The sequence below is a fragment of the Pelotomaculum terephthalicicum JT genome (genome assembly GCF_022410535.1).
Taxonomy (GTDB): domain Bacteria; phylum Bacillota; class Desulfotomaculia; order Desulfotomaculales; family Pelotomaculaceae; genus Pelotomaculum_D; species Pelotomaculum_D terephthalicicum.
Genome location: NZ_JAKNBL010000001.1, coordinates 230687 through 285426, shown reverse-complemented (window position 1 = coordinate 285426; position 54740 = coordinate 230687). Strand labels below are relative to the sequence as shown.

Genomic DNA, 54740 nt, shown 5'->3' with positions numbered 1-54740 from the left:
GGCGACTTTGTGCGCTGGAACAGACTAATCGAAATTTCCGCCAACGAGGTCTTCCAGTTGGCGCAAAAGGAGTGGAATGTAAATGTGGAAAAGCACGCTTAAAAGAAAGGCATTATCCCTGTTACTGGCGGCGGTAATGGTGCGTCACTGTTCCCTCCAACATGCTGACCGGCCTCAGAAATATGGACGGACGAAAGGCGGAGGTTGTCATCAGCGAGGGCGACAAGTCCAAGCTTCCGCCGGGCATACAAAACAAGATAGGCGACAAGCCGCTTATCCAGCTCACGCTTCTCATCGACGGCAAGCAGACCGACTGGAAGAACAGCGGAGCGCCGGTGACGGTATCCATACCGTATAAGCCGACGCCGCAGGAGCTTAGAAACCCGCAGGGCATCGTAGTCTGGTACATCGACGGCGACGGCAGGGCGGTCAGCGTCCCGAACGGAAAATATGACCCGAGAACAGGCATGGTGACCTTCACGACGACGCATTTCAGCGATTATGCGGTTGCTTATAATCCCGTTGAGTTTGGCGATGTGGCGGAGGGCGCGTGGTATTACGGCGCGGTGTCCTTCATCGCGGCGCGGGAAATAACCAACGGCACCGGCGGCGGCAATTACAGTCCCGAAGCCGGGCTGACGCGCGGCGAGTTCATCGTCCTGATGATGCGCGCTTACGGCATCGACCCCGACGAAAACCCGGCCGGCAACTTCGCGGACGCGGGCGACACCTACTACACCGGCTACCTCGCTGCGGCAAAGCGGCTGGGTATCTCGGCGGGCGTCGGGAGCAACCTGTATGCGCCGGATAATCAAATCACCCGTCAGGAGATGTTCACCCTGCTGTATAACGCGCTGAAGGTCATCGAACAGCTCCCCGAAGGAATTTTGGGTAAGGCGCTGACCGACTTCGCGGACAGCGGCGATGTGGCTGCATGGGCGACGGAGGCTATGACGCTGCTTGTCGAAACCGGAACCGTATCCGGCAGCGGCGGCAGGCTTAACCCCACCGGCACGACAACCCGCGCTGAAATGGCGCAGGTGCTGTATAATTTGCTGGGGAAGTAAAAGACATTCGAAAGTAAAAAACATTCAAATGGGAAGACAGGCCGCGGGTCAATTCGCTCAGCCTGTTTTCTCTATATCGTTAGCTACGGGGTCAGCCCTTGACATTGGACAGCTTTGCGGACATGTCCGCAAAGCTGTCCAATGTCAAGGGCTGACCCCGGCCCGTATTGTCAAGAAAAGAAGCCACAATCTGTGACTTCTTTCTTTTCCGTATCAGTTTGGGGTATGGTTCAACAAGTTGCCCTGTTAAACCGTGCCTTTCGTGCCGTGCCTTTACGTAGTTTTAAGCGCGTTGATGTTATTACGGCTTAATATTGGGGGCGGAATTCACCGCCAGCGTTTTCTGCGGTTGCATACCGCCGAAGGCGTGGGCCGGGTTCTCTTCGACGTCGTAAAGCGGGTTTGTCATCAGTCCGGTGTATGCCGTGATGCCGTGTTCGTTCAAATCCAGTCCTTCGAATTCTTCCTGGGCGGATACCCGGACACCGACGGTTTTCTTCAATAGGGTAAACACCAGATAAGTGGCGGTGAAAGCCCATACCGATACTGACAGCACGCCGAGCGCCTGAACGCCCAGGAACTCGGCGCCGCCGCCGTAAAACAGGCCGCCCTGCTGAGCAAACAGGCCTACCGCAAGGACTCCCCAGGTGCCGCCCGCCCCGTGAACGGCGATGGCGCCCACCGGATCGTCGGCCTTGATTTTGTCAAAGAAGCTCACAGCCAGCACTACCAGTACCCCGGCCACCCCACCGATGATCACCGCGCTGGCCGGCTGCACATAAGCTGTCCCGGCCGTGATGGCGGCAAGTCCTGCCAACGCCCCGTTCATAGCCATGCTGGGGTCGGCTTTACCGTATTTAAACATGGTGAACAGGATACCGGCGGTACCGCCCGCCGCCGCGGCCAGGTTGGTGGTCAGGGCGATGCGGGCTATATTCATGTCCAGTCCGGAGAGGGAACTGCCCGGATTGAATCCGAACCAGCCGAACCACAGAATAAAGGTGCCCAAAAAGGCCAGGTGCAAGTTGTGAGCGGGCAAAACATTTAAAGTGCCGTCTTTGTTATATTTCCCCGTGCGCGGGCCGAGCACCAGCACGGCTGCAAGAGCGCTCCAGCCGCCTACGGCGTGCACAACCGCCGATCCGGCGAAATCCAGCATCCCGAGTTTTCCCAACCAGCCGTTGACCCCCCACACCCAGTGGCCGGCGATAGGATAAATCAAGGCGGTTGCCACCGCGGTATAGATAATGTAAGGGCCGTATTTCATCCGCTCGGCGACCGCGCCGGAAACGATCGAGGCCATGGCCATGGCAAAGGCCGCCTGGAACAGCCAGTAAGCGTAGATGGGTATTCTCAGTTGAATGTGGCTCAAGTCCCCGCCGATCAAAAACCCGCTGCTTCCGAAAACGCCGGCCCGGTCCAGGCCGTACATTATGCCGAAGCCTATCGCCCAGTAACTGAGCATCCCGATTGTACTGTCGGTGAAAACCTTCATCACAATGTTCATTGAGTTCTTGGCGCGGATAAAACCTGCTTCCAGGAAGGCGAAACCGCCTTCCATAAAGAAGACCAGGGCTGCGCAGAGCAGTACCCATATGGTATCCACGCCGGACGCCAGATCCTGTATATTGATTTCAGCCATTGGTTTCTACCCCTCCCATTTCTTCCATGAAAATTTGCCATCGGCGGCCCACAGGCTTGCAACGCGGCGCCTGTTCCAACTCTCCCGAAAAAAATAAAAACGCTCTTTAAGACCGGTTATTATTCATACCGGTCAAAAAGAGCACCTTCGCCCTATTCAACATCCCTGTTGAATATAATTTGCGTGTGTATACCTTATATCGCGGCAGCGGCTTTCTCTTTGCCTATGGCGCGCCGCCATTTATCCACGACATCATGCTTGTGCGCGCCTGCGGATTCCTCAGCCAGGTCCAATAAAACTCTTAAATCATTGATATTAATCAGGAATACTTCGTGAGTTCCCGGTTGTTTGCACTGGTGGAAAATGCCTCTTAATTTGCTAATACGGCAGCTTGAACAATGCTGACGGGTAAGCAGACAGTTATCGCAGCATTTTTCAAACAAGCCTTCAATTTTTTTAAAATCGTCATCGTCCATCAAGATAGTTCCAAACCTCCCATAAAAATAAAAACGCCCCAAATAGACATTTCAAGGGCGTCGTTGACCTTGTTTTTTTATAGCGCGTCTTGGCCTGATTCGCCGGTACGGATGCGAAAAGCGTTTTCCACAGGTAAAATAAAAATCTTTCCGTCACCGATTGCGCCTGTATATGCTGCTTCTTTGATCATGCTCACTACGTCTTCGGCCTGATAGTCACTGATAACAATCTCCAGCTTGATTTTCGGCAACAGGTTGATGCTGTATTCATTGCCGCGATATACGCCAACCCTGCCTTTCTGCAATCCGCAGCCTACTACCTGGCTTACGGTCAAACCGTGGATGTTGTACTTGCCTAGAGCGTCTTTAACTTCCTCCAGCTTTTCCGGGCGGATAACGGCTTCGATTTTTTTCACAAAACAACCTCCTTGTTGTTTTTTTGCTAAAGTAAAAGGTGTCTCAAATGCCATAAATCTCATAGCATTTAAGGACACCTTTGGCCTCAACTCGATACATCAGCGTATCTTACTATCATGTTTATCTTAAGTTATTTTAACCCGGCGGTGTATTTTTGGCAAGGGGATATATCCGTAAAAATTGCCGCTACATCACTTGCTGGTATAGATTGTCCAGGTTAATCACTTGAAGTTTTTTCCGGGTGACTTTGATTAAATTGCTCTCCTGCAATTCAGCGAGCACTTTTGTCATCGTTTCCCTGGATATTCCGACAAGCTTGGCGAGTTCCGCGTGAGTCAACTGCAGGGATATGTTGATTTCCCCTTCTTCCGGCCGGCCGTATACTTTGGCCAGGCTGATTAAGTTGTAGATCACCCGGGAACGGGCGTTTAAAAATACCAGTTCCTCAATTTGTCTGTTTGCCTGCTTTAACCTGTTTGATAAAATTTCAATAATTTTCACGGATATTTTTGGTGTTTCCATTAACAAGGACCGGAAGTTAACTTTTGGTATCACCAGTACGGTAGTATGTTCAAGTGTTTCAGCCGTGGCCGTGCGCAGGCCGAGGCCGAAAAGGGTCATTTCTCCCAAGATGTCGCCTTCGCTTAATATTGCCAGCGTTTTTTCCCTACCGTCTTTGTGCAGCTTTGAAACCTTGACATGACCGGAAGTGACGATATATATGCCGTCGGTTTCTTCCCCCTCGACGAATATGGTTGTTCCTTTGGGGTAAGTCCGCTTGGCGATCCACTTTACCACCCGGTCCAATTCACTCTGCTCCAGACCCTCGAAAATTGATATTTTATTTAAATTGATCATAATGACCTCCGGAACTTTCCGTAGCTATATAATAACATAAAATCCATTTGAAATCTTTAAGCTAACTTTATACCGGCTTTGTTTATCAGTTTAAGAAAGAAAGACTTTTATGCTTTATTTATGGTATAATATGTGCTATGAATGCTTTTATAATCTTATAAAGCTTACTTTTATACAGCATTCACATTGTTCATATTATCGGGCGGGAGGGTTGAATTTGAGACATACTCTGGCAGTGTTGGTAACCAATAAACCTGGCGTCCTGGCCCGGATATCCGGACTGCTCAGCAGGAGGGTATTTAACATTGAGAGTATCGCCGCCGGATATACCGAAGAGCTCGGAGTTACACGCATTACTATTGTTATCCAGGGAGATGATTATATCCTGGATCAGGTGATGAAGCAGTTGTCAAAGCTGGTCGACGTTATTAAGATAGTTGAACTGAAGTATGAAGACTCGGTAGCCCGCGAGCTCGCTTTAATCAAGGTGAATGTCGCAGTCGACCGCAGGTCTGACATAATCAATCTTGTTTCAGTGTTTCGGGCCAATATAATTGACGTGGGCAAGGTTACTATGATTATCGAGATACTGGGTGATGAGAATAAAATAAACGCGTTTTGCGCGGCGCTGGAGGACTACGGTATTGTGGAGATGGTGCGCACCGGGAAAGTTGCCCTGCTGCGCGGTCACGACGCGGTGAAATACTGATATTTTTAAGAGTCGGTAGCCCAAAATAAGAGAATTAGATAATGGTTTGCAGCGCCCCAAAATGCCGAATTCCGACTCCTGAATTCTGAATACTTTAACTATTACCGCTTCATGAAGGAGGTCCGGTTGGTGCCACGGGTCAAGAAAATTATAGTCAGTTTGCCCGATCCGCTTCTGGCCGAAGTGGACCGGATCGCGGCCGCCGAGCAGATCAGCCGGAGCGATGTTGTTGGCGAGGCCGTGAAGCTTTACATTGAAGACTGGAGAAGGCGGTTGTTCATTGAGCAAATGAAAAAAGGATACATTGAAATGGCTAATATAAACCTCGCGCTTGCCATTGAGCATTATCGCTTGGAATCAGAAGTAACCCAAAAGTTCGAACTACCGGGGACGGAGGTAAAGTGAGTCATGCTGATCCGCCGGGGTGATATTTTTTATGCCGATCTGAGTCCGGTTGTCGGCTCGGAACAGGGGGGGACAAGGCCGGTGCTGATAATACAAAATAACATTGGCAACCAGTACAGCCCTACCACTATTGTTGCCGCGATCACGTCCCAAATCGCCAAGGCCAAGCTTCCGACACACGTTGAGATGCCGTCTCACCCGGGTGGCATGGGGAAGAATTCAGTAATACTGCTGGAACAAATCAGGACTATAGACAAAAGCAGGCTTCTGGAAAAGATAACGTCTCTTGACAGCGAGATGATGATTAAAGTAAAACAGGCTGTGGAAATAAGTCTCGGTTTGTTGGATTTATAAAAAAGAATTTCCATAGGAGGATGTTTTTTTTTAACAAAAAGGGGTGGCGGTCAGGTGCTGGCTGTTGCAGGCGGCATGATTATTACCATGGCGGGGCGCGTAATAGATAGAGGAACCCTCCTGGTAGATAAAGGCAAAATATTCGGAATTGAGCAGGGGATGGTAATTCCCCCGGGCGCGGATAGCGTTGACGCGACGGGAAAAGTGGTTATGCCCGGAATGATTGACGCGCACAGTCACCTCGGCATTGTTGAAGAGATATACCGGGAAGAAGGGGATGACTGTAACGAAAGCACCGACCCGGTCACTCCGCACTTGCGCGCCATCGACGCAGTCAACCCGGCTGATCTGGGATTTCGCGACGCTCTCGCGGGAGGGGTCACTACTGTTGTGACAGGACCTGGCAGCGCCAATATCATCGGTGGTGAAATGGCGGCGGTAAAGACGTACGGTACTGTGATAGATGATATGATCGTCCGCTTCCCGGCCGGTTTAAAGGCCGCTTTAGGTGAAAATCCCAAACGCAGCTACGGGCGTGAAAAGAAAACGCCCGCCACCCGCATGGCTTCCGCGGCTATTTTGAGAGAAGCGCTGGCGCGCGGACAGGAATACCTAAAGAAGTCTGCCGCCGGCGGTGCCGGAAATGCGGCAGCTGTCGAGAAAGACCTGAAGATGGAGGCGCTGGCCAGGGTGCTGAAACGGGAGATTCCTCTGCGGGTACACGCCCACCGCGCCGATGATATCATGACCGCGGTCCGCATCGCCCGGGAATTTCAGGTGGAGTTGGTTGTCGAACACTGTACCGAGGGCCATATTGTAGCGCGGAAACTGGCAGAGCTGGGGGTTCCCGCCGTCATTGGACCGGTGATCACAAACCGGGCCAAAGTAGAAATGCAGGGACTGACTCTGCAAACGGCCAGAGTGCTCTCAGAGGCCGGTGTACTGTTTGCCATAATGACCGACCACCCGGTCGTGCCCATTCAGTTCCTGGCAATATCCGCCGCCATGACTGTTAAAGGCGGTTTGACCGTGGACGCCGCTCTGCGGGCGGTTACTATTAACGCCGCGAAGATATTGAAGCTGGACCACCGCCTGGGTAGTTTGGAACCGGGAAAAGACGCTGATTTTATCGTATTGGACCGGCATCCCTTTGACTTTCTTTGCCGTGTGGAAAAAGTCTTTATAAACGGGGTAAAGGTTTATTCAATTGTATAGAAGTTTCTCACCGGAGAACAAAATGTTGGTTAAATTGATAAATTATTAAAGAAACAAGAGAAACTTCTTCAGAAATATTGCAATTAGTTGTCGAAATGATATAATTGAATTATTAAACTGAATTGCTATATAATGTAAATTTATTGTCGGGAGGTGATTGAAATGCAGCAAGAGCCGTTAAATGTTCTAATTGTTGACGATCAGGCCGGGGTGCGTTATTTGCTTGAAATTGTTGTTCAGGATTCAGGTCATCGGGCTTATACAGCTAGTAATGGACTTGAAGCAGTTGAATTGGCTCGTTCTATCCGTCCCGATTTAGTCTTTATGGATGTACGGATGCCCTTGATGGGGGGGCTGGAGGCTTTGGAAAAAATAAAAGCGCTGGCCCCCGAAACAAACGTGGTGATCATGACTGCGTTCAGTTCGGAACAAACGGTGTCGCAAGCTATGAAAAAGGGAGCGCTTACCTGCATCGGCAAACCGTTTGACGTGGACGAGCTAAAAGAATTCCTGCAGAGATTTGACAGGAATTGCCCAACTTTTGGTAAGACCGCGGCAAGCGGTTGAATAATTTCAATATTGTTTATTTCCTTCCGATAGCGGGAGGGGTTTTTTGTTTTTTGGGCAAACTTTTTGTTATAATGAAAAGTATAAAATGTCAGTATCTGTTATAATATTTAATGTTTAACCCTGGTCGGGGTAGAGGCGTTAAAGATATCGGGGTGAAAGTGTTGCTTGCAATTAAGACTACAACACCGGAAGAAACCGCCTGTGTCGGGGAAAAGCTAGGCGCCTTGCTGCGCGCGGGTGACGTGGTTTGTCTGAACGGTGACCTTGGGGCCGGAAAAACCCGGTTTGCCCAGGGAGTGGCCTGCGGCATGGAGGTCGCCGGGCCGGTGACCAGCCCCACTTTTACCCTCATAAATGAGTATCAGGGCCGGCTGCCTCTGTATCATATGGATTTTTACCGCCTGGAAGACGCGCTGGCATTAGAAGATCTGGGTTATGAAGAATATTTTTACGGCAATGGCGCGACGGTAATAGAGTGGGCGGAGCGCGTGGCTGAACTGCTCCCGGAAGTAAGACTGGATGTCTTCATTGACAGGATTGACAGGAGTCCGGAGAGTGAGGACGTCAGAAAGATCACTTTTGTTCCATATGGGGAGGGCATGACAGGCTTGATTGAGGAGTTGATGGACCTTGTATGTGCTGGGGATTGAATCTGCCACTCCGGTGGCCGCGGTTGCCGTCGCCGGTAGGGAGGGAATCCTGGCCGAGCGCATGGTTTTAAATAAAAGAACCCATTCGGTAAACCTGCTGCCGATGATTAAGGCGGTACTCGAAGACGCGGAGGTTGAACGCCGCAACCTGGCCGGCATAGCGGTGTCCAGCGGGCCGGGCTCTTTCACCGGCCTGCGGATTGGCATGAGTACCGCCAAGACTTTGGCCCAAGTGTGGAAGCTGCCGGTGACGGGTATTTCCACCCTTGATACCCTCGCTTACGCGCTTGACGCACATAAGCGTTTAGTATGCCCGATATTAAACGCGCGAAAGAATGAAGTGTACACCGCTGTTTATGATCATACCGGCCAGGCTCCGGTTTTGCTGGTGAGTCCAAGGGCCGTGCGGATAGAGGAATTAATCGAATTGTTGGCGGGTTATCAAAAGCCGGTGACTTTTTTAGGAGATGGCGTGCCGGTTTACGAGCTCCGGCTTATAGCCGGACTGGGGCCGTTGGCGGCATTTGCCCCGCTGGCCGCGGGCTACCCGAGGGGCGCCGTGGTAGCCGAGCTGGGCTTGGCCGCGTTCGACAACGGCAGGGGCGTCAGCCCCCTGCGGTTGCAGCCTGAATATATCAGGCTTTCCGAGGCTGAGGTAATTTGGCGGAAAAAACACTGTTCCGGGGGATAGCATAGTGAAAGTTGCTTTTTGTGAAATGAGTCCTGAACACCTGGATCAAGTGTTTAAAATCGAACAGGCGTCTTACCCTGCTCCCTGGTCCCGCCAGACTTTTTCTTCCGAAATAAAAAACAGTTTCGCCCATTATATTGTGGCGTTAGTAAATAAACAGGTGGCAGGCTACGGGGGAATGTGGCTTGTTCTCGAAGAGGCGCAGATCACCAATGTGGCGGTGCATCCCGATTACCGGATGAATAATATCGGCAAATTGCTGATGATGGAATTGATCAGGCGGGCCGCTTTGATGGGGGTCTTCAAGATGACTCTGGAAGTGCGTCCGTCAAACCTGGTCGCGCGGCATCTTTACGCTACTCTGGGTTTCATTGAAAAAGGGCTGAGGAAAAAGTATTATACCGACAACAATGAAGACGCTATCATTATGTGGAAAAATGGGCCTGACAACGGACATGGTGTATTGGTGAACCGTAAAATTTGAACGAAGCTACAAGCAAAAAAACCGGTATGAGCGGCAAAAGGACTATTGCAGGGCCGAAACATGAGCCTGCGTGTCCCTGCGTGCCATTTAAAGCAAGTTCACGAGTTAGTTGAGCTGGACGGGGATATATTGATGAATAGTTGATTAACGGGAGTATATGGGTTATACTTCTTGTTGAAATTTACCAAGGGAAATTCAAGCTTTGAGGTGTAAAATGGCAAAAATAATTCCCTCCGCGGAAAACTCCATATTCGCCCTGGATATTGGGACAAGAACGGTAATCGGCATCGTGGCCCTGGTGGAGTCGGGCCTGCTGCGCATAGTGGCCCAGCATCTGGCTGAGCACGGCAGCCGGTCCATGTTTGACGGCCAGATTCACGATATCCCCAAAGTCGCGGACACTGTGCTGGAAGTCAAACGCGCTCTTGAAAAAATGGTTGGGTTTAAGTTGAACAAAGCGGCCATAGCCGCCGCGGGAAGGTCCCTGGCAACCAAACAGTGCCACGTGGAAATGGAAATTGATGACCATGTGGAAATAGACGGCACTATGGTAAACAGCTTGGAAATAACCGGGATCAGGAGCGCCCACCAGGAGGTTGACACGGCTATTGCCGGAAGCACGGAGAAATTTTATTGCGTGGGCTACAGTATTGTCAAATATTATTTAAACAACTACCCGGTCACCAATTTAATCGGGCATCGCGGCAAGATTATCGGCGCCGACGTTTTGGCTACTTTCCTGCCGGAATCGGTGGTGAACGGGCTTTACGCGGTGTTGGGAAGAGTGGGTCTGGAGCCGGTGAACCTGACCCTGGAACCAATCGCGGCCATCGAGGTGCTGATTCCGGAAAGTATGAGACTGTTAAATCTGGCGCTGATTGATATCGGCGCGGGCACATCGGATATCGCCATCACCAGAAAGGGGGCGGTGGTGTCGTACGGCATGGTGCCGGTGGCCGGTGACGAAATAACCGAGGCTGTGGCCGAAGCTTTATTGGTTGACTTTAACTGGGCGGAAAAAATTAAACGGTCAATGGAAAAAGGCGGGAAGATAGTTTACAAAGATGTTCTGGGGGTCGAGAACACGGTTACCGCCGCTGAGGTGGCTGCCGTGATCGAGCCGGTATTGGACAAGATGGCCGGTGAGATAGCCGGGTCCATTATTAACCTCAACGGCGGAGAACCGCCGCGCACAGTCTTTTGCGTGGGAGGCGGCTCGCGTTTGCCGGGGCTGACCGGCAAACTGGCGGAAAAGTTGGGCATAGACGCGCAAAAAGTCGCCGTCCGGGGGAGAGCGGCCGTCCAGAACCTGACTGTCGACGAGGAAGGCCTGGACGGACCCGAAGGGGTTACGGTAGTGGGGATTGCCACAGTGGCCATCAAAAAACTGGGGCAAAATTTTGTTACTATTAAAGTTGACGGCAAGGAATTCCGCCTTTTTAATTCAAAGGACCTTAATGTGTCAAACGCCCTCAGCCTGTTGGAGTTCAATCCCAGGGATTTAATCGGGCAAAACGGCAAGGATTTGAAATTTACCCTGAACGGCAGGCCCGAGGTGGTTTACGGGAGCTTGGCCAGTCCGGCGGAGATATACATAAACGGTGAAAAGGCCAATTTGAAATCAACTATAAAAGACGGAGACGAGATTAATGTTTTAAAAGCCGGGACCGGTGCGGACGCCAGGGCTTACGTCCGGGATTTCCTGGACGGCCTGGAAGGAGTCAGCATTACTTTGAACGGCGAACCCAGGGCAATCGAGCCGGTTTTTATTATCAACGGGGAAACAGCTTCTTATGATTGCGAGATAATGGATGGCGACCATCTGGAGATAAAAACGGTCAAAACCGTGGGAGAGCTTTTTGAGACAGCCGATCCGGCGGATCAGCCAATCAAGGTTAACGGTGTTGCAGCAACCTTGGAACAAGTTTTAAAGGACGGGGACTATGTAACGTTTGTCAAAAAAAAACTCCCGGGCTCTGAGAGTGATGACCCGGCGGTAGACGGGAGCGGTACGGGCCGGTTGTCCGGCGAAGCAATTTCCGTCACGGCAAACGGGAAAAAAATCAACCTGACTGGGAAAAAGCATTATATCTTTGTGGATGTGCTTAACCATATCGAGCTGGACCCGGCGGCGCACACCGGCCCGCCGGTGTTGCGCCTGAACGGCGCCGCCGCCGGGTTTACCGACGCGCTGAAAGAAGGGGACGTCATAGAAATATACTGGCGCTAAGTGGAAAGTCAAAGCGGGCATGCGCCACATTACCCGTTACGGTTATAGCGCGCTATGTTAATTATATATTGACGCAAGTATATACTATGTATATACTTATGTCGGAGGTGACGCACCGTGTATACTACTATTCAAAAATGGGGAAACAGCCAGGCGGTCCGTTTGCCAAAAGTTGTATTAGAGGATGCCGCCATGCGCGAGAACGACAGGGTGGAAATAAGAGCGGAAAAAGGATGTATCATTATTAGTCGTGCAAATAAAAAACATAAAACGATAGAAGAACGCTTGGCCGGTTATAGTGGTGATTATAGGAGCAGGGAGTGGGATACAGGCAACCCGAGGGGAAAAGAGGTGTAGGTAATGCCCTACACACCTGCACAGGGAGATATCATAACCCTTGAGTTTGACCCACAGGCGGGACATGAACAAAAAGGCAGGCGTCCGGCGTTGGTGGTCAGTAATGATACTTTTAACAACTTTACCAAAATCGCGGTTGTCTGTCCGATAACAAACACCAGTCGCGGGTTTCCATTGCATGTGCCCCTTGATGAAAGAACTGCCACCACAGGTGTTATAATGTGCGAGCAGGTAAAGGCATTAGACATGCTCGCCAGGAAGGCAAGGTTTAAGGAAAAAGCTCCGGCGGATATTCTTGAAGAAGCAGTTGATATACTGGTTGGGTTTTTTAAAAAATAAAAACAATAACAGGCCTTAGTTGTTTCTGTCACAGTAAACGGGAAGAAAATAAACGGCGGCGCCTTTATTAATAATGCAACCACATGCTGATGATTTTTACGACACGTTCTTTGCCGAGCACGAAATAAAAGAGCCAGGGGAAAAATAAAATTGAATAATATTTAAATCCGCTTTTGGGCAGCAGGAATAATTCATAACCATAGAGATAATCAGCTAATTGAAAGTAAAAAGTTACCACGAACGAAACAGCTAATATTAGCTTTTCATGTTCCTTGATAAGCTTATGCAATATTGGATACAAATCCAACTCTTTCAAACGTTCCTTCAATTAAGCCCTCCGCCGCAACCTATTTTTTCATTTGCTAATTTTATTATAACTGTCAGCAGTAGTCAAATAAGGACGGTCATGCAGGCAAATAGGGATAGGATAGTTCCTGCCTGGCTGGTAAAATATTCTATGGTAACCACACCTTGATGGAGTGGTGTTATAATTATAACTGTCACAAAAATACTTTTGTCTCTGTTATATATAATGAAATCACCCAGTCTGGAGGACCCGGATGAACTCGCCGGAAAATGATGGACACAGAATAAAACCAGCTGTTTTCAAGGTGCTTTTCGACCGCCATTACCCGGCCGTGTGCAGGAGGCTGATCGGCCTGCTGGGCAGCCGCGCCGCCGCGGAGGACGTTGCCCAGGAAACGTTTATCAAGCTTTACCTGACACCGCCCCGGGAGTCCGCCAACCTGAACGGTTGGCTCGCTAAAGTGGCGACAAACCTGGCCTACAACCAGTTGCGCAGTGAGAACAGCAGGCGACAGCGGGAAAGCCGCGCCGGGCGGCAGTGGGACGCTTCAGTGGCAGAGGGTCCGGAAGAAGCGTTGGTGCGGGAGGAGGAAGCGGCCTTCACCCGGCGCGTCCTGGAGAACCTGCCGGAGAGAGACCGGGCTTGTTTGCTTCTGAAGTTTTCCGGGATGAGTTACGCCGGCTTGGCCGAAGTGCTGGATGTGCGGGAATCATCAATCGGCACCCTGCTGGCGCGGGCTCGCGCCAGATTCAAGACCGAATACACCAGGCTCAAGGAGAGTGATGGCGGTGTGTTATGATACCGGCGCGCTGCAGGCTTTCCTGGATGGGGAAGTTGCCGGCAGTAAACGAGCTGCGCTTGAAAAACACTTGACGGAATGTAGTGCGTGCCGCGATGCTCTGGATCAATTAAAGGAAAACCAGGTCTTTACCGATGCCAAGATGGCCGGTTACCTGCGGACCCTCGGCCAGGCCGGTATTGACGCCGGCAACGCCTGGCACCGGTTCAGCAAAGGCCGGATCCAAAGGCAAAATAATGTTGAAGTGAAGAAAGGAGTCTTGCAGATGTTGTCAAGATACCGGGTGGCCGCAACCGCGGCGTCATTGGTTTTGGCGGTGGCGATAGCCCTTAGTTTCAGTTCGGTGCGCTCCGTGGCGGGCGAGTTGCTCACTGTTTTCCGGGTGGAAAAAGTTAAAACTATCAGCATTGCCCCCGCTGATTTAGCGAACATTGAAAAGGCGATTCGCAGCGGGGCCGGTCAGGTTGATATCGAAAATTTCGGCAAATTAGAGTTTATTGGTAAGCAAACCACGAGTAAAGTGTCAGTGGAAGAGGCGCGCGAAGCGGTTGATTTCCAGCTCAAGCTGCCTGAACCGCCGCCGGCCGGTTACCGTTTGCAGGAAGTTAGTCTGAACTCCGGGGGAACCCTGAACCTGACCTTGAATACCGATAACACCAACCAGGTTTTAAAATCTCTTGGCAGTGAAAAACTCCTGCCTGATGAACTGAACGGCAAGATGTTCACGGTAAAAGTGCCCGCCGTGGTTAGCGCGCGGTATGCCGGTTCAGGTGACGCGAGTGTTTTTGTGATGCAGGGCCGGAGTCCCGAATTGGCGGCGGACGGCGCGGACGTGAGCACCATCCGGGACGCGCTGCTGGCGTTGCCGTTCCTGCCCGACAGCCTGCGCGGGCAAATAGCTTCCATTAACGATTGGCAGCATACCTTGCTTGTGCCTGATGTCGGCGGCACCACCCTGGATGTTAACGTGGCCGGGGCGCAGGGCGTATTTATCACGCCAGCCACCGATGCAAAAGACAGCGGCAGCCATTCTCCATATAACAGCTTGATCTGGCAAAAGGACGGCGTTGTGCACGCAATCAGTGGCAGCCTGACCCTGGAACAAGCCTTGGACGTGGCCTCCGCAATGCAGTAGCGAGGTAAAAAAAATGATTCTGGAAACCGAAAACCTGACCAAGATGTACGGCGCCAAAGCCGCGTGTTCAAAGATTTGCCTCTCGGTGAACGAGGGGCAAATCTTCGGTTTTCTCGGACCCAACGGCGCGGGGAAAAGCACCCTGGTCAAGATGCTGGTGGGACTTCTTTTTCCTACTTCCGGGACGGCGCGCATCCTGGGACGGCCGCTGGGCGATCTTGGAGCAAGACGCAAGATTGGTTATCTGCCGGAAAACTTTCGCTATCAGGACTGGCTGACGGGCGAAGAACTGCTTTCCTTCCACGCCTCCCTGCGCGGGATGAGCGGAACGGAAAGGAAGCGGCGCGTTCCGGCGGTGCTGGAGCAGGTGGGGCTGGCCGGCAAAGAGAAACAAAAGGTCGGGGCTTACAGCAAGGGCATGCAGCAGCGGGTGGGGTTGGCCTGCGCCTTGCTGCACGACCCCGCCCTGCTCTTCCTGGACGAGCCGGCTTCCGCCCTGGACCCCCTGGGAAGGCGTGAGGTGCGTGAAATTATGCTGGAATTGCGCGGCAGCGGCAAAACCATTTTCCTGAACAGCCACCTCTTGAGTGAGGTGGAGATGATCTGCGACCGGGTGGCGATAATTAATAAGGGGAAAATAGTGGCTGGCGGGACGCTGGATGAACTGCTTGCCCAGACAGTAGAAGTGGAAATGCAAGCGGAGGGCCTCACCAGGCCGGCGCTGGCGGAGCTTGCCGCCCTGAGCAAAAAGATTGCCGTGGAAGGCCGGTATGTCAATGTTGTCCTGGAACACAGCGGACAGATCCCGGCCCTGGCCGAAGCGGTGGTTAAAAACGGCGGCCGGCTTTACAGTCTTGGCGCCAAGCACAATTCTCTTGAAGATTTATTTGTAGACCTCATTCAAAGAGGTGATCATTAGTCATGCTGACCATTATTTTGTTGACTTTTAAGGAGATAGTCCGGCGCCGGATACTCCTGGTAACCGTCATCTTAGCCGCTGTTTTTCTGGCGTTGTACGGCGCCGCTGTTCACTATGGCTACCAGGAGATGAGCCGCGGCGCGGGGCCGCTAAAGGCTTTGATCGCGCCGCAGTTTCTTGCCCTGGGCCTGTATTTCGGCAGTTTCATAATCTCATTTTTAGCTGTCATGGCCGCGGTCGGCACTATTTCCAGTGAAATTGAGAACGGAATAATGCACGCTATCGTGCCGGGGCCGGTGAGGCGCTCAACGATCATCCTGGGAAAATTCTGCGGCTACAGTTTGATGCTGACTGTCTTCGCGGCCTTGTTTTACATCGCCGTACTGCTTATCGTTCATTATAATACAGGGCTGGACATCCCGGTTAAAGCGGCGGCGGCCGGTCTTTTCTGCCTGCAGCCGTTAATTCTCCTGGCGGTGGCCATGCTGGGCTCTACTTTTCTCTCCACCTTGGCCAACGGCATCGCCGCGTTTATGCTTTACTCGGTAGGAGTTGTCGGCGGTATGCTGGAACAAATAGGCTACCTGGCCGGCAGCAATATGATGGTGAACATCGGTATTGCGTCCAGCCTGCTTATGCCCGCCGACGCCGTTTACCGCAAAATCGTTTATTCGCTCTTGTCCGTGCCGGGCGCGTCTTTATCCATGACGATGCTGGGTCCGTTCGGCAGCGGCGCGGAGCCGAGTGTCTGGATGCTGGCGTACGCGGCTTGCTATATCCTGGGGTTCTTGCTCCTCGCACTGCGGATCTTTAGTAAAAAAGATATTTAGAAAACAAATATATTAAATGACAAATATATTAAATATTGTGGATGTTGAAGAACCAATTTTAGATTATAATGATATTAAAATATGAACCTCCCCTGCTTGTTAGTCGTCTAACAGTTAAGAAAGAAGCGTTTGGACATATGGGAACGAAGGTGGTTATGAGCGAGCGCGATTTGGTGCGGGCCGCTCAGGCTGGCGATAAAGAAGCTTTTTCGGAGTTAACCGGCAAATACTTGAGCTACGCTTTCAGGATCGCTTATACTGTCCTGCAAAGCCACAGTGACGCGGAGGACTTGGTGCAGGAGTCCTTTTTGCTTTGTTATCGTAAACTGGCGGGATTTCGCCTGGAGTCGTCTTTTAAAACATGGCTCACCCGTATTGTAATAAACCTGTGCCATGACTGCCTGCGGAAAAAACATCGGGAAGGAGTCTTGCTCGAAAGAATGGCGGATTGGGACACTGCCGTTACTGAGGACTGGACTGGCGAATGTGACCGGGCACTGGAATTGAGGGATGCCTTAGGGTTATTGAATAACGCGCACAAGACCGTCCTGGTGATGTATTACGAGATGGATTTGGATATTAAAACGGTGGCTAAAATGCTGAGGATACCGGTGGGAACGGTAAAATCACGATTGGCTAACGCCCGCGCGACATTAAAAGAGGTTTTGGAAAGAGGCCAAGAAAATGCGTTGTGACAGCATAAAAGATTGGTTTAACGACTACCTTGACGGTGACTTGACCCGGGAAAGAAAGGAAGCTGTCGACAATCACCTGGAGCAGTGCAGCCATTGCCGCCGGGAATTCAACAAGTTGAAGCAGGCGGACGACTTTCTGCGCCTGGAAGTCAGGCGCATGTTTGCGGAGATCCCTTTGCCTGAAGGCCTGCAATCGAAAATTGACGATGAAATTAAGAAGCGCGGCAGGCGGTTGCCTTTCTACAAGCGACTGCAGAGAGGCTACGCCGGCATTGCCGCCGCGCTGCTCATTTTTGCCGCCGCTTACGGCATGTTCCACCAGCAATTTGGCGGCCGCCCGGATAGTAATGTCATGAACGGGGAATCATTACCTGGAGCAACTGAGCAAGCGAGTCCGCCGGAAGCTGCTGACCAGAGCCAAGTATATCAATTAGACGCGGATGAGGATGTTCAACCTGTAATTACCGAGGACCCCGTTGGTGAAAGTAACCCGGATGTTCAGAAGCAATCTGCAAATATAAAGAAATCCTCAAGGGTGATGGAGAAGCTGCCGGCTGAAACGCTGGTTGGCGATGCAGATAGCGCTACCGGGATTAATCCTTGTTCTTTCACCGAGACTTCTTTAAAGAAGGAGGAACCAGCAAAAAGAGCGAATGAAATTGAAGGCGCGGCAGCGGCAGAGAATGATGCCGCGGCAACCAGCGCCGGGAAAGAGATTGACAAGGTCAATGCCGATAATAAGCTGGTGCCGCTGCTGCCTTCTTATCTACCGGAGGGAACGGTGATGGAAAGCCTCTCCCGCAGTGAGAACACGGTAAATATTAATTATAAGGCCGGTAACCTGATATTCGGGATCGAAGAGAGGCTGGCGCCTGAAGCGAATGTTTCAGAAGATAGTCCAGCGAAGGGGAAAGAAATAAAAATAAACGGGCGGAACGGCGCCTTGTTGGAATCCACCCCGCCCGGACGGTTTACTGTTATTTTCCAGCAGGACCGTTTGCTGATCACCATAGAAGGCACTCTGCCGGTTGAAGAAATTCTGAGCATCGCTGAGTCGCTGCGGTAGAATACTATATTGAATTTGACTTTCCCGACGGAAGGGAGTACCATAATATTGCTTTTGATAATGCAAAGCCTTAAAAGGAGCGGACTATGAAGAAGTACCCCATTTCAATTTTTTTTCCTTGTTACAACGAAGAAGAAAACGTGGAGAGAGTGGCTCTGGAAGCCCTGGCCGTTGCTCCTAAGATATCAGATGACTTTGAAATCATTATCGTCAACGACGGCAGCCGGGACCGCACTGGTGAAATTGCTGAGCGACTGGCCGGTGAACACCCGGAAATAAGGTTAATTAACCATGAAAAGAATAAAGGCTACGGCGCCGCTTTGCAAACCGGGTTTAAAAACGCCGCCAAAGAGCTCGTTTTTTATACCGACGGGGATGGTCAATTCAGAATAGAAGATATTACAAAACTTCTGCCGTTAATTGAAAAGTATGATATAGTTTCGGGCTACCGGATTAACCGCCGGGATCCTTTTATCCGCAAAATAAACGCTTTTTTATGGGGCGCAATGGTGAATTTGCTATTCAAGTTCAAAGTATCAGATGTGGATTCCGCGTTCAAGCTCTACCGCCGTAAAATATTTGACGAAATTACCCTGGAATCACAGGGGGCTCTCATTGACACTGAAATTTTGGCTAAGGCAAAGGCGCGTGGGTATCTCATAACCGAAGTGGGCGTAAACCACTACCCGCGCATTGCCGGAGAGCAGACAGGAGCAAAGCTTACGGTGATCCTGAGAGCGTTCAAAGAACTTTTTAAGCTGAAAAAGAGTTTTTCCTAGAATCTAACGATGCGTTATAAAAAGATAAAACCCACTGCTGGCCGAGAGTAGGTTAGAGTGGGTTTTATCATTATTCTATCTGCTTGTATTCTATCCGTTTGCCGTTAAACTATCTGCACATTGGATGCTTGCTGCCCGCGCGGGCCGGGGTTAATGTCGAATTTTACCTTCTGGCCTTCGCTCAGGGTTTTAAAGCCGGAATTTTGTATGGCTGAATAATGGACAAAAATGTCCGTTCCGTCCTCTTGTTCAATAAACCCGTACCCTTTACTGTCGTTAAACCATTTGACCGTGCCAAACATAATATTAATTCCTCCTGTAAAATATATCCATCTATTTAATAGACTACCTATAGTATTGCCAGCATCAGTAATTTAATTACCTTGCCCAACAATTTTTATTTTAGCGATTATCGCCTGATTGCCTAACAATAAAAAGGAGCGTGACGAAAACCGAAGTTTTGCAACGCCCCTTTTTTACAGATTTACCGCGCGTAGCTGGAATTGCTGCGGAAACAATCGCTGCAATAAACCGGCCTGGAACCGTCCGGCTGAAATGGCACCCGCGCTATTTGGCCGCAGCCGTCGCAAGTAACTTCATACATCTGGCGGTTTTTCCTGTTGCCGGACCAATTGCCTTGATCGCGGTTGCGGTTTTTTCGTGCCTGACGGCAGGAAGGACACCTGGAAGGTTCATTGGTAAAGCCTTTTTCGGCGAAAAATTCTTGTTCACCTACCGTGAATTCAAATTCTTCCCCACAGTCTTTGCACGTTAAGAACTTGCTTGAAAACAATAAAAACATCTCCTTACCTTTAAGAGTGCTCTGCATGGACGAAGTACCAACCCCGGTCAGGAGATGTATATCGATCTTTAGCAGGCTTTAATCATTATATCATTTCTATATGATTTAGCAAGCGCATATCTAAGCAAACCTTTTAATCCAAGAGAAGCATAAAAAATATTCCGGCCAAACACTTTACTTTTTTGCGGCAATGGTTTGTAATAATTTATAAAGGGGGGGAATAAATGATTTCCTGTATTATCAGACGAATTAGTTTACTATTAGCGTTACTATCCGCAACGGTAGTTTGCGGGGGGATAATGCCGGCTGCACCCGCCTGCGCCAGCCCCGGCGAAGAGGGTTACGCGTGGAAACTTACGCAGGCTTTTAGCAAAGCGATGAATGAAATGACCACGCAGAATCAACGTTATTTGTGGTTATGGCTGGGTTTGGTTCTTCTGCTGATGGGATTGCTCATTATCCGGTATCGTGCTCAACAAAAATTGAATGAAAAAAGGTATTATTTTGACAGCGCAGTTTCAGAAAGCAGCGCACAGAGAAATTGGATGCGTCTTTCCATCGAGCAGGAATTGCTTTACGCGCGCGGTGAGGACAATAAATACAAGCGGGCAAAGGTTATAAATATGAGCGGCGGCGGAATTCTTTTTGCCACAGGTGAAGAACTTCAGCAAAATGATGAATTAGAAGTGATATTAGAATTGTCTCCGGGCGAAGAATTGAATTTAAAAGGCCGGGTGGTGAGGGTTACGGAAAACAGTGACAGTGAAAAGAAAGAACGCTTTATGATCGGCCTGCAATTCACAAATATTAAAAAAGGTGAGCAGGACAAAATCGTGGGAAGGATACTTCAGGAACAACAGGGATCAGTTCTTGAAGAGAAAAGGAAATCAAAGGGTGAGTGCATTTTATGCGGCAAGCCTTTGCCTGAAGGCGATAAGGGAGTAAAGCTGTACTGTCCGAAATGCAGCGCGTATGACGACCAAAAGTAATTATTCGGGAGTCAGGAGTCAGAATCCAGGAGTCAGAATGAGAAAAATGATTAATGGTTTACTGACTACTGAATTCTGATACCTAAATAGTTTATTTGTTCTTAAATATTTTTTTCCACCACGGTAATGGGGATTTGTTTTGCTGTACAATCACTTGGGCTTGAATTCTGCGGATCGTTCGCATAACTTCCTGGTCTCTTCTTTCAATATTTTTTTCCAAGGCGGAAACGCGTTTGTCAACGGTATCCTCGATCATTTTTTGAGTCAAGCTGAACAGCACCTTGGCGGTATATACATCAATCGTCGGCACAACGGCCTGCGAGTAAGGCCCTTCGCATCCATGACTGCTGCCTGATAAACCGTTTTTATCTTGTTTTCTGGCGTATATAAGATTTCCCATGCCACACTCCCCCTATTGGCCAATTCTTTTTCTAAAATATATATTCGCCGTATTGTCTGGCAAATCCTTCCAACGACAATAAAATTAATAAAGATTTTTTCAAAACACCAGTAAAAATTTATTAAAAATAAATATTTTATACAAAAAAAAGACCAGATCGACAGAAATCGACAATATCTCTAAAGGATTTATTTAAATTGACGCAGAAAAAAAGATTAATTTTTCCAAAAAATATATTGTTTGAAAATTAGCATTGGAGATGAGTCGATTTTGCGTAAAATTGAAATCTCTTCTCTCCGGCCGGGAATGATACTCAGCAGCGGAATCTACAACAGTAGAGGTGAAGAACTAATAATGGCCGGGAAGCAACTCACCGACGCCTACGTGCAACAGTTGCTCAAACAGGGTGTTACTGTTGCCTGGGTGGACGATGCGGCGCCGCTTGGTCAACAGGTTAATGACGTAATTAAATGGCAGACGCGCTTGGCGGCTGTAAACCAGGTAAGAAATATCCTGCTTGACGCGAAGGATTCCGGACGCTTGGTGATCGAACCACAGAACCTTTATAATACCGTCGGTGAATTTACCGAGCAGCTCCTTGCCAGGAAGAATTTAATATTTAACCTGGTTGATTTGCGTTCACAGGATGACTATACTTTTGCTCATTCCGTCAATGTCTGCACGCTGTCCCTGATGACCGGCATTACCATGGGATACAGCCGCGAAGATTTGGAAGTGCTGGGGGTTGGGGCGCTCCTGCATGACCTGGGCAAGGTTAAAATACCGGACCAAATTTTGAACAAACCGGGAGCGTTAAGCAAGGAAGAATTTGATATAATGAAAAAGCATACAATATTCGGTTACGAGCTGATTCACGAGGCTGGAAATATCGGTGAGGTGCAGGCCCTCATGGCGCTTCAGCACCACGAAAACTATGATGGTTCAGGTTACCCGGTGGGGATTCAGGATAAAAAAATCCATGAATTCTCTCAAGTTGTGGCCATTGCCGACAGGTTTGACGCGATCACGGCGGACAGAGTCTACCGGAAGGCCTTCCCGCCTCATGAGGCTTTCGAGATGTGTTCCGCCGCAGGCGACTATTTTGTCAAGGATAATATCTCCAAAGCGTTTATGCACAACATCGCCGCTTATCCCGCCGGAACGCTTGTTGAGTTAAATAACGGCATGATTGGTATGGCGGTCGACACCCCGAAAGGTTTTTCGCTTTTTCCTCTGGTGCGTGTTTTCTATAACAGTGAATTTCAGCCGGTGCCGAAACAGTTTAACCTGCCGCTCTATAAGAAACCGGGGCTTTGCGTGCTCCGAGTCTTGCAGGATTCCATGGGGTATAAATTTAAGGAGTTGCGTTAACGTGATGAATGTGAAAGATATCATTGTTGTGAAACAAGAGGTCAATTTGCAGGTTTCTGATAAAATTGAATTTAAAGCTGTGCTCACGGAAGTTGATGAAAAACTTTTCTGGATAGGCCTTCCAAGAATAAATGGACAAGTTTTGATGCTGCAGGAAAATCAGAAGGTTAAGGTAAGTGTGCCATTGCAATATGCGTTTTACAGCGCGGAAACAATATTAGTGGAAACAGGAAAAGATTATTCAAAATTTTACGGGCTGGCCATACCGGAACATTTTGACCAAAAAAGAAGAAATTATGTGCGCGCTAAATACGCGACAAATGTTAAGTTTACTTCCGGCGCTATGGCCGTGCAAACCTCGCTGGTGGATTTTTCGGCCGGCGGCTTGATGGTTTACATGGTTCCCATGCTGGCGAAAATGCTGCAGAGCGGTGATGATACCTACGCGAGCTTTAAAATAAATAATGTTTCATTTAATGTTAAAGTGCGCTTTGCCTGGCTGAAATATTATGATAATATTCCTTATGGCGGCTTTGAATTTCTTTATTTGCTGCCGGGTGTCCGAAAGGAACTGGAAACAATGGCGCATGCTTATTCCAGGATTTCGGTTTAATCAGCATAAATTTGGGGAGTGATTCGGTCGATGGGCGTTCTTGTCTGCAACGGGGCTAACTTGCAATGCAGTTTCGGAGTCGCGCCGTCCACGTTGATGGTGCTGCCGGTCAACCGTGTGTTGGCAACTACGCCTGCCGCTACGATAATGGATTTTGCGCCGATGGTTAACATAATGCCGTTCGGGATGTGCAATTCCTTGGCTAATCCTACAGTCGCATCTGCCACAGCGGCGGCTTTGGGCGTTTTAACCCCCATGCCCTGCGTGCCGGTTACGCCTGCTCCATGGGCGCCCGGCAGCCCGCAGGTGCTAATTGGAAATATGCCGGCGCTGAATAATTCATCGAAATTAATGTGCGCTTGGGGTGGGGTAATTCAAATAATCAGCCCGGGGCAGTTTAAAACGCAGGTGCCATGAAAACCGCTGACCCAAAATCTGTTCTGCGATGGGATAGATCCTCATGTATGGCTTAACTTATTCCCATATAATCAGTATCGTGCTTACGTTGACTTTCGTATCCTTGGTGGGTGTTTACGCGGGCAGACGGGTTGCCAGCGCCGCTGATTTCACGGTGGGCGGGAGAAAAGCCGGGGCAATTTTAATAATAGGAACAATTACCGGAACGCTGGTGGGAGGAGCTTCAACCGTAGGAACAGCTGAACTGGCTTTTAAGTATGGCCTGTCGGCCTGGTGGTTTACCCTCGGCGCCGGAGCGGGCTGTTTCTTGCTTGCCTTATTATTGGCCAGGCCTCTGCGGGAGTCGGCATTAGAGACGGTGCCGCAGTTTCTTGCTAAAAGCTATGGCCCGGCGGCGGGGCCTATCGCCAGTATTTTTAGTTCAACGGGTATATTTTTAAATATCATTGCCCAAATTTTAGCGGCCATCGCCTTGATCGCGCCGATATTTCAGCTTAGTTCTTTTAACGCCGCCTTGATCGCCATAGTGCTGGTAATATGCTATGTTTATTTTGGGGGAGTGATCAGTACCGGCATTGTAGGAATTGTTAAGCTGGCTATCCTTTATAGTTCTTTGATTGTCATAGGCGTGCTGGCTTACCTCAAGGCGGGGGGAGCGGCCGGCCTCGCAGGCTCATTTCCCCCGTATCCCTGGTTCAGTCTTTTGGGCCGGGGATTTTCAACAGATATAGCCGCGGGCTTTTCGCTAATTGTCGGGGTGATGTCCACACAAACTTATTTGCAGGCGATGTTTTCCGGCAAAGATGTAAGAATATCCAGATTCGGCGCTTTGTGCTCAGGAATGCTTGTGCTGCCGAGTGGCTTGGCGGGAATTCTTGCCGGCATGTACATGAAATTGAACTACCCGGATATGCCTGCTTCTGAAGCCTTGCCGATGTTTGTGATCAACTATTTGCCCCCCTGGCTCGGCGGGATTGTCCTGGCTGTGCTATTAGTGGCCGTTGTAGGAACCGCCGCCGGTCTTACTTTGGGAATCAGCACTATGTTTACCAGGGATATTTACCAGAAATATATCAATACCCGGGCCGACGACCGCCAGATGCTGATGACATCAAGGATAGTATTGGTGACGGTGGTAGGTTTGACCATTCTCTTTGTCACCGGAAACCTGAAATCAATGATCCTGCAGTGGAGCTTTCTTTCCATGGGGTTGCGCGGAGCCTGCATATTCCTGCCACTGCTGGGGGCGATTTTCTTTAAAAAATTTGTCAGCCCCGTAGGCGGAGTTTTAGCCCTGGCGGTAGGACCATTGGCTGATTTGTTTTGGAAGCTAGCCGTTCCCCAAGGTATTGACCCGTTATACGCAGGTTTGCTGGCAAGCTTCATTGTTCTTTTGATTTGCTCCATATTGTTTCGCCGGCCAGATGTGCAAAAATAAACTAACCTGCTTTATTGCAGGTTAGTTTCATCAATACTTACATAAAGGGCGTTTTCGTTTTCATCATAAACAGCTGCGAATCTTCCCTTTTTGTTTATATCAAAATAATTGAAAAACCCTTTGGCAAAAACCTTTGTTTTTTTAACATTTAGCCCGTCTTTTGATGATTTGATTCTAATTGTGTTGCTATTCTTGTCATACGCTAATTCAACAGTTTCAGGTTTGTTTAATTTCTCGCGTGCTTTGTTGTTCATCACCAGGGAATTCTTTGACAATGATACAAGGGGTAATTTTTCAGCCCGTTCCCCTCTCGGCTTATAAATTTCAAATGCCATTTTTGGATAGACCACCTTTTGCTTTTTTTAGAAACTATTATATATAAGTCTTGTGATAATGTCAAATGTTAAGCTGTAATTTATTTATCAGCTATATATTATCTAGTTATTTGATATGTTCCATGTAAATTTTTCCGAAATCATGTTGCCGGACGTCAAATTATTTTTATTTTCATGAGAACTATCCTTAATGCTTTAATCTTGCAGAAGGTTGTAAAGGTTGTATTAATAACGGCATTTTATTCCCACTCTATTGTCGCCGGCGGTTTAGAAGTAATATCATAAACCACCCTGTTGATTGCCCTGATCTCGCTGACAATGCGGGAAGAGACAGTCTCCAGCACCTCGTAGGGAAGGCGGACCCAGTCGGCGGTCATGGCGTCCTGGCTATTTACCGCTCTAAGCGCCACAGTATAAGCATAGGTGCGCTCATCTCCCATTACTCCCACACTTCTCATGTCGGGCAGTATGGCGAAAGACTGCCAGATCTTCCGGTAAAGGCCGGCCTTTCTGATTTCTTCTTCAAATATCGCGTCCGCTTCTTGCAAGATCGCCACCTTTTCAGCGTTAACCTCGCCGGTTATGCGGACTGCCAGGCCCGGTCCGGGGAACGGCTGGCGCCAAACCACTTCTTCCGGCAGGCCCATCTCTTCGCCGAGCGCTCTCACTTCATCCTTAAACAGCCAGCACAATGGCTCAATCAATTTCAACCGCATTTCCTCCGGCAGTCCGCCCACATTGTGGTGCGACTTGATCACAGCCGCCGTGGCGGTGCCGCTTTCCACCACGTCGGGATACAGTGTTCCCTGCACCAGGAAATCTATTTGGCCCAGCTTGTCGGCTTCTTCTTCAAAAACGCGGATAAATTCTTCCCCGATGATTTTCCTTTTACGTTCGGGATCGGTTACATCTGATAATTTCGACAGGAAGCGCTCATGCACGTCAACCCCGATCAGGTTGATTTTAAATTTATCCCGGAAAACTTTCAGAACCCGCTTCGCCTCGCCTTTGCGCAGCAGGCCGTGATCCACAAAGACGCAGGTGAGACGGTCGCCCACCGCCTGATGGACCAGAACCGCCGCGACGGATGAATCCACCCCGCCGCTCAGGCCGCAAAGCACTTTCTTTTCTCCCACCTGCCGGCGTATTTCAGCCACGGCTTGTTCAAGAAAAGATGACATGGTCCAGAGACCGTGGCAGCCGCAAATGTCAAAAAGGAATTTTTTAAGTATATCCTGTCCTTTTGGCGTATGGACCACTTCCGGGTGAAACTGCACCGCGTATAAGCGCCGCTCCGTCCGAGCCATGGCCGCCACAGACGCCTTGCTGGTAGTCGCCGTGACAGTAAACCCCGGTGGTGGTGATTCCACCGTGTCGCCGTGACTCATCCAGCATTGTTCGGTTGGCTCCAGGCTTGAAAAAAGCTTGTCCCGCTCGAGCACGGTCAATTCTGTCTTGCCGTATTCCCGGTGCGCGGCAGGTGATACGACGCCTCCCAACTGGCGGCCCATCAGCTGCATACCATAACAAATGCCCAGTATGGGGATGCCCAGTTTATAGATGCCCGGGTCGCAGGAAGGAGCGCCTTCGCTGTAAACGCTGGAGGGCCCGCCGGAAAAAATAATCCCTTTGGCCCCCCTGGCGACAATATCTTCAAGTGGCGTTGAAAACGGCAGCATTTCACAGAACACCTTCAGTTCCCTGACGCGGCGCGCGATCAGGTGGCTGTATTGGCCGCCGAAATCCAGCACAATGATCATTTCTTGCTCATGCAGTGACATTTTGTTTTCCTCCACCGTAAATTTTCGGACTTAAGATCATGATATAAGGTAGGTTCCGGTAACGCTCGTTGTAGTCAAGGCCGTATCCGACCACAAATTCGTCGGGAATGGTGAAGCCGCAGTAATCAATATTAATATTCGCCGGTTTGAGCCGCCTGGACGGCTTGTCGAGCAGGGCGCATAATTTAATACTGGCAGGGTGGCGGGAGCTTAGGTTTTCCAACAGGTAATTCAGGGTCAAGCCGGTGTCGATGATGTCTTCCACGATCAGAACATGGCGGCCTGTAATACTCCGGTCCAAATCTTTTAGAATCCGGACCACCCCTGATGATTTGGTTGAGCTTCCATAACTTGACACAGAGATAAAATCAAAATAAGTCGGCACGGTAATTTTGCGCACCAGGTCGGCAAGAAACACCATGGCGCCTTTAAGTATGCCGACCACCAATATTTCTTTGCCCGCGTAGTCTTGTGAAATCCGCCTGCCTAATTCAGCTACCTGCAGCTCTAATTGCTCTTCTGTCAGCAATATTTTTTCACCGTCTGGATGCAAAGCCAACACCTCCCGGAGAAAATATGCTTTAAAATCCGGCATATTATAACAATATGTAATCGTCATGTCAATCGCCCCGTGAGCATTGTGTGCATCGTGTAATTATCGTTGTGATATCAAATAATATCTTCAGTAAAATAAAAGAACCCGTGTTGTCAGTAACGGGTCCTGAAATATTTAGTTTACATCAGGCGGTGTTATTGATATATTTTTGTCATAATCCCAAAAGCTCAAATTGATCTCGATACCGCTTTGGGGACTATTTTTATCCTTCGCCTGTATCGATGCCTGCTGAATCCGGTAATCTTCAGGATTTAACCAAATCTTGTAAAAAAAGTCGGTTAACCGGAGTTCAAGGAAAGGATCCTGCAGGGTGGGGCGGATTTCCATTTGCAGCATTCTTTCACCGTTTACTTTTACGAGACCTTTATACTTCAGCTCAATGATATCTTTAAAATTAAAATAGGCTAATGGGTTCAGTTCGGCATAAAAGATCTCCATATCCGAGAGCTTGTTCCCGGACAAAGAAACCCACTGGCCGGAAGGTTGGTCTTTAAAATATGAACTGTTCCCCACCTGGATGAAATCAACTGGTGTATTCATGATGGCGCCTCTTATCTGCACCTGGTCGGGAGCTACTCTCTCGCCTTCAACCTGGCTGAAAAAGTCTATATTTGCTTTGCCGCTTGCGGTTAGCCTGGTTTCTGCCTGGTAGCGGAAACTCCCGCTGGCAATTGTTCTTTCCAGTCCGGTCTTGAGCATCTCCTGGGGAGGCGCTTTCACGGTGCCGCGGGATTTAATGGTAATGTGCGCCAAAACGCAAAGCAGTAAAATAAAAAATACCGCCAGCAAAATAATAGAAATTCTTTTATTTAATACAACCCAGCAAGGACGACGCAATACGCCAACTCCCGTCTATTTGTCGTATTTATTTAATATACTTTTTAACCCGGTGGAATATGACACATAGAAACGTTCAATAGTATAAATAATTAGAAAAACCGTCTTTGGAGGAATACTATTATGGATATTAAAGAAATGCAGAATGAAGTGGACCAATGGATTAGCCAGTTTGAAGAAGGCTATTGGAATCCACTCTCCATGCTGGCCCGTCTAACTGAAGAGGTCGGCGAATTGGCGCGCGAAATAAATCACCAATATGGGGAAAAAACCAAAAAACCGGATGAGCCGATCGGAGACCTGGCCCTTGAACTGGCTGACATATTGTTTATCCTGATTTGCTACTCCAACTCATTAAATATTGACCTGGAGGACGCCTTTAAGCGGGTGATGGCCAAGTACCGGTACCGGGACAGTGAGCGCTGGACCAGAAAAGACAATACTTGATATATATGTCGTTATATGTCGTTGTATTTTTATCACTATTATAATACAATTTAACAGTATTGCGTAATAATATTGCTATTCTTGCTAATAAAGACACCGGCGTTGTGCTTCAGTGCCTGTTTAATGAGGAGGTTTACTTTATGGCGACTATAATGCCTTTTAAAGGCTTACGCTACAACCAAGGAAAAATTAAAAAAATGAACGAGGTGGTCACCCCGCCTTATGATGTTATTGACCCTGATGCTCAAGACCGCTATTACAAGCGTCATTCATACAACATTATCCGCCTGGAGTACGGAAAAACCTATCCGGGAGACAATGAAGCAAATAACCGCTATACGAGAGCAGCTGAGGATTTTGGCGCTTGGATCGGAGAAGGCATTCTCGTTTCCGAAGCTGAGCCGGCCCTATATCTCTATGAGCAAGGGTTTGTTGCCGGCGGGCAAAAGAAAATTCGCAGCGGCTTCATTTGCGGGGTTAAGCTTGAACCTTACGATAAAGGTATCGTATTGCCTCATGAAGAAACCATACCCAAGCACAAGGCAGACCGCCTGGACTTGATGCGTGCCTGCAAGGCTAATTTCAGCCCGGTTTTCGGTTTGTACGCCGATAAAGAAAAGAAAGTGGAACAAGCATTGCGCGAAGCGGTAAAAGGGGCGCCGCCGGATATAGACTTTACGGATGAAATTGGCGAGACGCACCGGATGTGGGTAATTACTGAGAAGACAGTGATCAGCAAGGTGCGGCAAATAATGGCCGATAAACAGATCTTTATTGCCGACGGCCACCATCGATACGAAACTGCTTTGAATTATAAAAAAGAAAGAGAAGCGCCGAATGCGCAAAGTGAGCCCGCCTACTGTTACATGATGATGACCCTGGTAAATTTATACGACTCCGGATTAGTAGTCCTGCCCACTCACCGGCTGATAAAAAATGTTGCTGGTTTGGATATCAGCCGGCTGATCAGTAAGGTTAAGGACAGTTTCATGGTGGAGGAACACCGCCCGGGACCGGACGGGAGCGGTTTGCAGGAACTCATAAAACTCATGGCCGAGCGTGGACAAGTATCCTCCACACAGGCCGCCCTTGCTTCTCGCCCGCATGTTTTCGGCTTATATGCCGGGGATAATATTTTTTATTTATTGCAGCTAAAGAGCGAAACAGGACTTTCTCAAATAATGCCTCAAGAGAAGTCTCCCGCCTGGCAGGGACTGGACGTTTCCATACTGCACACGCTGGTTATTGACAGGCTTTTAGGTATTGGCGGCGAGCTTATGGCAAGAGCTGAACATATTACGTATACTCGTGAAGAAGAAGCCGCCCTGTCCCTGGTGGACAAAGGAGAATGCCAGCTGGCCCTGTTCTTGAACCCCACTTTGGTGGAGGAGGTCACCAAAGTGGCAAACAACGGTGAAAAGATGCCGCAAAAAAGCACTTTCTTCTACCCGAAACTGATTACAGGTCTGGTGATAAACCAGTTATAGCATGCCATTTGCATACGGGCGATAGCGGCCGATTGATTCCCCTATATAACCCTGTTTATCTTGCCTTTTGGGCGCCTGTATGTTAGAATATGTTTAATAGGTTGCGGGGGTGTAGCTCAGCGGGAGAGCGCTTGACTCACATTCAAGAGGCCACTGGTTCGAAACCAGTCATCCCCACCAGTAAAACCGCTATCTGTAGGGATTGGCGGTTTTTTTATTTTCTCAGAAATCGTTGAAAATCGCCTAAAATTTTGTCGGTGACTAACACGTGACACACAAAAAAAACCCAAAAAACGGGAGTTATTAGCTCCCGTTAAATCATTTTTATGGCTTTTTTCAATTGCCTCGTTAGTTGACACCATTTTAAAAACCCAACGCGAGGTAGGGATTCAATTAAATACCAACTATAGCCTGTTATGAAAGATTAAATAAATTAGAACGGGAAGTAAGTGAGCTAAAAAACATCATAAAGAATCGCTCTTAAGCACTAAATCAAGATTCATCATATTACAAACTTTGGTGAACGAGTCAAACCATTCTGTTTGAACATAAATGCTTTTATCAATATTATCTAGTGCTCTCAGTTGATTCATCACTTTAGAGAATTCTAACAGACTATTGCGAGTTAATGTGTACCAAGGCTTCAATACAGGTTTTTGTAAAGCGAGCGGAAGAAAAAATAAAGCTTGTCATACGAAAGCAAACTATAAGTGAAGGGGTAATTTATAAGCAGCCCGGTTAGGGCTGCCTTTCTATTCCGAGGCGGGTTTTTAATCCTTCTTGGAGGACCTGAGAAAAATTAACCCCAGCTTCATCACCAAGGACTTTGAGATATTTAGGAATTGATACGTTGATTCTCATAGTGGTTAAATCGTTTGCTTTGCGGTATTTTGCAAAGTCGATGTCCACCCACGTAACAAGTTCATTAGCTTTATGCAGAGGTTCAGAAGTGGACGGTTCTGGGATTATGCGTCCGTCGTCTTGCTCGCATATTCCCCAAAGGCCAATAGCGTCGCGTGCCATATAAATTGCTTCTGCCAGGTCTTTACCTTGTGTATTAATATCGAGGTCAGGAACAGTTACAACATATCCCGAATTGGTGGGGGTAAGGATTACAGGATATACTTTTGTCATCTAGCAACACTCTCCTTTATGGTAATAGGCTGAGGGCTATTTCAGCCCTCGCCGCTTGATTAACTTATACACATTAGATGTGTATAAGTCAACACATTTTTATGAGATAGTTTATAATTTTTTAATATTTGGAGCCCGTGAGGCTCTTTTTGTTTGGGGTTGATTCGATGCCACAACGACCCTTGAAACCTTGCCGGCAGCCGGGTTGTCCGAACCTGACTGACAGAGGTTACTGCGATAAACTTGTCCATGACGGAAATCCAGAACTTTATCAGCTGGTACCAGAGTAAAGCATCCGGCGGCGTGGGAGCTCCGTTCTATACCTTCAGCAAAACCCCAATATCACCGTACACCAGTAGAATGGATTATTTGGTTTTTAATCAGATTGTTTGCTGGAAGGTAAATCAGTATTAGTTATCTGGTTAATGAAAGCCCTGCTCTTCGGAGTGGGGTTTTTGTTTTTGGGGGATAATAAATTAAAGCATTCAGTAAATGGAGGTCTATCTATGCTCTTCGCACTACCGTTAGTGAGATCGGAATGGAACAGTAACCCTGTTTTTGGCGACAACGGCCTGATTATATTGTCAGTAATTTTCGCAGTTGTAATCTTTGTTGCGGTGCTTTACTTCATAGCGAAGCGAAAGATATTGAAAAAATAATTTCATTATGCTCTGTGGTGGGGCGTTATTATTTGGTTCACAAAACCTTCAAATTATTTTCATGGAAATCACAGCCGGCATTCAGCTTGCTTTCAGCAAACAGTGTTAATATAAACCAACAGAACCGAATGATAAAAATAACCGGCCAATTGCCGGATTACATACTGAATTTTCTCTCTCCTTGTACCCGTCTATTAAGGCGGGTTTTTGTTTTGCCGGGCTGCCTTCCAGGCTACAGCGCCGTAAGCCAGAGCCGCCGCGCTACCGGTGCGAGACGGAGCAGGGGTTGGTGTGCGATTTGGCGAAGGAGCGGGTTGGGTGGGTGAACTACTACTCCAGCTCCAGAGGGTCCATCCCATACCCATCGTATATATAACAGGACCACTACAGAGCAAAAGCATGACCATCTGATGGATGTTGAAACCGGACCGCCAATACCGATCCAATGGGGGCATGTACACTATTTTAGCGGAGTAACCAGTATTAACGGTATTCGCCCGCATTCACACCAATTTGGAAATGTTACAAGCCCTTCAAGATGAGATAGCCACCTTATAAACCACTCTTCCTGAAGGGCTTTTTCTTCCCTTTGCAGGACAACCTCCTCTCCCCGCCGAACTACTCCCCGGGGCGATCCCATGACCCGCCAACAACTTATGCATAACGTCTTTATGATAAGTAACTCTTTAACTACAGTTTTATTGAATATTATATAATGTAAAATATTATTATTCTGGATTGCAACCGTTAAGGTTTTTAAGGAGAGTAAATGTTAGATTATAGAGGGAGGAATCAATTTGAATAATAAAATTAAAATAAACGAGGAAAAAAGACAGGAAATGATTTCAGCAATTCAAACCTATTTTCTCAATGAGAGGGAGGACAAATTGGGAGATTTAGCTGCATCTCTCATCTTAGATTTCTTTATAGAGAAACTAGCGCCAGAATTTTATAACCAAGGTGTTTATGATTCATATATTTATATGTCCGATAGCTATATATAACGCCCAATGTTCCTCCCATTGCAGACCCCACAAAAAACCCGTTATATTGTGTGTTGGTAAATATTCTGCCTTTTTCAGCCTGGCTAAGACCATGGTTAATCTCCATGGCCCTGTTATAAGCCTGCCAGATGGAATAGGCGTATATGCACGGATAAAACAACATCCACTGAAAATTAACCACGCCGGAAGCATTCTGAAACTGTCCTCTTAATGAATACAAGATAGATAGATTTATGCTTGCTTTTACACTGATTATTAACTCTAATACAACCAGTAATACACCGATGAGGTAATCACCGATATAAAGCTGCCCAAAACCAGGTATGGCTATCGACCATAAAGCCGACATCAAGGGTGAACGATATTTCCTCATTTTTGCTAACCCCCAAATCCCAATATCTCCTTTATTATTAACGTTCCGTTGAATCCTAATCATCAGTTGAGGCTAAGAGCTTCCGGGAATTATCACAGGAACTAACGCCAAAAAATTTTTTCATTATCATGACATTATCTCTCAAGGAGATTTATCAGTTAGTGTCGAAAGAATTAGCTTATGGCAAGGTTAATATTGGAAATGCCAAGAGGAGTGTTTTTTATGATTAAAGATTCAACAGCAGGGGTGATTGCTGGTTCATATTTTACCGCGCTGACTAAATTATTAAGTTCTAATCAAAACATAGCTGTGAACATAATTAATTCAATTCCCGCCGGAATAACTATCACTACAGATCTCACATGCAAAGAAATAAGACACAACCGAAAAGCGGTTGAATTCCTTAGAATCCGGCCTTGGGACAGCTTTTCTCATACCGTTTGCGAAGAGCGGTCTGTGAAATTAATTCATAATGGGAAAGAAATTACTCCCGCAGAGCTGCCGATTCAGCGGGCTTGTTGGAATGGTGAGGTGGTAAAAGACTTTGAGCTTGAATTTATCTGGGACGACGGAGTTCGTAAAATCTCTGTATGGAATTCCAGTCTTTTATATGATGAAAGAGGTTCTATTATAGGAGCCGTCGCTACCTTTGAGGACATCACCAAATACAAACTGGCCGAGGAAAAAAACCATCTTCAAAAAGCGGTGCTGGATGGGATCAACCGGATTTTTCATGAGGCGCTTGCTTGTGAAACCAGGGAGGAACTGGGAAAGACCTGCCTGCAAGTAGCTCAGGAACTGACTCAGAGCATGTTTGGTTTTATCGGTGAGGTAGACTCCGCCGGTGATTTAGACAATATTGCCATCAGCGACCCCGGGTGGGCCGCTTGCTGGATGCCCAGCGGCAGTGGCCGCGGGCAACTGCCTAAAGACTTGGAAATACACGGCGTCTACGGGCGGGTACTCCGTGAAGGTAAATCCATATTTACTAATGAACCTGCCGCGCATCCGGACAGTGTCGGCCTGCCGGAAGGTCATCCTCTCCTGCATTCTTTTATTGGGGCGCCCCTGATTCACAGCGGCGGGATAATCGGAATGATCGGATTAGGTAACAGGGAAGGCGGCTATAGTCTTCAGGAAGTGGAAATCTTAGAGGCCTTAAGTGAGGCCATAGTTCAAGTTTTGCTGAAAAAACGGGCGGAGGATGCTCGCCTGGAAGCTGGCCGTTTAGCAGAGAAGCGTGCTAACGAGCTTGACGCCGTAATCATGTCCATGCCCGATGGTCTCACTATCTACGATAAATTTGGAAACCGAATCTTCGCAAATGATTTTTCAAGAAATCTTTGCGCAGATCGGGTGAGGGCATCTGAGACATTAACTGCCGAAGGAAAGGTGCTTGCTTTTGAAGAATTACCGGTGCAGCGTGCCTTGAAAGGAGAGGTCGTAAGAGATTATGAACTGGTTTTTAACAGCGAAGCAGGCGAGTGTACGTATGTATCGATCAACTGCACACCTATACGCGGCAGTAACGGTGAAATAACCGGAGCAGTAGCCACGCATAGGAATATCACCGAACGAAAACAGGCAGAGGAAATGCTGAAGCTGCATCAGCAGCAGCTTGAGAAACTTGTGCGGGAACGTACGCGAGAACTGAAGGAAGCTAACCTGCAGATAACTTATATTCTTGAAAGCATAAAAGACCCTTTTTTTACTTTGGACAACCAATGGAGATTTATTTATGTGAATCATCAGGCGCAAGAACAGTTTTCTTATTTTGGAAACCTGATCGGGCAAAACATCTGGTGCAAGTTCCCCAAAATGGTGGGCTCCATTTTCTGGAATAAGTATCATGAGGTGATGAACAATAATAGACCCCTTGTTTTTGAAGTGAAAACTTCAGATACAGGGTTATGGTCGAAGGTTAGCGTCTACCCGTTTGGAGAAGGAATTTCTGTACTTTTCCAGGATATAACTGAACGTAAGTTGGCAGAAAAAAATCTCCGTCTGTCCGAGGAACGATTCTGCAAGATATTCCAAAACAGCCCTGATTCGATCGCCATTATGCGCATGAGGGATAACCGTTATATAGATGTAAACCAGAAGTTCCTGGAGCTTACCGGGTACACCCGTGCAGAGGTTTTAGGCGGCACGCCTGTAAAACTGCGTCTATGGGTCGAGAATAAGCATCACACGGAATCCCTTTTAAAAGAATTAAGTGAAAAAGGAGAAATTCATAACGTTGAATATAAAATCAGGACAAAATCCGGTAATATAGTCACCGTCTTATTATCAGCTGTAATAATGGACCTTAGCGGTGAAGCATGCCGGATAACCTTGATGAGAGATATGACCAAAGAAAAGAAAATGGAAGTCGAAATGGCCCGTCTGGACCGGCTGCACCTCGTTGGAGAAATGGCTGCCGGCATTGGTCACGAAATTAGAAATCCGATGACAACCGTGAAAGGGTTTCTCCAATTGCTGTCCAAAAAAAAGGAATTGGTAAAACATATTAGACATTTTAATCTTATGATAGAAGAGCTGGACAGGGTGAACTCAATAATTACTCAATTTCTATCGTTGGCCAAAAATAAGGTTGTGGATATGAAAAAGGAGAATATAAAGACAATAATCGAAACAATTTTCCCATTGATTCAAGCCGACGCCATAAAGCAGGATAAAAATATTGAAACAGCTTTAGATGACGTGCCTGAAATAATACTGGATGAAAAAGAGTTTCGCCAGTTGCTCCTTAACCTTATTCGTAACGGACTGGAGGCAATGTCCCCTGGCGGGAAAATAACAATCAAAACATTTATCGAAAATGGAGAAATAGTTTTAGCCGTTCAGGATGAGGGAAAAGGCATTTCACAGGAAATACTTGATAAAATCGGCACCCCGTTCCTGACCACGAAAGATAATGGCACCGGTCTGGGGCTTGCAACGTGCTACAGCATAGCAAACCGGCACAACGCTATAATTGATATAGATACAAGTCCCAGCGGCACAACCTTCTTTGTCAGGTTTAAAGCCAGTTAGAAACTGCCTGAAGGGAATATGCCTCTTATGTTGAATTAGATAATATGGGAGGGTATATAAAGTGAATGATTTAAAAGAAAATATGCTTGATGAATTTAAATACCGTGAAAGAGTTACAGCTTTCATTGATATATTAGGGTTCCGGAAAAAAGTTAACGAGAGCTCTCATGATCATGAAAAAACGCTTCGAATTTGTTCAGCGTTAAAATTTTTAACATATGATTATAAGAAATATAATGACTTTTGTAATAGTACTGATGAGTTTGTTAAAAGTGGCAGGAGAGTAACGGCTTTTTCGGATAGTATTGTCATATCATATCCCAAGAAAGAGGAAACGATGGTTTTTCTTTTGTTGGATGTCATGTTGTTGCAGGCTCATTTGGCGTTTCTTGGTTTCATGCTTCGTGGAGGAATTGTCTGCGGAAAGCTGTTCCATAGTGGCAATATAGTTTTCGGCCCGGCTTTAGTTAAAGCTTATGAGTTGGAATCAAAGGCTGCAATTTACCCGCGTATTATAATTGAAAGAAAGTATTTAGAAGAATATGATTTTAATATGCAATATTTACACCCTAAATTATGTGAAGTACATCCGAATCTTAAAAAACGAAAACATCTTGCCCATTTAGTGAAAAAAGATAACGATGGTTTATACTATGTGGATTTTCTTTTGGTTTGCAGAAGCGAAATTATAGAAAAACTATTAATTCTATGTGATGAAATGCTTAATAGCACTGAAGAACCAAATGAAATTGGTAAAGTAAACTGGTTAATAAATTATATTCGAAGTTATGAGGAACTTCCTTCAGCGCTCACGTCTACAACGCCAAGCGCGTAAAGCTGAAGGGAAAAAGGTTGTGCTAAATAAACAGGACTATGGTCCTATTTACAACAATATCAACGTGAAAATAATTTTCATCTTTAAAAAAGCTGTCGAGGATACAGTATATGATGTTTTTCTGTCAGGCGGAAACGCGTTGCTTGTTCTTCCGATAAGCAGAGAACGCCTGTTAGATGAATTCTCAAAAACAGATACCAGGTCGCTTTCTCCCGCAATGGCGTAGGGTGGATACTTTATGGCTTTCGGCGCGGCCGGCAAGTCATAAGTTCATTTTTTCTTTTGCCTTTACAAGCGAAACGATGAAATCATTTACCGGTGTGCTTACTCCGTGTTTCTTCCCCATTTCCACGACGGCGCCGTTTAACGCGTCTATTTCCGTCCTCCTGCCTCTCTGGATGTCCTGCAGCATCGACGGGTGGTGTGAGGCGGTGGCGGGTAATAATTTTTCATAAAAATCCTTCAGATAAGCCTCCGGATTAGGCCACAGGACCTCCTGACCTATTTTCTCCAGCAGGGCGAAAATCTCCCTGATAACGCTTTCCATTAACTTCCTGGAGTGCTCCACTTCGCCCAACCTTCCGTAATTTACTTCAAGAATGGCTCCCATGGAATTCAAGGCCGAGTTATAAATTATTTTACCCCATATATACTTCATCACCTGTTCCGAAAACCTGGTGGGGATTCCCGCTTCTCTGAAGACACCGGCAAGCGTCTCCATCTTATATTGATCAATTAAGTTTTTCGGTGATCCCAGAATAACGTCGTCGGCTATGACCGTCACCTTTGAAGCTCCGGGGCCGGTTGTTTCCGCGCCGAAAATTACCCGTCCAAGGATCAACCGGTGCTCGAGGATATGTTTGGCCGCCGCTTCGAAGTTTCCGTAACCGTTTTGGGCAAGAACGACATATGTGTCAGGTGACAGGATCCCGGCAATTTCCGCGGCCGCCTTTTCCGTGTCGTATGATTTAACTGTGACTAGAACGAGGTCGAAGTCACAGACGCTGATTTTATCCACACCGGTTACTATTTCGTCCAGCATGGCGTGATGTTCGCCCCAGATGCCGGTGACCCGAACGCCCTTCTCCCGAACCGCTTCCTGGACGGGCTTTCTCGCCAGACCGGTGACCCGGTGTCCTTTTTGCTTCAGTAAACACGCGTAGACAGTGCCAAGAGCGCCGAGTCCGAAGATTAGGATATTCATTCTTGCTCTCCTCGTAAGTTGATAATGTGAGACTTCTCCAAAATATGCTAAAATCCTTTTTGAACAATATGTAAAACCTACTCCCCGGCAAGAATTTCAGTTAATAAAACGACGCATGACAATTCTTGAGAATCTTCATAGCTAATGCGGCAAGTCCTCTTTACCAGGCCCATTCCTTCAACGTACCAATCCTCCCCTTTGCTGAAGAATGGCGCCGGACCCCACTCGGAATACAAAGATTGCCGTGCTGCGGTAGACTCTTTCTCCCATATAACTTTCGCCGCTTGAACGTCCTGCCCCAGGATGTTTATTTTTTCCAACCCCATGTACCGGCAAGCGCATTTATACTCTGTAATGTTGTTATAGCTGTCTATGGTTTTATATTGGCTAACCCAAATACCGCCGGGTGATTGCCTCTGAAAAACAAAATTGGTTCCTGCTATAGTTTTTTCAATACTGCCTTCACCGTTCGCCAATGCGAAACCGCTTTCAGACCCTATGATAGTATCTTCATTAACTTGATATATCGCATAGTCTTGAGAGCCGTCTTTGTTGTTATGAGTCTGCCGGTATATTCCGGGTGCCTGTTCTTGCCAATCGGTAACAAAATCATAGTAATGGCTGCTGTTTAAAAATGACGTGTAGCTATATCTGCCGCCTATGTGAGGAATGATGTGGTCTATGGTGAATTCGCCGGCGTCGTTTGTCTCCGCGTTATTGAGGGAAGCGATGAAAAGCAAATGAATTATGATGAAGCATGAAAATATACAAAATGATAAACGAAATCTCAAAAGAGATACCCCCCCCCCCCCCCCGATTTGTTTCCAAAATTAACCATATATAGATTATACCACCATGGTAAAGCAGCATACAGCGTCTCTAAAGAATATATTTCTCGACACAATGCGATAACTATTACCAATATTCTAATTTTTTCCCATTGTTAGAAGGTAATGCTTAATATATGGCGTATATTTATATAACAGGGAGATGATTGATTTTATGGGTATGATTGATGCCGCCAGGAAAACTCTTTCAATTTATCCGCTCGTTGAGAGTCATTGCAGGAGAGTTGCCAATCTGACATTCGCAGTTTCTTCGCTTCTGCGTGTGCCCAATCATAAAAAAATAACCTTGGCGGCTTACCTGCATGATTTAGGGAAAACAGCGTGGCCGACTGAATTATTTACCAAATACCCGATAGATTCTTCTGATTGGGCTTTGATCACGGCTCATCCCATTGTGTCTGTAAATATACTTGATGAGATATGGCCAAAATCACCTGAATACATTAAAGCCCTTGTGCGTGGCCATCATGAGAGACCCGGCGGCGGCGGTTATCCCGACGGCCTTATGGAACCGACTTTAGAGATGCTGATAATCGGCGCTTGTGATGTCTACGATGCCATAATCAATAGGCGGGAATTCATTCCCGGCAAAGCGTTGTCCCCCGAGTTCGCCTTGTCACAGGTGGAGCAGTTTGCGCCGGCGCCGATAGTGGACGCGTTAAAAAAAGTGGTGCAAAAATAATAGCTGATAATAAAAGAAGAATGCCTTTAGACGGCATTCTTCAAGCTGAGAAAATCATAACCCAACTTTGTCAGGCTGCATATTTTGCTTTTTCCTTCGGTGCTTACGTCCACTATGCCAAGTGCGTAAAGCTGCATGACGACGTGGTCCAGCACGGCTCTTTTTACTTTAGCGGTCAGCGATAAATCCTCTTTGTTCATGGGACCTATGTCTTCCAAGGATTTTATCACTCTTTCCGCTTCCTCAGGCAAACGGCTCTGGACCCCGTGAAAGTATTCCACCAGTGATAAGTACATAATTTAAACTCCTTTCCCAAATAGTCATTAATAGTATTGTCATTTACTCAACCAATTAAACATTTCTTAATATTAGACTTTAAAAATATTGAAGTAATTGAAAAAATAGCGCCTAATAAATATTGTCGAAATTGGTTGGAATATTGTAGAAATTTTATCTAGTTTATGGCAGGATATTAATAGCATTTGTAGAAGTATCAATGAAAATTCACATTAATGAAAGCAGATAGGCAGATGGAAAAAATATTGTTGTTTTTTATGCAGGGTATTCCTGAGGTAATGGGTATTGTAGCTTTTGGTTTGGCTTTGGCCAGGGTGCCGCTTCGCTGGGGGATCATCGCGGTGGCCGGCACGTCACTGACCATAATAATTTATGCAATTAGATCCGTACAAATAACTTTTGGCATTCATACAGTTGCAGCTATAGTGCTATTGGCTGTATTTATCATTAAAACCACCCGGACTATACCAAAGTATAGTTTTGTTGCTGCTCTTGCGAGTCTTACTACCTTAATAGCGTTGGAATTGATTATAGAAAAATTGTTTCTTTTCATCACAAAACTTGATCAACAGGTTTTCGTGTCAAATTACTTGTTGTGGAAATTGGTCGGTTTGCCGCAGGCCATTTTAATGATTTTATTTGCCGTGATAATTTCAAAGTATACAGCACCCGACAGTGACGCGTGGAGAATATGAGTTGACTTCTCTAAAATTATAAAATTTAAAGTGGGTTGAAAGATGGAAAAGATATTATTGTTTTTTATGCAAGGCATCCCTGAGATAATGGGTGTTGTGGCTTTTGGTCTGGCTTTGGCCAGGGTGCCGCTTCGCTGGGGGATCATAACGGTAGCCGGTACGGCACTGACCATAATAATTTTTATAATAAGATCGCTGCCTCTAAGTTCTTTTGGTCTTCATACAGTTGCTGCTACATTGCTTTTAGCTCTTTTTATTATGAAAACCACCAGGACTACACAAGTAAATAGTTTTGTTGCCGCTTTTGCGAGTTTTACTACCTTGGTGATGTTGGAATTAGTGATAAATAAATCATTCTTTTTCATCACAAAACTAGATCAACAGGTTTTCGTGTCAAATTATTTATTATGGAGATTGGTCAGTCTGCCGCAGGCGATTCTGATGATTCTATTCGCCGTAATAATTTCAAAATTTAAAAAACCTGATAAAGACGCGTGGAAAATTAGACTAGGCATGGGAGGAGGTGAAATGTTATGAAACACAAATTATTTGCTTTTGCGGTCACAATGCTGCTGCTGCTCGCGAGTATAACATCAGCTTCCGCTTGTGGTGGAGGGGCTTACCAACCGGAAGTGCCTGAGTCGCTAAGAAGATAGCCGATTAGTGTAAGGAGGTGGTTTCCCCCCACCTCCTTACACATCCTAATGCGTATAAGCAAGAGGTGATAATTGATATGGCTAGTGAAATAGAAGAAAGACAAAAAGAATCAATTAATCATTTGTCAATCATGCATATTTTTTGCATCATTGTCGCATTGTTAGGCGTATTATTATATGGTAATAATATCAACCCCTATAATACGGGCAGTATTTGCTTTTATATGTCATTAAATTTTATATGGCTAATCATTCTGCTATATAAATTGGAAAAACATTTAGTACAAAAGAACGGGAAATATTTATCATTGTTTAATGCTATATATATAAGTTTTCCGCTGTTTATAGCGATAACAACTTTGTTCATCGAAAATGAAAATATTTTTTACCTGAAAGTAATTTTTATCCTTCCGGTCTTATTCGCCGCCTCAGTTATGGGCAAGCGGGCCGGCATGGTGATGTCCACTGTTTGTTCATTTTTTATAGTCGCTTATGAAATCATCGCCAAAGGCGACCCTTTTTTTCAAGCCTTTGAATCCAGTTTAATCATGATCAGTATCATGTACATAGTCGGCTGGTTTGTCGGCGTGCTGATAGATAATGATGTACAGTACCAGGAGCAGTTAAAAGAAAACATATTGTCTCTCAATGAGGAGATTGAGCACAGAAAACAAGTGGAGCAGCAATACCGGAAGTTGTCCAGTGTCGTTGAGCAAAGCCCAAACATTATTATAATTTGCGATACCGAGGGTAAAATCGAATATGTTAATCCGAGATTTACTCAAGTAACGGGCTATTCGTACGATAATGCCATCGGAAAAGAGTTAAAGCCCGGCGGGTATGATCCGGGCAAATTCAAACAATTATGGGAGTTGGTGAAAACAGGCGAAGTGTGGCAGGGTGAGTTCTGCAACAAAAAGAAAAACGGTGAAGAATATTGGGAATCCGCCACTATTTCGCCTTTTCGGAACCCCGAGGGCGTCATCACTCACTTTTTAAAAATCGCGGAAGACATCACCGAGCGCAAAAAAGTTGAAAAGGAAATGGAGCGGCTGGAGCGGTTGCACCTGGTCGGCGAAATGGCCGCCGGTATCGGCCATGAAGTAAGAAACCCAATGACCACAGTGCGTGGTTTTCTGCAAATGCTTCGCAGGAAAGATGAATTTGTTAACCATATGAAATACTTGAATCTGATGGTTGAAGAACTGGATAGAGCAAATTCGATAATAACGGAGTACCTTTCTCTGGCCAGAAACAGGGTGGTAAACTTCAAAATGCAAAATCTGAATTCAATATTGGAAGCCTTATTGCCTTTAATCACGGCAGACGCGATGAACTCCGATAAAAATATTATAATGAAGCTTGGAGAAATATCGGATCTATTCCTTGACGAGAGGGAAATGCGCCAGCTTATTTTAAACCTTGCCCGCAACGGATTTGAATCAATGTCTTCCGGCGGGATTTTAACTGTCGGGACATTTATGGACGGCGACGAGGTGGTTTTATCGGTACAAGATCAAGGCCAGGGCATTGAAGCCGCTGTGCTTGATCGAATCGGCGATCCCTTCTTTACCACCAAAGAAAATGGGACAGGCCTGGGACTGTCTGTGTGCTACAGCATCGCGGCCCGGCACAACGCAACCATCAAGATAAAAACCGGCTCCGCGGGATCAATTTTTTTAGTAAGATTTAAGCCGGGCCGCGATAAAGAAGAGGTGCTTTCGGGCACAGCGGCGAAAACCGTGTTAATGTGATATTTGTCTAAATTCTTAATATGGTTCTATATTTAAGAGCCGTAATTCCTTTCCATAACAGGAAATTACGGCTTTTTTTATATTCTATAAATTTTCTTAAAATTTGAAAGGATTTTCGGGTTTGGTGTCGAATTATTCCATGGTAAAAGTTTGGTAAAAGTTGCGTGAGGGGAAAAAATTATCAACGAGGTGATGCAGTGATTAAAAGAAAATTTTCAATTTCCTTAATTGTCTGTTTGCTTGTCACATTTCTTACGGCCACAGCGGTGTACGCGGAACAAACGCTTTTGAAGCAGGGCGCGTCCGGAGACGATGTGTTAAGAGTTCAAACAAAATTACAATCCTACGGTTATTACACCAGCGCGCTGGATGGGGATTTCGGCCCCGCTACATATAACGCGGTTGTAAGATTTCAGGCGGACTGCGGGCTGGCGGTTGACGGCATCGTTGGGCCGGCAACAATGCGGGCTTTGGAGCGGTTCAACCCCGCTAATGTTACTGCAAGCCGCGGATCGTCCGGAGACAGGAAAGGACAGAGCGTAGTATCTTTTGCGGAGGGATTTTTAGGCACGCCATATGTCTGGGCGGGCAGCTCGCCAAGAGGTTTCGACTGCTCGGGATTTACCAGTTACGTATATGGCCAGTTTGGAGTTAGCTTGCCCCACGCGGCTGATATGCAGTTTAACGAAGGCTATCAGGTGAGCCAGTTGAAAGCGGGAGATTTGGTGTTTTTCAGCACGTATGAGAGAGGCCCGTCGCACGTGGGGATTTATATAGGGGACAACCGGTTCATTCATGCCAGTTCCAGCGGCGGCAATGTTTGTATAAGCTCATTGTCCAGCTCTTATTACAGCGCGAGGTATTTAGGCGCGCGTCGTGTAATGAGCTAACTAACAAGTAAACTGCGGTATAAACCCGCTTCCTTAAAAGGAGGCGGGTTTTTTAATGATGGGGTCAGCCCTTGACATTGGACAACTTTCAGGTTAGCCAGCTAACCTGAAAGTTGTCCAATGTCAAGGGCTGACCCCTTAAAATAAGTTTATTTTATAAAATGCTAATATTTTATAAAATTTATGAATTTATTTTATAAGGTAGTTGTATGGTAAGATAGCTGTAGTAACTGCAGTATTAATTAATTTCTTCTGTTGGAAGGTGGCTGTATTGCGCCCGGAGTCTATGAAGATTTTCGATGATTTGCGCGGTCAGAACATGGTTGTTCTGGAAAACGCCAAGCAAAGCGGCAGGAAAGTTGTGGGCATGTACTGCGCTTATTGCCCTCAGGAGCTGGTCCTGGCGGCCGGGGCCATACCGGTGAGTCTCTGCGGGACCAGGGATGAGCCGATCGCGGACGCGGAAAAAGTGCTGCCCCGCAACCTGTGTCCCTTGATCAAGTCCAGCTTCGGGTTTGCCATCACCGGCAAGTGCCCTTATTTTTATTTTTCCGATTTCATTGTCGGCGAAACGACTTGCGACGGCAAAAAAAAGATGTTTGAGCTCTTGAAGCAGTACAAGCCCACGCATATTATGCACCTGCCCCAGGGGGCGGACCGGCCGGGCGCCCTGTCCTGGTGGAAGGAGGAATTGTCGCTGCTGAAGGAGCGGCTGGAGGAAGAACTTGGCGTGACGATTAGCGACGACAACCTGCGGGAAGCTGTAAAACTGGCGAACAGTGAACAACGGGCCGTTAAAGAGCTGCACGAGTTGAACAAGCTGGATCCGGCTCCCCTGTCGGGGCTTGATTTGCTGACAGCCACTTTTATGAAGGGGTTTAATGTCAATAAGTTTGAAGGAATCGCGTTGGTCAACCGGTTGATTGACGAAGTGAAAGAAGTGATCGAGCGGGGAGGCTCGCCTTTCCGGGCGGGCACGCCGCGCATTTTGCTGACCGGCTGCCCGGTGGGCATCGGCTCGGAAAAAGTGATCAGACTGCTGGAGGAAGGCGGGGGCAGCGTGGTTTGTTTTGAAAGCTGCAGCGGCTACAAAATCCTGGCCATGCTGACTGATGAAGACGAGCGGCGGGACCCCCTGGAAGCTATCGCCGAAAGGTCGCTGAAAATCCCCTGCTCCTGCATGACGCCGAATGAGGGGCGTCTGGGACTGCTGGGCAGAATGATTCGTGAGTACCGCGTCGACGGTGTCGTTGACCTTACCTGGCAGGCCTGCCACACCTATAATATCGAGGCGGAATTAGTACGCGGCTACGTCAGGGACAATTTTGACATACCATGCCTGCACCTGGAAACCGACTATTCAAATTCCGACTTGCAGCAGTTGAAAACCCGGGTCACGGCTTTTATTGAGCTGCTGGATAAGAGGTGGACGTAAAATTATTACCGTGGGCATTGACGTGGGCTCCATAACCTCCAAAGCGGTCTTGCTGAACGGTTCGGCCTGGCAGAGTGTGCTCCGGCCTACGGGTTACAGCCCGCGGCAGGCCGGCCGGGAGGTTTTTGACGAACTTTTGGACAAGGCCGGATTGGCGCGGGCGGATATTGGCTATATCATCGCCACCGGCTACGGGCGGACAACCCTCGATTTCGCGGATAAAGCCATGACCGAGATTACCTGCCACGCCAAGGGCGCGCACCACCTGGTGCCGGGCGCCGACATGGTGATTGACATCGGCGGTCAGGACAGCAAGGTGATTTTTACGGACAGGCAGGGCAATGTTGCTGACTTTTCCATGAATGACAAGTGCGCCGCCGGAACAGGCCGGTTCTTGCAGGTGATGGCCGCGGCCATGGGCGCCGACGTAAGTGAGCTGGCGGAATTGGCGCGCGGCGAGGAGCCTGTGCAGATCAGCAATATGTGCACTGTCTTTGCCGAGTCGGAGGTAATCAGCCTGCTGGCTGAAGGAGTGGGCAGAGGCAGGATTATTGCCGGCATCCACCGTTCCGTCGCCAAAAGAGTGACCGCCATGGCCGAAAGGATCGGCAAAGGCGAGTTAATCGCCTTCACCGGCGGGGTGTCTAAAAACGAGGGGGTAAGGGAATACCTTGCCCGGGAGCTGGGCAGGGAAATTGTCGTCGCTCCCGAATCCCAGCTTGCCGGGGCGCTCGGAGCCGCCCTATTAGCAAGGGAAAAACTGCTTAACGCGAAGGTATTACATGAAAAGAAATAATTTTGTAATGTCCAGGGAATACCTGGGCAACGGTGTTTCTGATAGAGAAATATTGGAATGAAAAACTCATAAATTTATTTTATTATTTGTCTAGTTGCTATAAAAATAATTGATTTATGTTATAAAGTAGCTATATGGTAAAATGAAAGCGATCGGAGCCGGTGTTGATTAAGTAATAACGCTTTAGTATTATTAATCTAGTTGTATTGAGACGACGGGAAGAAGGAAAGTGCCTTGCCGCAAGCGGTAGTAATTGTTTTCAAGTCAACCCATGACGTGATCAAAGCTAAAAACGAGCTGGCAAAAGCTTGTATCGCGCATGAATTGATTCCCACTCCAAAAGAAATTTCCGCCGAATGCGGAATGTCTCTGAGATTGGAAGAACCATTGTTAAGCAAGGCGCTTGATTTATTTCAAACAGCGGGGGTGCGGTACCGGGATGATTTACTTTGATCATGCCGCCACCAGTTTTCCCAAGCCCAAAGAAGTATTTGAGGCAATGGCGGACTATTTTTTCAACATTGGCGCCAACAACGGCAGGAGCGGCTACCGGATGGCGATAAAGGCCAGCGAGCTGGTCTTCAATATCCGCGAACTGCTGGCGCGGCTTTTTCAGATCAAAGACAGCGCCAGGATCGTTTTTACCAAAAACGTCACCGAAAGCCTTAACATTGCCATAAACGGTTTCTTGGTAAAAGGGGACCAGGTTGTCACAACCTCGATGGAGCATAACAGCGTGATGCGGCCGCTCCGTTACCTGGAACAGCGCGGCCAAATAAAAATATTCACCGTCCAGGCAAACAGGGAAGGCCTGGTGGACCCGGAAGCTTTCGCGGATATCCTCAAAAAAGAAAAGATCAAACTGGTGGTGGTAAACCACGCCTCCAACGTGACCGGTTCGATAGTCCCTCTTGATGTGATCGCTGAAATTGCTCACAGGCACGGGAGCCGCCTGCTGGCGGACGCGGCGCAGACGGCGGGCGCCTATCCGGTTGACGCGGCGTCCGGCGATATCGACATGCTGGCCTTTACCGGCCACAAGTCCCTCCTGGGCCCGCAGGGCACCGGCGGCTTGTACGTGCGGGAAGGGATCGAACTGCTGCCCTTGATCAGAGGCGGCACCGGCAGCAATTCCGAAAAAGAGATCCAGCCCGATTTTCTGCCCGACCAGTTTGAGTCCGGCACCCTGAACATCATCGGTCTCGCCGGCCTGGGCGCCGGGGTGAAATATGTTTTGGAAAAAGGCGTGTCGAATATCAGGCGGCAAGAAATGAAGCTGACGGAGATGTTTATCAAAGAAGCGGCAAAAATTGAAGGTGTTGAACTGTTCGGACCCGGCGACATGGACCAAAGAGTGTCGGTTGTCAGTTTCAATATTTCCCGTTGCGCGCCGTCGACGGCCGCGTACCTGCTGGACAAGCATTTTGACATCGCCTGCCGGTCCGGCCTGCATTGCGCGCCCTCGGCGCACAGCACCATTGGCACGCTTCCGCAGGGGACCGTGCGGTTCGCTTTCGGCTGCTTCAATAACGCTGCCGAGGTTGAAAAAGGATTGACAGCCCTGGCTGAAATATCCCGGAAGGAGTATTGTAAGGAGTGAAACTAAAATGAAAATAGTCGACGCGAGAGGCTTGGCCTGCCCGGAACCGGTGCTGCTGACCAAAAAGGCCGTTGACGACGGCGAAAAGGAATTCGTGGTGCTGGTGGACGACGAGATACCGAAAGAAAACATCAGGAAATTTTGTGACGGCAACAACTGCTCCATGGACGAGGCCCCGGACGCCGGCGGCTGGAAGCTGACCGTCCGCCAAAAAGAAGGCTGCGCAGCCTGTGAAGAACTGCTGGAGCCGGTAAAAAGGGAATCAAATTCCAGGATTACTTTTATTATTACCTGCAACAAGATCGGCATTAACGACGAACTGGGCAAAATTTTGATTGAGGGATTCATCAATACCTTGCCCTCCGCCACAAACAAGCCCCGGCTGGTCATCTTTTTGAATGAAGGCGTGCACTTGACGACGGAAGGCTCCCCCGTGCTGCAGTCGCTGGCCAAGCTCGTTGAACTGGGCGTGGAAATAAGGTCCTGCGGCACCTGCCTGGATTATTACGGCCTGAAGGAAAAGCTCAAGGTGGGGATTATCACGAATATGTACGACACCGTTGAGGCGATGACCGGCGGCGATGTGATCGTAAAGATTTAGCGGCAGTCACTCATATTGACATTTTTCTATTTTATTTGTTAACATGATATTAGCTTTATGTTCAAGCCCGTCGATGAAGCGGGCATTTTTCTGTGAACTGTCCACCACTTAACCTAACGGCTAGAAGTGGGGGCTTCCTGAATCATCGACTACAGCCTAACATCTAAGAAGATGCCAGGTCTTACACAATCTCAAGCAGGCGTAACTTCGGGTGGTTCCCACCCTACAAAAAGTTGTAATCTATGCTGCCAGGAGAGATAACCCCATGCGTTCGATTAGTTTAGCCGACACCAGATCCCTTGGTTCCACAAGGCCGCAGACCGGGCACCGGTGTATCCGGATACTCAAGTCTTTAGGCACATGGGCACCGCAAAGGCACTCTTGAGATGTACTGTTAGGGTTCACTTTTACATGTACTTTACCGTGCCGTTCAGCCTTATAGCGGATATAACCGCCGAATTGACCCCAGCCCGCGTCATGGATACTCTTAGCCAGGTGACGGTTCTTGGCCATATTCTTTATCCGTAAGTCCTCCATAACGATGATATCGTAGTTCTTTACGATGGTTAGGCTGGCCTTGTGAAGGAAGTCTTTACGCTGGTTGGCTACTTTTGCGTGAAGTTTGGCAACTTCTTTCTTGGCTTTCCCTCGGTTGTTGGAACCTTTCTTTTTGCGGGAAAGCCGTCGCTGAAGTTTGGCCAGTTTTCTCTCAGCCTTACGATAGTGTTTTGAAGTTTCGATAAATGTGCCGTCGGATAGTACCGCGAAATATTCCAGGCCAACGTCTATACCCACGGACTTACCGTTGGAGTTAACACCACCAACTGCCGGTGGAGCTGATATTTCCGCGGTTAGATTAGCGTACCATTTGCCACCGTGATATTTTACGTTTGCCCTGGACACTTTTTGGGGCTCAAACTCCCGGTGTACAATCATCTTCACAAAACCGATCTTCGAGAGGTAGATATAACCAGACTTGGCGAATGTTTTTCTTACTGTATCCACCTGGGGATAGGTGAATGAGTTATAGTGGTCACGGTTCTTGAATCTCGGGTAGCCTGCCTTCTTCTCAAAGAACCGCTTGTGGGCATAGTCCAAGCGCCGCAGTACGTCCTGCAAGACTTGGCTGTGAACTTCCTTGTATTCAGGATGCTCTTTGACGTAAGCTGGCAAAAGGTTCTGTTGTTTGTTGTAGCTAAGCCCTTGGCCGGTCTCCTTGTATACCCGTTGGCGTTCCGATAATGCCCAGTTATAGAGGTTCCGGCATAATTTAAGGGTTTGGAACATTATCATTTGCTGCTGGTATGTTGGTTTTATCTCAAACCGGTAGACTGTTTGCATAATTATTACCTCTATTGGTATATTTATTATTTATATTTTACCGCAAACATTTGTTCTGGTAAAGAAAAATCGATTCATCACGCCACCTTAGAGGTGGGAGACTTCTCGCTTTGTTGCGTTAAAGGGTGTGAAATCATCTTGAAATCTCTTGTCACCGGAGGCGCAGGATTTATCGGCAGCCATTTAGTGGAGTATCTCTTAGATAAAGGTCACGAAGTGACTGTTATTGATAACTTGTCAACTGGTAGAAAGCAAAACCTGAACCAGATTCAAGGGAATAAAGATAATATGCGCTTTGTGCAAGCCGATGTCGCTTCCGATGACATAACGCGGTATTTTGAAGGAGTGGATTACGTCTTTCATCTGGCCGCGCTGGCCAATGTTGTCCCGTCGATTCAAAATCCCTCGGAATATCACAGAACCAATGTCGACGGGACGGTGCGCGTTTTAGAGTCGGCCAAAACGCAAAATGTAAAAAAATTTATTTACACCGCTTCATCATCCTGCTACGGAATCCCTTCTTTGCTTCCGACACCCGAAACGGCGGAAATTCGTTTGGAACACCCCTATGCGCTGACGAAAAACATCGGAGAGCAATATGTTTTGCACTGGGGGAAAATATACAAGCTACCCGTGGTGTCCCTGAGGTTGTTCAATGTGTACGGACCGCGGTCCGCGTCCACGGGGTCTTACGGCGCTGTTTTCAGCATTTTTCTGGCTCAGAAGCTCCACAACAAGCCGTTTACCGTGGTCGGAGACGGGACGCAAACCAGGGATTTCGTTTACGTCACGGATGCGGTCAGGGCTTATTGCGCGGCGGCTGAATCAGATTGCGCCGGAGAAGTTTTTAACGTGGGCAGCGGAAATGCGTACAGCGTAAACAGACTGGCGGAGCTTTTAGGCGGGGATAAAGTCTATATTCCAAAACGACCGGGCGAACCGGACTGTTCCCTGGCGGACATCTCCAAGATCACCAAATGTTTGAACTGGCGGCCGGAAGTGACTTTTGAGCAGGGGGTTTCCATGCTCCTGGCAAATATTGATTATTGGCAAGAGGCTGCCTTATGGACGAAAAATTCTATCGCTGAAATTACGAAAGACTGGTTTCGTTTTTTGGGATGAAATTTTTTTGAGATGAAAAATGTACCTGGTTAAAAAAATGGTCGCTTTGGAAGGAGTTTTATAAAGCTGTGTAGAATTCTGCTTTCGTATCAGTTTCAAGAGTATCATGAATACTGTATTAGGAGCATTGTAAAATAGTGCCTAAGGTTATTGCAAAGGGAAAAAAGAAATCCGCGGTGGTTAAGAAAACGCCTGAAAGTGATCAATGGGAGATTGTCCGCGCCACAGCCTTCTGGGGATTGGCAATCTTACTGTTCCTGCCCCCTTATTTCAGAGGACTTTTCTTCCAGCCCGAACAAGAGCGGGCCTTAATTTTTGCCGCCGTCATTTTTTGGTTCGCCTGGCTGTGGAAATGGTCGAAGCGTGATAATGAGTTTCTTTCCCACCCGCTGGATTACTTCGTCCTGGCCTTTCCCATAGTGTATTTTATTTCAGCCTTTCAAGCCGCCAACTACGGCCTGGCGGTTGACGAAGTGGTCAAGACCACCCTGTATTTCCTGGTTTACTGGCTGGCCTCCCGGCTGATCAGGGATGAGAAAGATATAACGACTATTCTGCAGGTCATATATATAAGCGCCATCGGCGTGGCGCTGGCCGGCCTGGCCACTACCACCGGGATCATCAACATCAATGATGGCTTCAAGGACGGGCGGATTTATTCTTCTTTCCAGTATCCCAACGCCCTGGCCAGCTACCTGGCGTCGGTTGTGTTTATCGGTTTCTACCTTTGGCGCAGGGCCGGTTCGCCTGAGTCGGGCGGGCCAGCAGCCGGATTGACAAAAAAAGAGGCTGTCGCCTGGATAAATTTGAATAGTTTTTATCAATATCTGTACGTAGCGGGTAATTTTATATTGTTTACGGTGCTTCTGGGTACCAAGTCCAATGGCGGCCTTTTGGTTTTTTCAGCCGTTTTTTTTCTCTTTCTTATTGGCTTGCCTAAAGGCACGAGGATACCTGCGCTAATCCATTTTATTCTTATCAGCGTGCCCGCCTTCCTGGCCATTTGGGGGTTCCTGTCCGCCGTGACTGGTGGCAAAATGGACTTGGCCTGGCTGTGGGTGTTCGTTGGCCTTGCTATAACAGTTGCCGGGCAGGCTCTTTACGGCTTTACCGAGAGAAAAGGATTACTGCAATGGATTGCCGCTCATAGGAATGCCGTCCTGGCCGTAGTGGCGCTTGTCATTGTGGCCGGTTGTATCGGAACCGGCGTTTACGTCAGCGGCCACAGCGACGCCGTTAAATCACTGGCCGAGGAAATCCGTCTGCGCAATGCCACCGAGCGCATGTACTTCTTCCAGGACGCCATGAAAATGTTCAAGGAGCGACCCATCATCGGCTGGGGCGGCGGCGGCTGGCAGGAAGCCTACCGCGTCTACCAGAGTTACCTGTACAACTCCAATCAGGTGCACGGGCATTACTTTCAGATTATGGTGGAAGCCGGTGTTCTTGGACTTTTGGCTATTCTCGGAATCTGGGCCAGTTTTCTTATGATCGCCCACAGGCTTTACCATGGTGCGAAAGAAAATAGCGCCAATCGTTTTTTGATTTGGACAATTACCATAGCGGCTGTCTCCATCGGACTGCACGCGGTGATAGACTTTGACCTCTCCCTTTCCGCTCTTGCCGTGGTCCTATGGACGATGTTCGGCTTTGTCAGAGGCATCGGGATTTATTCCAGCGCCAGGGCGGAAGAGAAGAAGAGCAGGAAGTATGTCCCGCCTAATAATGCTGTTCTGGCTGGCGCGTCGATAGCGTCAATTGTGTTAATCCTCTTCACAGGCGTACTGGCGGCGGCGGGTGATTACGCTAAGCAGGCAGGCCAGTACCTGCAGAAGCAAAATGTTAATCAAGCAATATCTTTGTACCAAAAAGCAATTTCGTATAATCCCTTGAACGCCTCCTACCGCATGAATCTGGCTGCTATTTACCAACAGCAGGGAAAAATTGACGAAAGTATAGCTGAGGCGCAGAAAGCAGTAGAGATAAGCAAGTACAATGCGCAATTATATGTGAACCTGCCTGTGTTCTACTTAAATGGGAACAAGAATAATGAAGAAGCTGTTAATGCTGCTGAAAAAACCCTTTCCCTGGCTCCTTTCCAGATACAGGGATATGAGTCGCTGGCAAGAACTTATTTTATTGTTGGATATAATGAATTAACCGCTGGAAATCCGGAGGCGGCAAAGCAGCACTTTGAAAAAGCGGTTGAAGTGCCGGCCAGGATCCAAAGCCAAATGGAGAGCCTGAATGCTCAGGAAAAAAGACTTTGGAGAGATGCCCCGATGTTATCACCAACTCCGGGAGTTAAATTAAACGTCGGTGCTTCTCAATATTTTCTCGGGATGTGGACAGAGGCCGAAGTCAATTTGCAGGAGTCATTACAGGATGAGAAAACCAAGGGGGAGGCGGCGCTTTGGCTGAGTTTATTAAAAGATAAACAGGGCAAGGTGCAGGAGGCAGACAATCTTTTGCAGCAGGCTAAACAATCTGCGCCTCAGATGGCTCAAAGTTATGAAGGATTAAGGAATTTGCAGATTTTGAAATAGGATAACTAATTTGATTTAGAAAGGATGCTCATTTTGTTTACAAGAAAACAAAAATTTTTTGTAGGATGTTCTTTTCTATTAATTGCATTGCCGCAATATGCTTTTGCGTATGTTGATCCTGGCACTGGAAGCTATATTTTGCAGATATTGCTTGCAGGTATTATTGGAATACCTTTTATTATTAAATCAAAATGGAATAAAATTATATCATTTTTCAAAAATAAAAAGTCGTAAATTTCTTTTTATCCTAAATCCCAATTTCTAAAAGCGATAAATATTTAGAGGTGGATGGTTTGCCGGCACAAATTAAACAAAGTGATAAAATACCGTCTTCATTCAGAGATCCAAGTGGGTTTCTTTTTCATTACGATGGAGTTATTTATCGTCAAATTAATAGGATTTATAAAGATAATTATGACCATTTGATGTCATCAGGACTATATAGTGCACTTACTGCGAGTGAGTTGATTGTACCTCATATTGAAGTGGATTTTAAAATCCAAGATCTAAATGGTACTTATAAAATCATCAAACCAGAGATAATTCCATTTATTTCTTATCCCTATGAGTGGTGTTTCAGCCAATTGAAGCAAGCGGCTTTGGTTAATTTGCAAATTCAAAAAATCGCTCTGGATTATGGGATGTCATTAAAGGACAGCAGCGCTTATAATATTCAATTCAGAAAAGGGAAGCCGGTATTAATTG

At 47.4% G+C, this 54740-nt stretch carries 66 protein-coding genes, 1 tRNA gene and 1 pseudogene (2 of these 68 running past the window's edge); 50 read left to right on the top strand and 18 right to left on the bottom strand.

The features are described 5' to 3' along the window. Positions 1-102, top strand: the 3' end of a protein-coding gene (locus L9W92_RS01395) for a DUF2442 domain-containing protein (RefSeq protein ID WP_240081967.1). 159 nt of this gene lie to the left of the window's left edge; the window shows 102 of its 261 coding nt (coding positions 160-261); its start codon lies off the left edge, out of view; its stop codon occupies positions 100-102. 59 nt (positions 103-161) lie between these two features. Further along, the gene (locus L9W92_RS01390; protein ID WP_240081966.1) at positions 162-1067 is read left to right on the top strand and encodes an S-layer homology domain-containing protein; all 906 of its coding nucleotides are present in this window, start codon (positions 162-164) and stop codon (positions 1065-1067) included. Between the two features lie 301 nt (positions 1068-1368). On the opposite strand, the gene L9W92_RS01385 is transcribed toward L9W92_RS01390, so the two are convergent. From L9W92_RS01385 to L9W92_RS01370, 4 genes are all read right to left on the bottom strand, one after another. After that, positions 1369-2709 carry an ammonium transporter gene (locus tag L9W92_RS01385; protein ID WP_240081965.1) on the bottom strand — a complete coding sequence of 447 codons (1341 nt, stop codon included), beginning with the start codon at positions 2707-2709 and terminating at the stop codon, positions 1369-1371. 194 nt (positions 2710-2903) lie between these two features. Continuing rightward, positions 2904-3188 carry a hypothetical protein gene (locus tag L9W92_RS01380; RefSeq protein WP_240081964.1) on the bottom strand — a complete coding sequence of 95 codons (285 nt, stop codon included), beginning with the start codon at positions 3186-3188 and terminating at the stop codon, positions 2904-2906. 74 nt (positions 3189-3262) lie between these two features. Beyond that, positions 3263-3601, bottom strand: coding sequence for a P-II family nitrogen regulator (locus L9W92_RS01375; RefSeq protein WP_240081963.1), 339 nt, complete (start codon positions 3599-3601; stop codon positions 3263-3265). Positions 3602-3788: 187 nt separating this feature from the next. Further along, the gene (locus L9W92_RS01370; protein ID WP_240081962.1) at positions 3789-4460 is read right to left on the bottom strand and encodes a Crp/Fnr family transcriptional regulator; all 672 of its coding nucleotides are present in this window, start codon (positions 4458-4460) and stop codon (positions 3789-3791) included. A 217-nt stretch (positions 4461-4677) separates the two neighbouring features. On the opposite strand from L9W92_RS01370, the gene ilvN reads away from it, so the two are divergent. The 11 genes from ilvN to L9W92_RS01315 all read left to right on the top strand — a co-directional run bounded on the left by ilvN (position 4678) and on the right by L9W92_RS01315 (position 12464). Beyond that, positions 4678-5169, top strand: coding sequence for an acetolactate synthase small subunit (gene ilvN / locus L9W92_RS01365; protein WP_240081961.1), 492 nt, complete (start codon positions 4678-4680; stop codon positions 5167-5169). A gap of 129 nt (positions 5170-5298) precedes the next feature. Next, complete coding sequence (locus L9W92_RS01360; protein ID WP_240081960.1) at positions 5299-5574, top strand: CopG family ribbon-helix-helix protein; 276 nt, start codon at positions 5299-5301, stop codon at positions 5572-5574. 3 nt (positions 5575-5577) lie between these two features. Then, positions 5578-5928: a type II toxin-antitoxin system PemK/MazF family toxin gene (locus L9W92_RS01355; protein ID WP_240081959.1), complete on the top strand. Its 351-nt coding sequence runs from the start codon at positions 5578-5580 to the stop codon at positions 5926-5928. 54 nt (positions 5929-5982) lie between these two features. After that, complete coding sequence (locus L9W92_RS01350; protein ID WP_240081958.1) at positions 5983-7143, top strand: amidohydrolase; 1161 nt, start codon at positions 5983-5985, stop codon at positions 7141-7143. 162 nt (positions 7144-7305) lie between these two features. After that, a complete protein-coding gene (locus tag L9W92_RS01345; protein ID WP_240081957.1) occupies positions 7306-7710 on the top strand; it encodes a response regulator in 405 nt (134 codons plus the stop codon). Between the two features lie 113 nt (positions 7711-7823). Then, a complete protein-coding gene (gene tsaE, locus L9W92_RS01340) occupies positions 7824-8363 on the top strand; it encodes a tRNA (adenosine(37)-N6)-threonylcarbamoyltransferase complex ATPase subunit type 1 TsaE (RefSeq protein WP_240081956.1) in 540 nt (179 codons plus the stop codon). Further along, positions 8350-9054, top strand: coding sequence for a tRNA (adenosine(37)-N6)-threonylcarbamoyltransferase complex dimerization subunit type 1 TsaB (gene tsaB / locus L9W92_RS01335; RefSeq protein WP_312038051.1), 705 nt, complete (start codon positions 8350-8352; stop codon positions 9052-9054). Before tsaE ends, tsaB begins: the two co-directional genes overlap by 14 nt. Positions 9055-9058: 4 nt before the next feature. Next, positions 9059-9538, top strand: coding sequence for a ribosomal protein S18-alanine N-acetyltransferase (gene rimI / locus L9W92_RS01330; protein ID WP_312038046.1), 480 nt, complete (start codon positions 9059-9061; stop codon positions 9536-9538). Positions 9539-9752: 214 nt separating this feature from the next. Continuing rightward, positions 9753-11768 carry a cell division protein FtsA gene (locus tag L9W92_RS01325; protein WP_240081954.1) on the top strand — a complete coding sequence of 672 codons (2016 nt, stop codon included), beginning with the start codon at positions 9753-9755 and terminating at the stop codon, positions 11766-11768. Between the two features lie 117 nt (positions 11769-11885). Continuing rightward, complete coding sequence (locus tag L9W92_RS01320) at positions 11886-12125, top strand: AbrB/MazE/SpoVT family DNA-binding domain-containing protein (protein ID WP_240081953.1); 240 nt, start codon at positions 11886-11888, stop codon at positions 12123-12125. 3 nt (positions 12126-12128) lie between these two features. Next, the gene (locus L9W92_RS01315; protein WP_240081952.1) at positions 12129-12464 is read left to right on the top strand and encodes a type II toxin-antitoxin system PemK/MazF family toxin; all 336 of its coding nucleotides are present in this window, start codon (positions 12129-12131) and stop codon (positions 12462-12464) included. 67 nt (positions 12465-12531) lie between these two features. On the opposite strand, the gene L9W92_RS01310 is transcribed toward L9W92_RS01315, so the two are convergent. Further along, positions 12532-12792 (bottom strand): hypothetical protein, encoded by a 261-nt coding sequence (locus L9W92_RS01310; protein ID WP_240081951.1) that lies wholly within the window; start codon positions 12790-12792, stop codon positions 12532-12534. Between the two features lie 232 nt (positions 12793-13024). On the opposite strand from L9W92_RS01310, the gene L9W92_RS01305 reads away from it, so the two are divergent. From L9W92_RS01305 to L9W92_RS01275, 7 genes are all read left to right on the top strand, one after another. After that, the gene (locus tag L9W92_RS01305; protein ID WP_240081950.1) at positions 13025-13570 is read left to right on the top strand and encodes an RNA polymerase sigma factor SigX; all 546 of its coding nucleotides are present in this window, start codon (positions 13025-13027) and stop codon (positions 13568-13570) included. Then, entirely contained in the window at positions 13560-14705 is a 1146-nt protein-coding gene (locus L9W92_RS01300) for a zf-HC2 domain-containing protein (protein ID WP_240081949.1), read from the top strand. The genes L9W92_RS01305 and L9W92_RS01300 overlap by 11 nt, the downstream gene beginning before the upstream one ends. A gap of 13 nt (positions 14706-14718) precedes the next feature. Continuing rightward, positions 14719-15624, top strand: coding sequence for an ABC transporter ATP-binding protein (locus tag L9W92_RS01295; protein ID WP_240081948.1), 906 nt, complete (start codon positions 14719-14721; stop codon positions 15622-15624). A gap of 2 nt (positions 15625-15626) precedes the next feature. Next, positions 15627-16454 (top strand): ABC transporter permease, encoded by an 828-nt coding sequence (locus L9W92_RS01290; RefSeq protein ID WP_240081947.1) that lies wholly within the window; start codon positions 15627-15629, stop codon positions 16452-16454. 155 nt (positions 16455-16609) lie between these two features. After that, complete coding sequence (locus L9W92_RS01285) at positions 16610-17149, top strand: RNA polymerase sigma factor (RefSeq protein WP_240081946.1); 540 nt, start codon at positions 16610-16612, stop codon at positions 17147-17149. Continuing rightward, positions 17139-18215 carry a zf-HC2 domain-containing protein gene (locus L9W92_RS01280; RefSeq protein ID WP_240081945.1) on the top strand — a complete coding sequence of 359 codons (1077 nt, stop codon included), beginning with the start codon at positions 17139-17141 and terminating at the stop codon, positions 18213-18215. The genes L9W92_RS01285 and L9W92_RS01280 overlap by 11 nt, the downstream gene beginning before the upstream one ends. 86 nt (positions 18216-18301) lie before the next feature. Further along, positions 18302-18994: a glycosyltransferase family 2 protein gene (locus L9W92_RS01275; protein ID WP_240081944.1), complete on the top strand. Its 693-nt coding sequence runs from the start codon at positions 18302-18304 to the stop codon at positions 18992-18994. 104 nt (positions 18995-19098) lie between these two features. Here L9W92_RS01275 and L9W92_RS01270 read toward each other — a convergent pair whose 3' ends face one another. Together L9W92_RS01270 and L9W92_RS01265 are read right to left on the bottom strand one after the other, a co-directional pair. After that, a complete protein-coding gene (locus tag L9W92_RS01270) occupies positions 19099-19296 on the bottom strand; it encodes a cold-shock protein (RefSeq protein ID WP_248285778.1) in 198 nt (65 codons plus the stop codon). A 182-nt stretch (positions 19297-19478) separates the two neighbouring features. Next, on the bottom strand, positions 19479-19787 hold the full coding sequence (locus L9W92_RS01265; RefSeq protein WP_240081943.1) for a zinc-ribbon domain containing protein: 309 nt from the start codon (positions 19785-19787) through the stop codon (positions 19479-19481). A gap of 233 nt (positions 19788-20020) precedes the next feature. On the opposite strand from L9W92_RS01265, the gene L9W92_RS01260 reads away from it, so the two are divergent. Then, the gene (locus L9W92_RS01260) at positions 20021-20785 is read left to right on the top strand and encodes a flagellar brake protein (protein ID WP_240081942.1); all 765 of its coding nucleotides are present in this window, start codon (positions 20021-20023) and stop codon (positions 20783-20785) included. 91 nt (positions 20786-20876) lie between these two features. Here L9W92_RS01260 and L9W92_RS01255 read toward each other — a convergent pair whose 3' ends face one another. Further along, positions 20877-21185, bottom strand: a complete 309-nt coding sequence (locus tag L9W92_RS01255) for a hypothetical protein (RefSeq protein WP_240081941.1) — start codon at positions 21183-21185, stop codon at positions 20877-20879. A gap of 240 nt (positions 21186-21425) precedes the next feature. On the opposite strand from L9W92_RS01255, the gene L9W92_RS01250 reads away from it, so the two are divergent. The 4 genes from L9W92_RS01250 to L9W92_RS01235 are packed head-to-tail and all read left to right on the top strand — an operon-like array spanning position 21426 to position 25024. Continuing rightward, entirely contained in the window at positions 21426-22556 is a 1131-nt protein-coding gene (locus tag L9W92_RS01250; protein WP_240081940.1) for an HD-GYP domain-containing protein, read from the top strand. Positions 22557-22560: 4 nt separating this feature from the next. Continuing rightward, complete coding sequence (locus tag L9W92_RS01245) at positions 22561-23169, top strand: PilZ domain-containing protein (protein ID WP_240082161.1); 609 nt, start codon at positions 22561-22563, stop codon at positions 23167-23169. Positions 23170-23199: 30 nt separating this feature from the next. After that, positions 23200-23586 (top strand): DUF4280 domain-containing protein, encoded by a 387-nt coding sequence (locus tag L9W92_RS01240; protein ID WP_312038045.1) that lies wholly within the window; start codon positions 23200-23202, stop codon positions 23584-23586. Positions 23587-23629: 43 nt separating this feature from the next. After that, positions 23630-25024, top strand: coding sequence for a sodium:solute symporter family protein (locus tag L9W92_RS01235; protein WP_240081939.1), 1395 nt, complete (start codon positions 23630-23632; stop codon positions 25022-25024). Between the two features lie 11 nt (positions 25025-25035). Here L9W92_RS01235 and L9W92_RS01230 read toward each other — a convergent pair whose 3' ends face one another. From L9W92_RS01230 to L9W92_RS01215, 4 genes are all read right to left on the bottom strand, one after another. Then, positions 25036-25359, bottom strand: coding sequence for a hypothetical protein (locus L9W92_RS01230; RefSeq protein ID WP_240081938.1), 324 nt, complete (start codon positions 25357-25359; stop codon positions 25036-25038). Between the two features lie 239 nt (positions 25360-25598). Beyond that, entirely contained in the window at positions 25599-27140 is a 1542-nt protein-coding gene (gene guaA, locus L9W92_RS01225; RefSeq protein ID WP_240081937.1) for a glutamine-hydrolyzing GMP synthase, read from the bottom strand. Beyond that, positions 27127-27693, bottom strand: a complete 567-nt coding sequence (gene hpt, locus L9W92_RS01220) for a hypoxanthine phosphoribosyltransferase (RefSeq protein WP_240081936.1) — start codon at positions 27691-27693, stop codon at positions 27127-27129. Before hpt ends, guaA begins: the two co-directional genes overlap by 14 nt. Before the next feature lie 177 nt (positions 27694-27870). Further along, positions 27871-28509, bottom strand: a complete 639-nt coding sequence (locus tag L9W92_RS01215; protein WP_240081935.1) for a hypothetical protein — start codon at positions 28507-28509, stop codon at positions 27871-27873. Positions 28510-28716: 207 nt separating this feature from the next. On the opposite strand from L9W92_RS01215, the gene L9W92_RS01210 reads away from it, so the two are divergent. From L9W92_RS01210 to L9W92_RS01200, 3 genes are all read left to right on the top strand, one after another. Beyond that, positions 28717-29040 carry a nucleotide pyrophosphohydrolase gene (locus L9W92_RS01210; protein ID WP_240081934.1) on the top strand — a complete coding sequence of 108 codons (324 nt, stop codon included), beginning with the start codon at positions 28717-28719 and terminating at the stop codon, positions 29038-29040. A gap of 140 nt (positions 29041-29180) precedes the next feature. Further along, entirely contained in the window at positions 29181-30527 is a 1347-nt protein-coding gene (locus L9W92_RS01205) for a DUF1015 domain-containing protein (protein WP_240081933.1), read from the top strand. A gap of 105 nt (positions 30528-30632) precedes the next feature. Continuing rightward, positions 30633-30707 (top strand) — tRNA-Val (locus L9W92_RS01200). A 558-nt stretch (positions 30708-31265) separates the two neighbouring features. Here L9W92_RS01200 and L9W92_RS01195 read toward each other — a convergent pair. Continuing rightward, a complete protein-coding gene (locus L9W92_RS01195) occupies positions 31266-31661 on the bottom strand; it encodes a type II toxin-antitoxin system HicB family antitoxin (RefSeq protein ID WP_240081932.1) in 396 nt (131 codons plus the stop codon). A gap of 167 nt (positions 31662-31828) precedes the next feature. Between L9W92_RS01195 and L9W92_RS19565 the strand changes: the two genes are divergently transcribed. The 4 genes and pseudogenes from L9W92_RS19565 (at position 31829) to L9W92_RS01185 (ending at position 33324) form a co-directional block, all read left to right on the top strand. Next, positions 31829-31951, top strand: a complete 123-nt coding sequence (locus L9W92_RS19565; protein WP_502687911.1) for a DUF8602 domain-containing protein — start codon at positions 31829-31831, stop codon at positions 31949-31951. Between the two features lie 99 nt (positions 31952-32050). Continuing rightward, a complete protein-coding gene (locus L9W92_RS01190) occupies positions 32051-32320 on the top strand; it encodes a hypothetical protein (RefSeq protein ID WP_240081931.1) in 270 nt (89 codons plus the stop codon). A gap of 350 nt (positions 32321-32670) precedes the next feature. Further along, positions 32671-32862: pseudogene (locus L9W92_RS19260) on the top strand (YmaF family protein); the annotation flags it as partial. A 297-nt stretch (positions 32863-33159) separates the two neighbouring features. Continuing rightward, on the top strand, positions 33160-33324 hold the full coding sequence (locus tag L9W92_RS01185) for a DUF2164 family protein (RefSeq protein ID WP_240082159.1): 165 nt from the start codon (positions 33160-33162) through the stop codon (positions 33322-33324). On the opposite strand, the gene L9W92_RS01180 is transcribed toward L9W92_RS01185, so the two are convergent. After that, positions 33245-33697 carry a hypothetical protein gene (locus L9W92_RS01180; protein WP_240082170.1) on the bottom strand — a complete coding sequence of 151 codons (453 nt, stop codon included), beginning with the start codon at positions 33695-33697 and terminating at the stop codon, positions 33245-33247. The genes L9W92_RS01185 and L9W92_RS01180 overlap by 80 nt on opposite strands. A 222-nt stretch (positions 33698-33919) precedes the next feature. Between L9W92_RS01180 and L9W92_RS01175 the strand changes: the two genes are divergently transcribed. The 3 genes from L9W92_RS01175 to L9W92_RS01165 all read left to right on the top strand — a co-directional run bounded on the left by L9W92_RS01175 (position 33920) and on the right by L9W92_RS01165 (position 37794). Continuing rightward, positions 33920-36733, top strand: a complete 2814-nt coding sequence (locus L9W92_RS01175; protein WP_240081930.1) for a PAS domain S-box protein — start codon at positions 33920-33922, stop codon at positions 36731-36733. A 61-nt stretch (positions 36734-36794) separates the two neighbouring features. Beyond that, positions 36795-37568 carry a hypothetical protein gene (locus L9W92_RS01170; protein WP_240081929.1) on the top strand — a complete coding sequence of 258 codons (774 nt, stop codon included), beginning with the start codon at positions 36795-36797 and terminating at the stop codon, positions 37566-37568. Positions 37569-37587: 19 nt separating this feature from the next. Continuing rightward, entirely contained in the window at positions 37588-37794 is a 207-nt protein-coding gene (locus tag L9W92_RS01165; RefSeq protein ID WP_240081928.1) for a hypothetical protein, read from the top strand. 36 nt (positions 37795-37830) lie between these two features. Here L9W92_RS01165 and L9W92_RS01160 read toward each other — a convergent pair whose 3' ends face one another. Together L9W92_RS01160 and L9W92_RS01155 are read right to left on the bottom strand one after the other, a co-directional pair. Next, the gene (locus tag L9W92_RS01160; RefSeq protein ID WP_240081927.1) at positions 37831-38772 is read right to left on the bottom strand and encodes a ketopantoate reductase family protein; all 942 of its coding nucleotides are present in this window, start codon (positions 38770-38772) and stop codon (positions 37831-37833) included. Between the two features lie 77 nt (positions 38773-38849). Then, positions 38850-39563, bottom strand: a complete 714-nt coding sequence (locus L9W92_RS01155; protein WP_240081926.1) for a hypothetical protein — start codon at positions 39561-39563, stop codon at positions 38850-38852. Positions 39564-39774: 211 nt separating this feature from the next. Here L9W92_RS01155 and L9W92_RS01150 point away from each other — a divergent pair, with 211 nt between their 5' ends. Next, entirely contained in the window at positions 39775-40302 is a 528-nt protein-coding gene (locus L9W92_RS01150; protein WP_240081925.1) for an HD-GYP domain-containing protein, read from the top strand. 26 nt (positions 40303-40328) lie between these two features. On the opposite strand, the gene L9W92_RS01145 is transcribed toward L9W92_RS01150, so the two are convergent. Continuing rightward, positions 40329-40598 carry a transcriptional regulator gene (locus L9W92_RS01145; protein WP_248285777.1) on the bottom strand — a complete coding sequence of 90 codons (270 nt, stop codon included), beginning with the start codon at positions 40596-40598 and terminating at the stop codon, positions 40329-40331. Positions 40599-40832: 234 nt separating this feature from the next. Between L9W92_RS01145 and L9W92_RS01140 the strand changes: the two genes are divergently transcribed. The 10 genes from L9W92_RS01140 (at position 40833) to yedF (ending at position 49026) form a co-directional block, all read left to right on the top strand. After that, the gene (locus tag L9W92_RS01140; protein WP_240081924.1) at positions 40833-41294 is read left to right on the top strand and encodes a hypothetical protein; all 462 of its coding nucleotides are present in this window, start codon (positions 40833-40835) and stop codon (positions 41292-41294) included. A 42-nt stretch (positions 41295-41336) separates the two neighbouring features. After that, positions 41337-41831: a hypothetical protein gene (locus tag L9W92_RS01135; RefSeq protein WP_240081923.1), complete on the top strand. Its 495-nt coding sequence runs from the start codon at positions 41337-41339 to the stop codon at positions 41829-41831. Next, positions 41828-41950 (top strand): cyclic lactone autoinducer peptide, encoded by a 123-nt coding sequence (locus L9W92_RS01130; RefSeq protein WP_282442259.1) that lies wholly within the window; start codon positions 41828-41830, stop codon positions 41948-41950. The genes L9W92_RS01135 and L9W92_RS01130 overlap by 4 nt, the downstream gene beginning before the upstream one ends. Positions 41951-42384: 434 nt before the next feature. Then, positions 42385-43704: a PAS domain S-box protein gene (locus L9W92_RS01125; RefSeq protein ID WP_240081922.1), complete on the top strand. Its 1320-nt coding sequence runs from the start codon at positions 42385-42387 to the stop codon at positions 43702-43704. 197 nt (positions 43705-43901) lie between these two features. Beyond that, a complete protein-coding gene (locus L9W92_RS01120) occupies positions 43902-44594 on the top strand; it encodes a C40 family peptidase (RefSeq protein WP_240081921.1) in 693 nt (230 codons plus the stop codon). 286 nt (positions 44595-44880) lie between these two features. After that, on the top strand, positions 44881-46029 hold the full coding sequence (locus L9W92_RS01115) for a double-cubane-cluster-containing anaerobic reductase (protein WP_240081920.1): 1149 nt from the start codon (positions 44881-44883) through the stop codon (positions 46027-46029). Between the two features lies 1 nt (position 46030). Then, the gene (locus L9W92_RS01110) at positions 46031-46825 is read left to right on the top strand and encodes an acyl-CoA dehydratase activase (protein WP_240082156.1); all 795 of its coding nucleotides are present in this window, start codon (positions 46031-46033) and stop codon (positions 46823-46825) included. A 234-nt stretch (positions 46826-47059) separates the two neighbouring features. Then, positions 47060-47278 (top strand): putative Se/S carrier protein, encoded by a 219-nt coding sequence (locus L9W92_RS01105; RefSeq protein WP_240081919.1) that lies wholly within the window; start codon positions 47060-47062, stop codon positions 47276-47278. Next, on the top strand, positions 47265-48425 hold the full coding sequence (locus tag L9W92_RS01100; RefSeq protein WP_240081918.1) for an aminotransferase class V-fold PLP-dependent enzyme: 1161 nt from the start codon (positions 47265-47267) through the stop codon (positions 48423-48425). The genes L9W92_RS01105 and L9W92_RS01100 overlap by 14 nt, the downstream gene beginning before the upstream one ends. Positions 48426-48432: 7 nt before the next feature. Next, positions 48433-49026, top strand: a complete 594-nt coding sequence (gene yedF, locus L9W92_RS01095) for a sulfurtransferase-like selenium metabolism protein YedF (protein WP_240081917.1) — start codon at positions 48433-48435, stop codon at positions 49024-49026. A 240-nt stretch (positions 49027-49266) separates the two neighbouring features. Here yedF and L9W92_RS01090 read toward each other — a convergent pair whose 3' ends face one another. Next, positions 49267-50367, bottom strand: a complete 1101-nt coding sequence (locus tag L9W92_RS01090) for an RNA-guided endonuclease InsQ/TnpB family protein (RefSeq protein WP_240081916.1) — start codon at positions 50365-50367, stop codon at positions 49267-49269. 138 nt (positions 50368-50505) lie between these two features. Here L9W92_RS01090 and L9W92_RS01085 point away from each other — a divergent pair, with 138 nt between their 5' ends. The 4 genes from L9W92_RS01085 to L9W92_RS01070 all read left to right on the top strand — a co-directional run. Then, a complete protein-coding gene (locus L9W92_RS01085) occupies positions 50506-51489 on the top strand; it encodes an SDR family oxidoreductase (protein ID WP_240081915.1) in 984 nt (327 codons plus the stop codon). A gap of 137 nt (positions 51490-51626) precedes the next feature. Continuing rightward, positions 51627-54035, top strand: coding sequence for an O-antigen ligase family protein (locus L9W92_RS01080; RefSeq protein WP_240081914.1), 2409 nt, complete (start codon positions 51627-51629; stop codon positions 54033-54035). Between the two features lie 33 nt (positions 54036-54068). Beyond that, positions 54069-54269 (top strand): hypothetical protein, encoded by a 201-nt coding sequence (locus tag L9W92_RS01075; RefSeq protein WP_240081913.1) that lies wholly within the window; start codon positions 54069-54071, stop codon positions 54267-54269. Between the two features lie 59 nt (positions 54270-54328). Further along, positions 54329-54740: the 5' end (the start) of a class I SAM-dependent methyltransferase gene (locus L9W92_RS01070; RefSeq protein WP_240081912.1), read on the top strand. The gene runs 980 nt beyond the window's last position; only the first 412 of its 1392 coding nucleotides appear in the window; the start codon lies at positions 54329-54331; its stop codon lies off the right edge, out of view.

Bases quoted from the DNA above. Each gene is read 5' to 3' on its own strand.
- L9W92_RS01260 (WP_240081942.1), top strand. From the start codon at position 20,021: ATGATTTCCTGTATTATCAGACGAATTAGTTTACTATTAGCGTTACTA.
- L9W92_RS01245 (WP_240082161.1), top strand. From the start codon at position 22,561: ATGAATGTGAAAGATATCATTGTTGTGAAACAAGAGGTCAATTTGCAG.
- L9W92_RS01150 (WP_240081925.1), top strand. From the start codon at position 39,775: ATGGGTATGATTGATGCCGCCAGGAAAACTCTTTCAATTTATCCGCTC.
- L9W92_RS01280 (WP_240081945.1), top strand. From the start codon at position 17,139: ATGCGTTGTGACAGCATAAAAGATTGGTTTAACGACTACCTTGACGGT.
- L9W92_RS01145 (WP_248285777.1), bottom strand. From the start codon at position 40,598: ATGTACTTATCACTGGTGGAATACTTTCACGGGGTCCAGAGCCGTTTG.
- L9W92_RS01115 (WP_240081920.1), top strand. From the start codon at position 44,881: ATGAAGATTTTCGATGATTTGCGCGGTCAGAACATGGTTGTTCTGGAA.
- L9W92_RS01390 (WP_240081966.1), top strand. From the start codon at position 162: ATGCTGACCGGCCTCAGAAATATGGACGGACGAAAGGCGGAGGTTGTC.
- L9W92_RS01180 (WP_240082170.1), bottom strand. From the start codon at position 33,697: ATGAGGAAATATCGTTCACCCTTGATGTCGGCTTTATGGTCGATAGCC.
- L9W92_RS01160 (WP_240081927.1), bottom strand. From the start codon at position 38,772: ATGAATATCCTAATCTTCGGACTCGGCGCTCTTGGCACTGTCTACGCG.
- guaA (WP_240081937.1), bottom strand. From the start codon at position 27,140: ATGTCACTGCATGAGCAAGAAATGATCATTGTGCTGGATTTCGGCGGC.
- L9W92_RS01285 (WP_240081946.1), top strand. From the start codon at position 16,610: ATGAGCGAGCGCGATTTGGTGCGGGCCGCTCAGGCTGGCGATAAAGAA.
- L9W92_RS01295 (WP_240081948.1), top strand. From the start codon at position 14,719: ATGATTCTGGAAACCGAAAACCTGACCAAGATGTACGGCGCCAAAGCC.
- L9W92_RS01290 (WP_240081947.1), top strand. From the start codon at position 15,627: ATGCTGACCATTATTTTGTTGACTTTTAAGGAGATAGTCCGGCGCCGG.
- L9W92_RS01130 (WP_282442259.1), top strand. From the start codon at position 41,828: ATGAAACACAAATTATTTGCTTTTGCGGTCACAATGCTGCTGCTGCTC.
- L9W92_RS01325 (WP_240081954.1), top strand. From the start codon at position 9,753: ATGGCAAAAATAATTCCCTCCGCGGAAAACTCCATATTCGCCCTGGAT.
- L9W92_RS01230 (WP_240081938.1), bottom strand. From the start codon at position 25,359: ATGGCATTTGAAATTTATAAGCCGAGAGGGGAACGGGCTGAAAAATTA.
- yedF (WP_240081917.1), top strand. From the start codon at position 48,433: ATGAAAATAGTCGACGCGAGAGGCTTGGCCTGCCCGGAACCGGTGCTG.
- L9W92_RS01195 (WP_240081932.1), bottom strand. From the start codon at position 31,661: ATGACAAAAGTATATCCTGTAATCCTTACCCCCACCAATTCGGGATAT.
- L9W92_RS01305 (WP_240081950.1), top strand. From the start codon at position 13,025: ATGAACTCGCCGGAAAATGATGGACACAGAATAAAACCAGCTGTTTTC.
- tsaE (WP_240081956.1), top strand. From the start codon at position 7,824: ATGTTTAACCCTGGTCGGGGTAGAGGCGTTAAAGATATCGGGGTGAAA.
- L9W92_RS19565 (WP_502687911.1), top strand. From the start codon at position 31,829: ATGCCACAACGACCCTTGAAACCTTGCCGGCAGCCGGGTTGTCCGAAC.
- L9W92_RS01370 (WP_240081962.1), bottom strand. From the start codon at position 4,460: ATGATCAATTTAAATAAAATATCAATTTTCGAGGGTCTGGAGCAGAGT.
- L9W92_RS01255 (WP_240081941.1), bottom strand. From the start codon at position 21,185: ATGGGAAATCTTATATACGCCAGAAAACAAGATAAAAACGGTTTATCA.
- L9W92_RS01210 (WP_240081934.1), top strand. From the start codon at position 28,717: ATGGATATTAAAGAAATGCAGAATGAAGTGGACCAATGGATTAGCCAG.
- L9W92_RS01235 (WP_240081939.1), top strand. From the start codon at position 23,630: ATGTATGGCTTAACTTATTCCCATATAATCAGTATCGTGCTTACGTTG.
- L9W92_RS01125 (WP_240081922.1), top strand. From the start codon at position 42,385: ATGGGCAAGCGGGCCGGCATGGTGATGTCCACTGTTTGTTCATTTTTT.
- L9W92_RS01315 (WP_240081952.1), top strand. From the start codon at position 12,129: ATGCCCTACACACCTGCACAGGGAGATATCATAACCCTTGAGTTTGAC.
- L9W92_RS01205 (WP_240081933.1), top strand. From the start codon at position 29,181: ATGGCGACTATAATGCCTTTTAAAGGCTTACGCTACAACCAAGGAAAA.
- L9W92_RS01345 (WP_240081957.1), top strand. From the start codon at position 7,306: ATGCAGCAAGAGCCGTTAAATGTTCTAATTGTTGACGATCAGGCCGGG.
- L9W92_RS01385 (WP_240081965.1), bottom strand. From the start codon at position 2,709: ATGGCTGAAATCAATATACAGGATCTGGCGTCCGGCGTGGATACCATA.
- L9W92_RS01355 (WP_240081959.1), top strand. From the start codon at position 5,578: ATGCTGATCCGCCGGGGTGATATTTTTTATGCCGATCTGAGTCCGGTT.
- L9W92_RS01100 (WP_240081918.1), top strand. From the start codon at position 47,265: ATGATTTACTTTGATCATGCCGCCACCAGTTTTCCCAAGCCCAAAGAA.
- L9W92_RS01270 (WP_248285778.1), bottom strand. From the start codon at position 19,296: ATGTTTGGCACGGTCAAATGGTTTAACGACAGTAAAGGGTACGGGTTT.
- L9W92_RS01185 (WP_240082159.1), top strand. From the start codon at position 33,160: ATGATTTCAGCAATTCAAACCTATTTTCTCAATGAGAGGGAGGACAAA.
- L9W92_RS01090 (WP_240081916.1), bottom strand. From the start codon at position 50,367: ATGCAAACAGTCTACCGGTTTGAGATAAAACCAACATACCAGCAGCAA.
- L9W92_RS01275 (WP_240081944.1), top strand. From the start codon at position 18,302: ATGAAGAAGTACCCCATTTCAATTTTTTTTCCTTGTTACAACGAAGAA.
- L9W92_RS01175 (WP_240081930.1), top strand. From the start codon at position 33,920: ATGATTAAAGATTCAACAGCAGGGGTGATTGCTGGTTCATATTTTACC.
- L9W92_RS01240 (WP_312038045.1), top strand. From the start codon at position 23,200: ATGGGCGTTCTTGTCTGCAACGGGGCTAACTTGCAATGCAGTTTCGGA.
- L9W92_RS01140 (WP_240081924.1), top strand. From the start codon at position 40,833: ATGGAAAAAATATTGTTGTTTTTTATGCAGGGTATTCCTGAGGTAATG.
- L9W92_RS01135 (WP_240081923.1), top strand. From the start codon at position 41,337: ATGGAAAAGATATTATTGTTTTTTATGCAAGGCATCCCTGAGATAATG.